This window comes from Paenibacillus sp. HB172176, assembly GCF_011947265.1.
Classification (GTDB): domain Bacteria; phylum Bacillota; class Bacilli; order Paenibacillales; family Paenibacillaceae; genus Pristimantibacillus.
In genome coordinates this window covers 1-54,502 of the sequence record NZ_JAATHD010000035.1, presented here as the reverse complement: position 1 = coordinate 54,502, position 54,502 = coordinate 1, and the positions used below count along the sequence as shown (strand labels likewise).

The following is a 54,502-nucleotide window of genomic DNA, read 5'->3' as shown; positions in this document are numbered from 1 at the left end:
TTTTTTGAAACATCAGATTTTCGGGAGGTGGGGCTTTTTTTTGCTCGTAACCACCATACCATCCATTATGCAGCATTTATTTTCGTATTAAACCTTCCTCTAAATGCGGTCGCTCATCTTTGGAAGGCCTCGATAAAGGTTTTCTCATTGCACACCCCATTGCGTTGCAACATTACGGCGCCCTCCATAGAATATCCTGTCAAAAGGCTCCCTTGATATTCGCCCGAATCGGGTCGAAGCCCCCGGTCACATCAATGACATTGCCCGTCAGGAAATTCGATTTGTTCTGGCAGAGGAACAAGATAACGCGAGCGACATCCTCTCCCGTTCCGGGACGCCCGAGCGGCGATTCGGAATCAAGCTCCTGCTCCACTTCGTCAATCGACTTCTCCTTATTCGCCCCGCGTATATCGCCGGGACCAATCAGATTGACCGTGATGCCGTTCGGCGCTTCCTCGACGGCGAGCGACTTCGTGAACGAGACAAGTCCCGTCTTCGCCGCCGCATAGACCGCCCGATGCGGCCAAGCTCTTGCTTCATTCGCATGGCCGAAGCCGAAATGAACGATTCTGCCCCAGCCGCGCTCGCGCATATAAGGAAGCAAGCGATGATCGAGCAGCATAACGCTGAGCAGATTGCCATGCATCAGAGAGATGATGGTTGCTTCGTCGTATTCGCTGAACAGCCTGCGCTTGCGAATGAAAGGGCCGGCGTTATTCACTAGAATATCGACGCCGCCGGACCAGCTCTCGGCGGCGTCCGCAAGCGCGTGCGCGCCTTCGAACGTCGTCATATCCGCCTGCACCGCAAGCGCCTTTACTCCAAACTCTTCAATGCGCGCCTTCACCTCATGGGCTTCCTGCTCGCTGCTTACATAATTAATAATGACGTCGCAGCCCTGCTCGGCGAGCTGCAAAGCCGTTCTCTTGCCCAGCCCCTTGGCGCTGCCCGTTACTAAAGCCGTCCTGCCTTTCAGCTCCACGTGTATCCACCCTCTCCCGGGATTATACCGTCTTGATCCGCATCAGCTTGCATGCATATTGAAACGAGCTTCTAAGCGATTCGATCGTTAAGAAGAGACATTTGGTCAGATCCTCCGCTTGAAGCTTGATATCCTCAAGCCCAATGACTTCACCGTACATTCGCTGGCTCTGTATCAGATCATCCTGCATTTCGGAATTCATGTAATGAATTTCTATATTTCTGCGATTGCGCAGCCGTTTCATTGCGTCTCTATATTTCTCCTTGACGATATTCAACTTACGCGCGAAGTCGGGATGCAGATCGTTCTCAAGCATATGGCGAAGCACCGTGAAATAAGAAAAATGCGGTTTCACCTTCTCCGTTCGCAGCATGAGCAGCATGTTGAGGAATGTCCCCAGCTTATCGAGCAGCGAGAAGACGCGAATGAAGGCGTTTTTGTCAAAATACACATAGCGGTCATAATCCAGCTTCTCCTCGCGGGACATATGCTCGACCGAAGACGAGGTAACTCGCTCCATGAAGCGCATGGCGGCATATTGGCTCTGCTCCAGCTCCATCAAGGCGGAGCGCAGTCCCATTGTCCAAACCTCATATTTGCGAAGCCTGTTGCCGGCGTCATGACCGCTTGTTATTTCGCGGCTCATATGAGCCGCGAATCGATCCATAAGCTTGTACGTTTCCGCAAGCGCGGGAGACGGCTCCAGCTCAGGCTCGTCAAACATGAAATGAAGCATATAACCAACCTCCTTCCACTTCAAAAAAAATGGGCGGATTTAAAGCTTGTATTCGCTCCAGCGCTGATCCACCAGCCGGACGATATCCTCGCGCGGGAACAGCTCATCCGGATAGCCTGGCTTCATTCTCGCGTCGATGACGAGTGGAAGCTTGTAGCCGAAATGATGCCTGCGAATGTCGGCGTTCGCATAGATGTCGTCGGCGGGATTGAATCTTGTGAACACGGACCACAGGAACGCCGTCTGTCCCTCCGTCTCATCCGCGTCGTCTACGAGGAATACGAGCGGCCACTCCGTTCCGCGATCGCTTAGCTGTCCCAGCAGACGAGCCCCCAATTCAGGCTCCTTCTCATAGCTTGCCCCGCTGACGACAAGACAGCCCCGGCAATAGGGCTTTGCCTTGTGAATGCCTTCCATTATGCCTTCCGTATACTGCGACGGGAGTTCTCTGACTGGCTCTCCGACACCAAGCATCACAGCCTTGCTGCCATGATTCAGCTTGCCGCTTGTATAATCGAGCGTATCATGCGAGGTCTCGTCGAACACGAACAGATCCGTATGCGGTTGGAAACGCTCCAGCACCGTCTCCAGCAGCTGATCGAATCGGGACAGATCAAGGGGCCGATCGGTCAGAATGAGGAATTTCGTCAGCGTCAGCTGTCCTTGTCCGAGAATGCTGAAGGCGGTGGACAGCGCTTCTCTCGAATAGGATTCCCTGACAACCGCTGCGGCAAGCGCATGCACGCCAGCTTCCGCATAGGCCCACAATTCCTTCACACCCGGCATGGCCATCGGGAAGGCGGGAGCAAGCAGCCGCTGCAAATATTCGCCGAGATAATAATCCTCTTGGCGCGGCTTTCCAACAATTGTTGCTGGGTAAATCGCGTCCTTGCGGTGCCACATATGATTCACCTGAAACACCGGAAAATCATGAATCAGCGAGTAATAGCCGAAATGATCGCCGAACGGCCCCTCCGGTCTTCGAAGATGCGGCGGCACCTTCCCGCTGATGACGAATTCCGCTTCGGCCGGCATTCGATGGCCGCCCTGCGGATCTGTTACCATAGGCAGCTTGCCGCCCATAATAAGCGATGCCATCAGCAGCTCGGGCAGATGCTCCGGAAGCGGCGCAATCGCCGATGCAATGAGCGCGGGTGGGCCGCCGAGAAACACGGATACAGGCAGCGCTTCGCCCCTCTGCTCGGCTTCGTAGTAATGGAAGCCGCCGCCTTTATGTATTTGCCAATGCATGCCGGTCGTTTGATCATCGAAGATCTGCATGCGGTACATGCCCAGATTATGCTGCTTGCGCGCGGCCAGATTTTCTGTATATACGAGCGGCAGCGTAACGAATGGGCCTCCGTCCTCTTGCCAGCTCGTAATAGCTGGAAGGCCGGCGAGTGGACGCTCGCGCTTCAAGCTTCCAAGAATCGGAGCATTCGATGCGGGAACTTCCTTCATACCGACCTTCATCATGTCGAGAATTAAATTTTTCTCGCCCCACAGCGCTTGAAGCGTAGGAGGCATGAGTCGATCCGCCGCTCCGATAATTTGCTTCATAAGCGCTTCAGGCTTCGGACCGAAGGCCAGATCGACTCTCCGGCTCGTTCCGAACAGATTCGTCACAACCGGGAACGGGCTGCCCTTCACATTCGTGAACAGCAGCGCAGGTCCTTCCTGTTCGATAACGCGTCTGTGGATTTCCGCAAGCTCCAGATAGGGATCAACTTGCGCTTCAATGATTTTCAAATCGTTATCGCGCTTCAGAACTTCCAAAAATTGGCGTAAATTAGCAAAACTCAACCTTTCACACGACCTTCCCTGAACAGCCATGACCGAATGAGTATATCCATTAATAGTCCAAACAGGCCGACAATAATTAAGTTATGCAGCAGACTTGCAAAGATAAAGACATCGTTATGTCCAATCGCGGATGTTAGGATCGCCCCGCTGATGATCTGAGTAATGACCAGAATCAATACCCAGCCGGCAGGTCTTACAAGGCCTGAATTCACATGGCTCACCTTGCGAATATGCATGTATAAGGCGAAGAGCGCAATGCCGAGCAGCATAGCGGCCGCTCGGTGCATGAATACGACGCCGGTCGCGCCATCAAGCTGAGGCACAACCTCGCCATTGCAAAGCGGCCAACCCAGGCAGCCGCCCGAAGAATCCGTGTGGCGCACGAACGCTCCCAGATAGATAACGACATAGCAGTACACGGAAGCCGCAAGCACGCTCGGGAATACAGACCTCGTCACGACGAACTTTGCGGGACTGCCATTAATATGCCGATATACCCATATGACGAGCAGCATTGTCGCGGCGAAAGCAATCAGGGATATGCCGAAATGAATCGCCATGACCGCGGAAGATTGCGACCAGATTACGGCTGCTGCTCCCATTAAAGCTTGCACGATCGTGAAGAGAAGCGCAAACGCCGCATACCAAAGCGGCTCTCTGAACAGCTTCTTATCTCTTCTGAACTTCAAATAGGTGGCGATAGCCACACCGAGAACGAGCAAGCCTTCCAAGCCCGTAATGCCGCGATGCGTATATTCAATCGTAGACGACAGCGTATGCGCGGGAACGAATTTGCCGTGACAAAGCGGCCAATCCGTTCCGCAGCCGTCTCCTGATCCGGTATTTGTGACAAGCGCTCCGGCAAGCAACACAAGAAGCATCCCAATGCTTGAGGCAAGAACGAATGCGCGGTAGCGGGCAGTAATCATCGTATCACCTAATTTCCTTATATTATGACAAGTCAATTATAGCGATAAGCGCCCTTGAAAGCCATGTTCAAACTGTGAACTTCCGACTATCCTTGTCTAATTGTGTCGTCCACTTGAATAGCCCGGTCGACAAATTGTTCAATCTCGTCGCGCGTCTTCCTCAGCTTGCTGACGAAGCGAATGATTTCATTCCCGCCGCGGAAGGCGATGAAGCTTGGAATGCCGAGAATGTTAAGCTCGGAGCATACATCCTCCAGATCGTCGCGATCCACTTCAGCGAAGATTACCTTGCCCTCGTACTGCTTCTCCAGATCCGGCATGAACGGATCGATGAAGTGGCAGTCCGCACACCAGGTTGTTTTGAATACGACAATGGTTAGAGCATCCGCTCCCGCCGCTTCTCTGAATGCCGCTTCTGTTGTAAGTTTGTTCATGAATATTGCCTCCTAGTTAGCATTCTAATTAAATTCTCTTCGCCGATACTTGAGCTTCATTATCTTCGACATAGGCTTGCGGAGAACGCTTGGCAGCGACTTCGTATCCTCAGGGGTAACAACTTTTAGCAAAATTAATAATGCCATATAGAATAGACCAAGAGCCAAACCAGCAACGGCTGCCGATGTTAGGAATGAAAGCTTGACAATCCAAGCATTCGTGCTATGCAACATACCCTGTTCCGCTCCCCAACCCGCAATTCCCGAAATAATCACCGCCAGCAAATAAGGAATCCATCTCTTTCCGAGTATTGTCAATTTGGCAATCTTGTTAATACTTCGGACATTGAAAGCTGTCACTCCGGTGAAGCAAACAACTGATGCAATAATGAGCCCATACACGCCAAGAATTGGCGTTAGCGCTAGACTGAACACAATCTTGAGAACAAGGCCAATTAAAGTATTCCTCATTGAAATTCGTTGTTTTCCTAAGCCGTACAAAATAGAGTTTGTGGTCATCATAGTAATTTGTACAATTGTACTGGCTGCCAGTGCCGCTACAACTTCATAGCCATGTGTACTTTTGAACAACAATCCAGTTATGGAGTAAGAAGCAACCGTCAACAATAAAGCAAAAGGCACGCCAGTGAAACAGACGACTCGTAGCACGATTGACGCTTGGCGTTTGACCTCATTCATGTTATTAAGTGAAAAAGCCGAAGAAATAACAGGAATGATGGACGAACCTAAAGCAATTGCTAATATTGGTGGAATGCCAGCGAGAGACTGGGCAATTCCCAAATCTTTCTTAAGCAGGATTGCTTCTGATACCGTATAGAAGCTGCCTGATAATCGATCAAATAAAGAGAGATCGAATGTAAAAATGACGTTAATAACACTAGAAGTAACGATCGCAGGAACCGACATACGGAATATCTCACGATAAATCGTGCGAAAGCGCAAATTCGGTCCCTCATCATAACCATAATCCTCCTGAACAGCTTCCAACTGTCGTTTCTCCAACTCCAATTGCCGATCTTGATTTCTAAGCTTGCGAACATAGAACAACATAACTGAAAGTGCGCCTAAGCTTCCGAAAACGCTGCCGAATGTAATCGCCGCCGCTCCCCATCGATCGCTCCAACCCAGGCTAAGCACAATCAATCCCAAGCCAATTCCTAGAAATACTCGCAGAAATTGTTCCACAATTTGTGACAAACCTCCTGCGCTCATCATCTGTCTGCCTTGAAAGTACCCCCTCATCATTGCAATAATCGGGAAGAATAACAGTGCGGGCGAAATGGCACGTACAGATAAATCAGCATTAGGTTGATTAGATATCACATCAGAGAAGTAGCCAGCGAAAAAGAACAATCCCGCAGCCATAATAAAACCGCTTACCGCGCCGAAGAACAATGCAGCCTTGTAGATTCGTTTCGCTTCTTCATATTTCCCTAATGCATATCTCTGCGAGACCATCTTGCTGATGGCGCTTGGAAATCCTGCAGTAGCGAGTAACAACAGAAGCAAATAAATCGAGTTTGCCAGATTGAATGAATTAAATCCCTCCTCGCCCAGCATGTAGTCCAGCGGAATACGCTGGAACAGGCCTAGAAATCTGGCGAAGAGAGCGGCGGCGGCGAGTATGATGGTGCCTTTTAACAATGAGTCTTTTTTCAGCATGAACTTCCATTAACTCCTTACGACTTGGCTGCGATCGGCTCAAGCGGTTGATGATTGCCACGGACAGGCGTTGCCGCTCGGGATGGCTCGGCCCAGCGAATGCCATTCGAGATGACCTGAAGAATCTGCGGATTGTAGTAGGTAGGGAATGTCTCATGGCCCGGACGGAAATAGAAGATCTTCCCTTGTCCGCGGCTGAAGGTGCAGCCGCTTCGGAACACCTCTCCGCCTTCGAACCAGCTGACAAAGATGAGCTCGTCCGGAGCGGGGATATCGAAATGCTCGCCATACATTTCCTCGCGCTCCAGGTTAATGTACTCTGGCAGCCCGGATGCAATCGGATGTGCGGGATTTACGACCCAGATCCGCTCTTTCTCGTTCGCTTCGCGCCATTTCAGATCGCAGCCCGTGCCCATCAGCTTCTTGAAAATTTTCGAGAAATGACCCGAGTGCAGCACAATTAATCCCATTCCATTCAGCACGCGCTGCTGCACGCGATCGACAATCGCGTCCTCCACCTTCTCATGGCCCATATGTCCCCACCAGATCAGCACATCGGTATTGTTCAAACGCTCCTCCGACAAGCCATGCTCGGGCTCCTCCAGCGTAGCTGTCGCGATCTCGAAATCCTCGGTCGCAAGACCTGCCGCCAGTGCGGCATGAATGCCGTCCGGGTATACCGCCTTCACTTCCTCATGCTGCTTCTCATGCAGAAACTCATTCCAAATCGTTACTTTGATCACTGCGATGCACCTCTTCTTAGTTAAATTAGATTGGTTGCCCCTAATAAGCCTAGCTTAGTTCGACCGCAGTCCTCTACAGCATCCAAATCCAGATGACGAACAAAATAATCATGAGCAGTTGCAGCAGGAATTTCACGATTACGCTGGTGAATAATCCAACGACGGCGCCCCAGCCCGCTTTGAAAGACTGCTGAACGCTTGTCCCGACCATAAGCTCGCCAAGAATCGCGCCAATGAAGGGGCCAAGAACAATCCCGAATGCGGGAATGACGAAAGGACCGAATATGATCCCAATCGTACTTCCTATTATGGAGGCTTTCGTGCCGCCGAACCGCTTGACGCCCCAGGCGCTGACTGCATGATCGGCGATGAAGAGCGCCGCCACGATCAAGGTTTGGATGGTCCAGAAGAAGAAGCCAAAATCTTGAAAGGTGAAAAACCAGCCATAAACAAAAAATGCTGCATAAATCGCCAAAGCTCCGGGCAATATCGGATAAATCGCTCCCGCCATGCCGACGGCAAACAGCAGGATTATGATAACCCATCCCAAAATATCCATGCAGCACCACCGCCTTTCGATTTGTTAGTCAGGAGAGCTTCAGACAGCGCTTGATGACCTCGGCGACTCCATTCTCTTCATTCGTCAGCGTCACGAAATCCGCCGCCTGCTTCACTTCCTCTTGCGCGTTGCCCATGGCGACGCCGAGACCGGCAGCCCGAATGGCGGCAATATCGTTCAGACTGTCGCCAACGGCGACAACCTCGGACATCGCAATGCCGAGCAAACCGCATACCTCTTCCAGTCCGCTTGCCTTCGAGATGCCTAGCGGATTCAGCTCCAGATTCGTTGGAGAGGAATTGGTAATCTCGAACGCGCCCCAGCTTCTCGCCTCCGCAAGCAGCTCGGCCCTGATCTCGTCATTCTCCGTATAATAACCGAACTTCAGCCAATGATGCTGATCATAGGCCTCCGCAGGATCAATCCATTGCTCTTTGTTGAAAACGCCATAGGTGGAATACGCCCAATACCAGGGCTCCTCATGCTGAAGCGCCAGCTCCCTCAGCCTCTTCACATATGTCCAGCTTAGCTCGGTCCGTTTATGCAGCAGATTCGGCTTCGCCCATACCTCGCCTCCGTTCACCGTTATCATCGGTCCTTCGAGCTTTAGCTGTTCGGCATAAGGAGAGGCGCTGTCAAAGCCTCTGCCCGTAGACAATATGACAGTCAAGCCGGCTTCCATTGCCCGGGAAATCCATTCCTGGTTTTGCGGGCTAACCTCCTGCCGGTCGTTCAGCAAGGTACCGTCCATATCGAGCGCAATCAGTTTGTACGTTGTCATTCTGCTCCACTCCGCTCTGTCTCTCTTTGTCATTGATTTATTGATTTTCAGAATCCGCATTCGAATCGTCAGCATTCGCAGCAACGGTGTTCGCCGTATCCCCTGCTGCCGCATCTTCTTTCACGGCTTTCTTCGGCACGCCGGTTAAGCCGACTTCCTCGTCGTACGCGTCGAAAATCTTGCGGGCAATCGGCGCGGCGCCATAAGCGCCGTATCCGCCATCGGGAATAATGACCGCGACAGCAAGCTTTGGTTTATCGGCAGGCGCGTAAGCGATGAATACGGCATTCTCGATAATCTCTCCTCCAGCTTCCTGCTCAGAGGTGCCAGTCTTCCTGTTAAACGAATAAGGAAAGTCATCGAACCCTTTGACCGCTACCTTGGACATGCCTTGTTCGATTTCCTTCCAATAAGCTTCAGGGAAGTCAACCGTGTTAAGCACCTGGGGTTCGTATCCTTGAACGACATTGCCCTCCGCATCCTTGATTTCATTCACGAACTGCGGCTTGATGCGCTTGCCGTGATTCGCCAGCATGACTGTGTATTGGGCGAGTTGCAACGTCGTATACCGCCCCTGCTGCCCGAAGGAAGCCTGAACGAGCGCAGATTGGGAGCTGGCCCGCTCCGCCTCCGTGAAGTATTCAATAACACCGCGCGACTCGCCCGGAAGACCGCTTTCTGTTGATACGCCAAGCCCAAATTGCTTCATATAGCTGTCCCATATATCCACACTGGATTTGCCGCCGACATCTCCGCGCTTATAAAGCCTATCTCCCACCATCGCCGCCATGAATGTGTTGGACGAATGCTCAATCGCTTCAGCGGCGTCAATCATGCCGTAGGCATGCTTCTGGGAATTCGTAATCTTCCTTTGATAACCTTCCCGGCCGTAATAAAAGGCGCCGCCGCGGTCATCATACACATCCGTCGTTGTGAATAAACCCTCATTCAGTCCGATCAGAACTGACAGAGGCTTCATCGTCGAGCCCGGCGGGACAATAGAGGAGGCATGCTTATCTCGATCCTCCTTCTTATCATACTGTGGGTATACGGTGCGAATCGTCCCATTGGACATGACATTCTCGATATTGTGATAATCCTCAGTGCTAATGCTTCCGCCAGCCCAAATATTCGGATCATAATCCGGCATGGATGCCATTGCAACCACCTTGCCGGTGTCAACCTCCATCGCGACCGCAAAGCCCGTTTTGGCGAATGGCGCCTTCTCGTACACATTCGTCGAGTTCCGAATCACCTCGAGATGATCCATGATGGCCTGCTCCGTCTTAAGCTGTACATTCTTATTAATCGTGAGATACAAATCGGAGCCCTTCTCCGGATTCGTAATCTGCATCGGCCCGATAATCTGCTCCTTGTTGTTGACCGGATAGGATTTCAGTCCGTTCTTACCGCGCAGAACATCCTGGTACATATATTCAAGACCGTCCAGGCCGACCTCTTCCTCCTCCAGATACTTCATTGTCGGATCTGTCTCTTCTTCCTTCGCTTGATAGAAGTCGACGGTTTCCCTGACCCCTTTATATTTCTTCAAGTAGCCTACCAACTGCACGGCAATGGAGCTCTTATCGTAATTCCGCACGCTCTCTTCCATAACGTCAACACCAGTGAATTCATTGCGATGCTCCATCAAATAAGCGATTTCCTCATTCGTCAGTCCTGATTTGATTCGACGGGGCGTCGACATATAGTTCAGCTTAAATTCAAGGTCCATCTGCCTGATCACATCGTCGACGGTCATCGCGTTGTCCGGATCTCCGTATTTCGCGAATACTTCAGCGAGCTTAGCGGCCATTTCCTTGGCGTTCTCAATCGATTTATCAATATTGGAAGAAGCCTGAATGCTGTAATATAAGGACTGTGTGGACGTGGAATAAGCGATTGGATATCCGGTAGAATCATAGATGTTGCCTCGAATCGGGGGAATCGCGTCATCGCGGGTGCTCTTCCTTGCGCCTTCCGCGCTGAGCGTGGGGCCTTCAACGAATTGCAGAACGGCGAGCCTGACAATCAAGAGGCTAAAGAGAGCAAAGGTGATAAAGAAAAATAAGTTCAGCCGAAAAGAAAAATTGCGTCGATTTTCGATTTCCCGCTTCTGCGGATCATCCTGCATGCTTGTTCACTCCCAATTCCACGCAGGAGGCTGCTCGCGTCCTGCGTTTAACCATTTTGTTTCGCCTGATTGACAAATGTACGAATTAATTCGCTCACCTTCACCGTGATGAACGGAGAGCCCTTCACCGATAACTCCGCCTCATCGGAGCCTGCTGTTCCTCTCAGTTCTATGCTGGGGGATGAAACGGTATACGTTCCATCCTCATTCACGGTGTATTGCGCTTCCTTGGCTTCGTTCAGCATCGCGTCGTAAGCCTGCTGCTGCGCCGAATCCTTCATCTTCTCGCCAAGCTCCTTCAAATCATCCAGCCCGCTGTCCATCACCTTCGTGCCGAGCTGCTTCACGTCGTCGAGACTGTACCCGCTGTACAGCACAATCGCAAGCACGATGACCGCGACGATCGCCCATTTCACAACCGTCTTCACGATGCGGATAATGAGAAACAGGACCAGAAGCGCAATCAGCAGCACAAACCAATTATCCTTCAGAAACGTTGACCAAGTACTCGAATCATAAGACGAGAAATCCAGGAAATCCATATCATACCCCTCCATTATAGCTCTTCAAAAATGTGATTACAAAATATTATAGCTTACTCCCAATTAGCCGTAAACGCTTCACGCCGCCAACGCCTGTCATATCCTGTCCCACTCCCACGTACAAGTAATAATGCAGCTATTACGCAAGGAGGAACCGCCCGTGAAAACAGCAATTTGGCTTTATCTGTTTTTGTTCGTTGCCTTCTTCGATCTTCATGCCCAATATCCGATTCTTACTCCGTTCGCGATTTCGATAGGCGCGGCGCCCTCCTTCATCGGACTCATGATGGGGATGTATTCCATTACGCATCTGCCCGGCAATTTGATCGCGGGCTTCGGCGTCGACCGATACGGCAGCCGCTTCTTTATCGTGTTTTCCTTGTTCGCGGCAGGCGTTATTCTGCTCTTCCAGGCCTATGTGACCGATCCATGGCAGCTTCTGCTTATTCGCTCCATCAGCGGCTTCGTGCTCGCGTTTCTGTCGCCTGCCTGTCTTTCCTTGCTGGCCAGATTAACGAGCGATCCCATCAAGCAAGGCAAGCTGATGGCGGGCAACGGTCTTGTCCATACGATGGCCTCCGTCGTGTCGCCCGCCGCAGGCGCTTATCTCGTCGCCAGAATCGGGTTCTCCACCGCTTTCACGATACTCGGCTGGATTCTCATCATCACAGCCGTCTGCGCGTTGATGTTCATTCGCGACATTAATCGAAAGCTTGACAGCCAGCTAACGGATGACACAGCATCGCCATCCGGCATGAAGTCGAATCCGCGGACATCAGCCGTCGAAGAGCCCCGCATTCCTTGGCTCGTCTTTCTTCTTCCGGTCGCCATCTCCTGCGCCCAGGGCATCCTGTCCTTCGAGCTTCCGTTGCTCGCCAGAACCAGAGAAGCAATGATGACAACAGGCCTGCTATTCTCCGTTATCAGCATCGGCGCGCTCATCACGCTCAGCATGCTGTTCCTGAACAAGCTCTCCTCCTTTCAGCGAACGCTGTGGGGCTCGCTGGGACTCGCTTTGCTTTATTTCGGCATCGCCTCCGAGATGCCCGTTCCGCTCATGATCATGCTTCTGTTCGTCGGCATGGCCAAGGGCGTTATATTGCCTGCGTTATCGACCTTTCTAATCGAGCTCAGCGGCGGCGCCAGATACGGACGCACCTTCTCGATTCTGTCTGTCGCGTTCTCCGTAGGCGCTTTTCTAGGTCCGATGCTTGCCGGTCAGCTTAGAGATCACGTATCGCCTTATTATATCTCCTTCGTCGCAATCATGCTTGCGATTGCTCTGATGCCGTTCTACAGACTGCGCCCAATGACACCGAACACCCATTTTTCATAAAGCTGGGTATTCGCACAAGGCAATTGGGGATATGCCTCATACTATACAGGGAATCGACTAGGGAGAGGGGTGACTCCATAGATGACAGCTGTAGGCTCCGAGGCAAGACATTGCGGTTGCAACCACGGATTTACAAGCACCGGTACGATTCTGGTCCTGTTCATATTGCTCGTAATTATCGTAGGTGCCGGTTTCTGGTAAGTCTCGCATGAATAGCTTGACCCTCGCACCATGAAGCATGGAAGAAGACCGTTTTCCAAGGGAGAAGCATTGCTATGCCCATCGGAAGACGGTCTTTTTTCTTTTCCGTTTTCAATCGCTTCATGAAGATGATACACTACTAATACTTATGGACGTCAAAGGTGGATGAGAATGAAGCATGTCATCATCGTCGAAGGAAAAAACGACAGAAGCCGACTTCGGACTGTACTGGACAGCGAAGTCGGCATTATATGCACATACGGCACGCCCGGCGCCTCGCAGCTTGAGAAGCTGCGCAAGCAGGCCGGAGCCTTGCCGGTATACATATTCACGGACAACGATTCGTCGGGCAAACGAATTCGAGGCATGCTCAGCGATTATTTTCCCGACGCCGAGCATCTGTACACAAGAAGAGGATATGCGGGCGTCGAGCATACGCCGATCGACTATTTGATTGCCCAATTGGAAAAAGCGGGACTCGAGTCGCATATCCTGTATGCCGCGCTCGATCCCGCTCTTCAGTGGAAAAAGGATGAATTCTAAAGAAGTCCGTTAATCTCGTCAACAATATCGTCCGGTGTCATGTCTTCATCGCTGCCGTTGATCCAATCGCGAATCTTGCCGTTCTGGTCTACCAGCGAAATATAATTAAAATGAGTAAAGGTGCCGTCCTTGTTATCGATTACGCCTACGCCGAATTTCTTGGCAAGCTCGATCGTCGCATCCTGTTCGCCCCTCAGAAACGTCCACCCGTCGTCAATCTTGGCGGAAGTGCGTTCCGCAAAATCCTTGATTACATCGGGCGTGTCGCGTTCCGGATCGAAAGTAATGGAAATGAGCTCGGCCTTGTCTCCCAGAGTCCCCTGACTCTTAAGCTTCTCTTGCACTTGCGAGAGCATATACGTCGTCGGCGGACAGATATCCGGGCAGTTCGCGTAATAGAAGTAGACCAGTCTAACCTTCCCATTCGTCGAATTCAGCGACACGGGATTGCCTTCTATGTCATTCATCTGAAAATCAGGTGCGGCCTGCAGAATCGGCAGCTCCTCTTTCGGCTTGAATGCGTACGTGACGAGCAGATATGCCCCCATCGCCAAGCATAAAGCCAATACGGCAATTTTAAAGCTGTGCTTCTTCAAAAAAACCATGCTCCATCTCTCCCTTCATCTTACGCATGCGCGGTATTCGCGATCATCGCCACAAACACAATCATTAAATAGTTGACTGAAATAAGAAAGTTAACCTTCGCCCATTTCTCCGTATTCTTGGCCGCAATCCCGGTAATCGTATGATACAGCCATACAAGGCTTAATACCGACGCGATAATCAAAAAGTAGATGCCGGCATAATGATAGACATACATCAAGATAACGGTCGGCACCAAGAGAAGCACGTAAGGAATCATCTGCAGCTTCGTTCGTTTGATGCCTTTCACGACGGGCAGAAGCGGATAGCCGGCTTCCCTGTATTCCTCAACGCGTCGAATCGCAAGCGACCAGAAATGGGCCGGCTGCCACAGGAACAAGAGCGCGAACAAAATCCATGCTCCCGCATCCACCTCATTGGTCACGGCGCAATAGCCGATTACAGGGGGCATCGCTCCGGAGATTCCCCCGATTGACGTACTCCAGGTCGAGGTGCGCTTCAGCCATATGGTATAGATAACAATGTACACGAACCAGCCCAATAGTCCCAACCATCCAGATATCGCATTAACGAACATGAACAGCACGGCGATTCCGACGATGCCAAGAATCAGTCCATATGTAAGCACGGTGATCGGCTCCATTCTGCCGGTCGGCAACGTGCGGTTTTTCGTTCGCTCCATCTTCAGATCAAGCTCCCGATCCCAATAATTGTTCACAACTGTCGCGGATGCCATCGTGAGCGTCGATCCGATCAGCATCCAGATCATAAGTACGAAGTCCGGATCCCACTTGGAAGCAACCCAAAAGCCGCCCAAGGCCGCAAACATATTCAGTCGCAACAGCCTCGGCTTTGTTAAAGAAATCAAGTCATTCAACACCAAGTTAGCCTCCTATATGATGAGAAAAGACGAGCAACTCGTCTATCAAGCAATAATGAACCGTTTCTAATGATACCGAAAAATAGGTACGGTGACAACGTTCCCGAATTTTGTTCAATAATTCGACACGCAATAGGCGTCCATCCCCGCCTCAAACTGTTGGAACCATTCCGCCCATTTTCCCATACATTAACCTTAAGAAAAGCACGAAAGCGAGGATTAAGGAATGTATAATGGTTATGGCTTTAACCCCATGTCCGGCTATCGCGGATATGCTCAGCCGTATGCGCAAGCTGCTGCGGCAAATGCAGGAATGGTTCCCGGCGCAATGTCCACAGGCATGGCTCCCAGCGGTTCCTATATTACGCCGTCCGGCGGCAATATCGCTACCGCTCCTGCAGCAGAGGAATCCTATATTGAGAATATTCTGCGCATGAATCGCGGCAAGACGGGCACCTTTTATATGACGTACGAGAACAATTCCGAATGGAATGCCAAAATCTTCAAAGGCATCATCGAAGCGGCGGGACGCGATCATATTATCATCAGCGATCCGTCCACGGGAATGAGATATTTGCTGCTGATGCTCAATCTGGATTATGTAACCTTCGACGAGCCCATTAATTATGCCTATCCGTTCCAAGGCGGCATGGTAACCCCGGAAACACCGGCCGTGACCACGACGAACGGCTAATCTGCAAATCCTCATCGGCTTTGCCTGCGTTTCTCCCCCGGATACGCGGAGCTGGCGACTATGAAGATAAGCTGGCTGCTTTGAACGTCCATACATGAAGCTTGGCTTGTCCCCCGTCAATCCAGGCATTCAACTCTCCCCACGCAGAGCGCTCATCGCGGCGCTCTTTCTTAATGGCTTCGGCCCCCTCTGCCGTTGCCGCCTCCCATACCTCGACGAACAAATGAGGCTGATCCGTTCCCTCGTATAATCGCATGTCTGAAGCGCGTTCCATTAGCATGGTCGCTGCTTTCAGGTAAGCTTCCCTGCATTCAGGCTTAATTCGGTATTCCGCAAAGCAAATGTACATATTGGTCAAAGTCTCCTCTCATTTCATAAGATAAAATAACTGACCTTCGCCGATACTACAAGCAATAACGACATCAAGGAGGTTACTCTACATGGATTCTGGCACACATCTTGTTATGGGAATCGGACTTGCGGGTCTGGCGATGGTCGATCCGGTTATCTCCGCCTCTCCAACCCTTCAAACCGCCATGTTGATCGGCACGGTCGTCGGCTCGCAAGCCCCCGATTTGGACAATCTGCTTCGGTTAAAGGGCAATGCCTGCTACATTCGCAATCATAGGGGCGTTTCACACTCCATTCCCGCCATTCTGATCTGGACGGCAGCGATAACGGGCTTATTGCAGCTCTTTTATAAAGGAAGCTTGCCCTGGCTGCATATCGGCGGTTGGGTGCTGCTCTCCGTCGTTCTCCATGTTTTCACCGATTTGTTCAATGCCTATGGAACGCAGGCTATGCGACCCTTCAACGAAAAGTGGATCTCGTGGAATATTATTCATATCTTTGATCCCGTATTGTTCACCGTGCATCTCATCGCGATTCTTCTCTGGGCGGCGGGACTGGCCGATCCGGCCGTGCTGTTCCCGCTTATGTATATTGGTTTGACCCTTTATTATGTATGGCGCACGTTATCGGCGAAGCACACGTTAAGGAAGGTTAGAGCGCTGGATCGCGGCTATCACAGCGGCGATACGTATATCGCGATTCCAACGATTTCCCTCTCCATCTGGAATATCGTGAAGCAAGCGTCGGACGGCGCTTTTCACGTTGGAAATTTAAGAAACAACAGCTTGCGTTGGCTTGACAAGGTACATTGCTCCAGCCATCCGGCAGTCGAGAAGTCGAAGAACGACCCTGCGATTAAAGCCTTTCTCTATTTTACCAGCTTTGCATGCGGAGATGTGAAGGAACATCATTGGGGCTACGAGGTCAGATGGTCGGATGTCCGTTACCGCCATCGAAAGCAATATCCGTTCGTAGGCGTGCTCATGATGAACAAGCAATACGAGACCGTCGGCTCCTATGTCGGCTGGTTGAGCGACGAGAGATTGATGAAGCGGCTCAGAATGGATACTTATTGATATTGACGGAGCAACCCCCTTCCTTCACAATGGAAGGGGATGTTTTTCTTGAGCAGCGACCCGGAAAGCATGAAACAAGCCCAAGGTTTCCCTTGGACTTGTAATTTGTGCAATCGCTTTGTTATGAGATAACGATTAGCGTGTGCCGCCAGACAGTTGCTGTTCAGCCATTTGAACCAGCTTTTTCGTGATGTATCCGCCAAGCGAACCTGCTTCACGAGTTGAGATGTTGCCATAGTAGCCGTCCGACGGAATTTGTACGCCAAGCTCTTGCGCTGCCTCAAGTTTCATTTGATTCAGTGCTTGCGTAGCTTGTGGGACAATGAGTTGGTTGCTTGCCATAAGGTATTTCTCCTTTCGTCCTCTGCACGTTATTTAGTATGTTGCAAGCTTGCAAAGTTATTATGTGCATCGCCGAACAAACTATGCAAAAAACTTTCGAGGTTTTTCAAAAAGTCCACTTTTGATCACGAAGTATACCAAGAAGCTTATTCGACGTCGAATCTTGCATTCAGCCGAAACAAGTATATGCTTACGAAGCGATGTTTCCTACGGAAACATTTCAGAGCAGATGCTTACGATGCGATGTTTCTTTCAGAAACATTTCATCACGTAGTATACACTACAAGCGGATGCTTTCGAAGTACGTTTCTTACGAAACGTTTTAGCTACTCAGTTTCTAGCTTCATACAAGCTTCATACAAGCTTCTGGAGCGTTTTGAAAAAACGCAGCATCGTAAGCATAGGCTCTTGTGCTGAAAACCAGACTTTTTAAAGGAGAGAGACGCGCATGTCCAAGTCATTATCGCTTTTTTTCGCCGTATTGTCCGTATTGTTCATGAGCGCGACCGCCGTTTCGATCAGTTACAACGGTTGGTATGTACTGCTGTTCAGCATTCTGTTCCTGCTCAGCACCGCGACAGGCTTTATCGTCAAGGCCCGCTTGCGGAGAAAGTCTCAATGATAATCCCTTATGCTGTAATGCGCTCTTGCATTCGGCATATAACGGCTGTTCCAGGTTGACATGTTGTAATTCGATTCATAAAGCACGCTCGCCGACCAGGAATCCCTGTTCGGCCTTACGGAGAAATCATACAAAATTTCGCCATGCGTCCATTCCTTGCGATATTGCAGCGCATCGATCGCCAATTGGCGGAAGGCCGCAACCTGGGAAGCCGACATTCCCTTGTCGACGTTGCCGATATTTCCATTCTTGCATTCAATGGGATGATGACGAACCCCGAATTTGCCGACTGCATTGTTGCGAATTTGTATTAGAACCGTTCCTGCAGTCGCATTCGTCAATTCCCCTTCCAGCTGCCTGAATACAAAATCCACCTGTCTTGCGAGAGATACCGCGTTTTTTTCCATTTCCTCTCTTCCTCCTTCATATTGTTCGACAATTAAAGACATTGATTTACAAAATCCAACTAAATCAAACATCGAGTTGCATATAATGCTATCATTGCCAATTATGTAATTCACCGAAAAGTTTATTTGTAATTGCCGAAAACGGGAATGCGCTTTTGTACCTAGTAAAATAAGATAAAAGTCCCCCTCCAATGCGCTGAATTATCCGTCGACAATTATAGACCAATTTCGAGGCCGGTGTTATAATATGGTATATTCTAAGTAGAAGGAGCGCTTACATAATGATCCAATGGTACTATTCGCTTTCCATTCGCAATAAGCTGTTGATTTCAACGTACTCCAATTTGCTCTTGCTTTCCATTGTTACGATTTTAACCACAGCGTTCGCGGGTGGGCCTGTATTAGCGATTCTCATCGTATCCATTGTACTACTCCTTATTGCCTACCCGACCGTGGGATTCATCGAAAACGCAATTATGCAATCCATCAATGACATTTCGAGCGCCGCATATCGCATTGCCAAAGGAGACTTCACACAGCGAATCGACGTATCCGCCTCTTCGGGAGCCGGCGAGCTTGGACATTCCTTCAACAGCATGACAGACAAGCTTAGAGAAATTTTGACGGAAACCTCCAATATCATTCGCCACGTAGCCGACACGAGCCGCAACATCTTCGATAAGAACAACACGGTACAGACCGCGATGGAGCAAGTGGCCGCCTCGGCCAACGAGCTTGCCACCGGCGCCAACGAGATCTCCGAGGACGTGTCCGACATGAGCTCCTCCATTACCGAGATTGAAGAGAAGGTAGCTGCTTATGCCCAATCGACCAAGGAAATGAACCAAAGATCGGAACAAACCATTGAGCTTGTGGACAAGGGACGCAGCGCGCTCGACGTGCAAGCGGCGGGAATGAAGCGCAATGTCGACGCAACGGCAAAAGTGTCCGAAACCATAAAGGATCTTGCGCAGAAGGCTCAGGGCATTTCGGCCATTACCGCAACGATTTCCGATATTGCCGAACAGACGAACCTATTGTCGCTTAACGCTTCAATCGAAGCGGCTCGCGCAGGCGAGCATGGCAGAGGCTTTGCCGTTGTCGCGCAGGAGGTACGCAAGCTGGCGGAGGAATCCACGGCATCCACCAAGCAAGTGTTCAATCTTGTGAAAAGCATCGACGAAGGCATCAAGCAGACAATCAACAATATGAAGATCAACGAAGAAGTCGTTAACAATCAAACTCAGCATATTCGGGAGTCGGAGCTCGTCTTCCAGGAAATTGTCGTCAGCATTCAATTCATTGCGGAGCAAATCTACAACTTTTCCCAAGAGAGCGACGCGATGCTGGAGAGCGCGCGCAAGATATCAGGAGCGATTCAGAACATTTCCGCGATTACGCAGGAGTCCGCGGCCGGCACTGAGCAGGTTTCAGCCTCGATGAACGAGCAGATCGCTTCCGTTCAAGCCGTTGTCAAGGAAACGGAACGCATGCTGACTATGGCCACGCAGTTGCAGCGCACGATTAGCGTTTTCAAGATGTAAGTTTGTAATATCCTGAATATGAAAAGACCAAGCACCGGGCAGGCCCTGGAAGCTTGGTCTTTTTCTCATTCTTGTTTTTTCATCAAACTTGTATTTCAGCTTAGTCCGTAAATTCCTGTACCCACTCGCCGTTCACATAGCCTACGCCGATTTTTCCGAAATGCGAGTTAAGGATATTGGCGCGATGTCCGGCGCTGTTCATCCAATCCGTCATAACCTGCTGTGGAGTCGGCTGTCCCATGGCAATGTTCTCGCCAGCATAGCTGTAGGTTACGCCAAAGCTGCGCATCATATCGAAGGGCGAACCGTAAGTTGGAGAATTATGGTCGAAGTAGTTGTTAACGTACATGTCTCTCGCCTTCTCCGTTGCTACTTTCGTAAGCAAGTTATCCGTCTCAAGAGCTCCAAGTCCCGCCTTCGCGCGTTCCTGGTTCACAAGATCAACAACCTGTGTTTGGAAGGTGCTCTGCTCTGTTGAAGTTGTCGGAGCCGGTGTTGGGGCTGGTGTTGCTGTTGCTGTTGGCTCAGCAGTTGGCGCCGTAGTTGGCTCCGGCGTTGCGACAGGCGTTGGTTCGACAGTTGGCTCGGTGGTCGGAGTCGCTGTCTCGTCAGAAGAAGGAGCCGGACTCAGAACGGATCCGTCAACCGGAGGCCAAGTAAACGTATACCCGCCGAACGAAAAGTTCAAGTTGCCAAGATCAATGCCATATTGGGAAGCAATGTTATTCAGTACATCATAGTTGAACGAGCCGGCCTCGAACTTGACAGTCGAGAAGGTGTGCAAGGAAGCTGCGTTAGCCTTTGGCGCTGCGATACCCGCTCCGATTAACGTTGCCGCCATAACGCTTGCCGCTGCCATTTTAACATGTTTTATATTCATGAATAATTCCTCCTGCATCGTTGTTTTTTGTCGGATGAGCTCCGATGCCACTTATATTAGCATGGGGATATGAGCGTTTCATGACGCAAAAATTACCAGATTCACAAAAACCGAGCTCAAATCCGCGACAATACTGCATTATTAAAAACTATTAATCCCGCATATCACGCAAATATTCCTTATCCCGGACGCAAAACACGCAAAAAAAAACATCCCGATTCAGGTGAAAGCCTGAAAACAGGATGTCTTCTTTTGAGAAAAAATTAATTTACACGCACGAATTTCCCTGTGTCCTGAGATTCGAACGCGCATAGAATAACCTTCAAGGAAGCGCGTCCTTCCTCGCCTGGAATTGGAGGAGTGGTGTCGTTCACGATGCTGTCTATGAACGCGTCCACCACGCCGCTTGATTCTTGCTTCGTATTCGTGGAAATCGCGCCAACCTTATGCTTCTCCACCGTTCCGTTCCGAAGCTCTACAATAACCTGATCATCCGGGTGAGTGCCGATCTTCATCACGCCGTTCTCGCACCATAGAATCGTGGAGTTGTCTTCACCTCTATAGTAGGTCCAGCTAGCTACCAGCGTGCCGATTGCTCCGCTTTCCATGCGTACAACGCAAGAAGCGTTGTCATCGACGGCCGTTCCTTCCTTATGAAGCGTGCCGACGAGGGCTGCGATCTCCGCCACTTCATCGTCAAGCATCCAGCGGATAAGATCGGCTTTGTGTACGCCCAGGTCTCCCATTGCGCCCATAATCGCTTCATCCTTACGGAAGAACCAACTGTTCGCGCCGTCGATACTCCAACCGTCCGGGCCGGGATGTCCGAAGGAAGTGCGGAATGTCAATACTTTGCCCAGCACGCCGGACTCCAGAATTTGCTTCGCCTTCACGTGAGGAGGCATCAGACGCTGGTTATGTCCTACCATCAGCTTGACACCGTTACGGCTGGCAGCTTCAATCATCGCTTCCGCTTCGGCGTCCGTTGCCGCCATCGGCTTCTCGACAAGCACGTGGGCGCCGGTATTCGCAGCCGTAATCGTCATTGGAGCATGGAGAGCGTTTGCTGTACACACGCTCACCGCATCCGGCTTCACTTCCGCCAGCATCGTTTCGTAATCCTTGAATGCTTTGCCGCCATGCTGCTCGGCATAAGCTTCAGCCCGCTCGATGATTGGATCTACGAATGCAACCAATTCAACATTCTCATTTGCCGCATACTCAGGAATATGACGATATTTCGCGATCGATCCGCAACCAATTACTGCTACACGAATTTTTTTCATTTTTTCCCCATCCTACTCTTATCAATTTAGAATTTGCTCAAGTAATTCGCCTTCATCCATTCCATGGATTCCGCTACCGATTCTAGCGGCGGATTCGCACAGGTGTCCTGCTCCACGATCAACCATTCCACATCCGCATCGGATGCTGCGCCGATAATATCGTTTAACGGAAGATCGCCGCGGCCAAGCTCGACGGTATCAATCTTCTGGCCTTTCTCGCCGCCTTTGAAGTCCTTCAGATGAAGAAGCGGCAATCTGCCTGCGTACTTGCGAATATAAGCGAGCGGATCTACGCCGGAATATTGCACCCAGCCGATATCCATCTCGACTTGCAAAAATTCGGGAGCGATTCGCTCGTACATGGCATCGAATACGATTTGGCCGTCAATCTCGACTTCGAATTCAAAGTCATGATTATGATAAGCGAACAGAATGCCCGCTTCCGCGCATTTTTTGCCGAATTGCTCGAATTTCTTCAGGTTGTCCTGCCATGCGGCGGCATCACGCGCTTCGACCGGCATCCATGGACAGATTGCATATTTCGCTCCAATAGTTTTCAAGTAAGCGATCTCATTATCCAGATTGGATTCCAACAGATGCAGTCCAACATGGCTGCCGATCGCTTTCAGATTCAATTCTTGAAGCAAGTCGCGCATTTCCTCGGCCTTCATGTCGCCGTAGCCCGCGAATTCTACGCCTTCGTAGCCGAGAGCCGCAACCTTGCGCAAGGTGTCCTCGAAGTTAACGGCGGTTACATCGCGAAGCGTGTACATTTGTAAACCTACGCCCATACGTTTCATGGATGGAAACACTCCTTATAGTGTTCGATTTTGATCTTGATGCTTTAATTTTCTTCCGTCTTGTCCATTATAGCGATAGAAAGTAGTGAAAAACAGTTATTTTATTAACCTATTCTTATGCGATTTTGTCATGTGGGGATCAGCAGCATCATACTATTATCGGAGTTTGACCTATAATTATGCGCTACCCCCTTTCTTTCTTTCATTAAGTAAGTTAATATCTAAAGTGAGAATGCATTTACGGGCAAATGTAACGAATTCATCATCTATTTTTAATAATTATTTAAGAATTGTGCGTTAGAGTGAGAGTATACAAAAAAATCCTTCGATGGATGGAGGCCAAGAATATGAAAACGATGCTGTTATTTCAAAACAAAAGCATACCCGTATATTTGACCGATACGAATAGACAGGCGCTGGACAAGCTGTCCACCGTGCTGAACCGCAAGCTGACAACAGGCAAGAACGCCTTGAAGAAATGCATATCCTCCTTGATCAGCGTTGAAATTGTGGGCAGCGAGGCAACACTGCATTCTTATTATGAGAGAGACAGTCTTACGATTTCGCTATATTGATGCCACGAGGCTAATAAGTCTATCCAATTGGAAGAAGAAGGAGCATAATCCGCTGTCGGATCATGCTCCTTCTTCTTTGGTTCAATCGATTATTCTCACGCGTTTGATAAGGCTAAGGCACATGCGGCAGCCTCTTGTATCGGTTGCCCCACAAGAACAGAGCGGTTCCGATTATGCCGCAGATGGATGCGAATATAAGAAGCGAGCTTAAGGAAAGACTGGCTGTCAGCATGGTGCCGAGTATCGGCCCCGCCGTCCCCCTGACGCCGAATAACATCAGATGAATGCCGAATACCATCGCTTCTCGTCCGGGAACCAGTCGGAAGATGAATGCCAGGATTCCGAAATCCCAAATCGCTTCGCCGATTCCTTGCACAAAGTTGCCGATTATGACGGCCGGAAAGCTGCCCCACGCGCCATAGAGCATAGGGACGATCGCATAAGCCGCGATCCCGACGAGCAGCGTATATTTGATCGGATATCGGTCAATCATCCAGCCTCCAATAAGGAAGGTAAACAGTAATGCCGTATAATAGGCTACTCGCGCATACCCAATCTCCACATTAGAGAGCTGCAATGTATCCACTTGAATAATCTGATACAAGGGGCTTGCCAGCATATTGCCGAATCCGGCAAACGAGGTTGCAACCAAGAACACGGCCAATGTGCGGTTGCTGGCAACCAGCTTCCATTGCTCGTTGAACGAGAAGCTGATTCTCTTGCCGGTTGCCGGTCCCTGTTTCTCACCGGGCAAGGCGGTGTCTCTCTTCTTGGCCAGCTTGATGGTATTGAACAAATTGATTGACAGGAAGCCGCCGATGGATGCGGCGATAAGCGGACCGGACGGCCCGAAGGCTTCCGCCCAGCTCCCGACCGCGAACGCAATCGGGATCATAAGCATGCCCATTGCGACACGCACATAGCCCATAAGCCTGCCGCGCAGATCGGCCGGATACATGCGGGAGACGAGCGAAGCATAGGCCGGAGCTTGAATGCCCATCAACATTTGGAATACGATCGCCGCCGCAACATACGACCATGGCGTTCCCGCCAAGGCGGGAATAATGAAGATTAACCGACCGATGGCATTCGGGATGAAGATGAACGGCTTCGGATTGACGGCCCTCTCAATCCAGCTCGCCCAAATCGGCGAGAAGATCAAGCCAACTGCGGGGGCGGCAGACAGCAGCCCGACTTCAAGATTGCTCGCGCCTTCCTGAATGGCGAATGCCACATAAAATTGATTCATGACTACATTAAACAAACTGAATAAGCATGCCGCTCCAAGATCAATCCGGAGATTTCTCCATACTCTTGTCGTCATCGGCATTCCCAGCTTCACAAGCATATGGGAGCTTGTTTTCGAGGCGCGCGCCATTATTCGATCGATACCCTCTTCGCGTTGATGTTATAGAAGCAAGGAGGATATTACTACACCTGTATCGATTTGTACAGCATCTTATGATAAAATTCACGAAGACATTATATTTGTTTTTTGGAGGCTGATTGTTTTGAGCATCGCAATAGGAATTGATATCGGCGGCACGAAGATCGCCATTGGATTCGTGAACGAGAAAGGCGAGGTCATTGCGAAGAGCTCCCTTAAGACAGACCTGGACTTGTCGCCTGCGGATATGCTTGCCAAGGTAGCCCAAGAAATTCGCCGCATGACGGAAGAGCAAGGCATTCCGTTGTCCGACATGAGCGGCATCGGTATCGGCGCTCCCGGTCCTCTGAATACAAAAACCGGCAAGCTTGTTTGTCCGCCTAATCTGAAGAGCTGGTGGGATTTCCCCGTTGTGGAGACGCTTCAATCGCTGCTGCCTCTGCCGATCAAGATGGAGAATGACGCGACTGCAGCAACGCTGGCCGAGAAATGGGTCGGAGCCGCGCAGGATGCCGAGCATTTCGTCTTCCTTACGATCAGCACCGGAATAGGAGCCGGCATTTATTTGCACGGCAAGCTGATTACAGGAGCAACCGGCAATGCCGGCGACGCGGGCTTCATGATGGTGCATCCCGCCGGAGATATATTGAAGGACGAGCCCTACGGCTACTGGGAGCAGATCGCTTCCGGAACCGCCATTGCGCGCCAGGCGTCAGAGCTGCTGGGCCGCGACGTATCGACGAAGGAAGCGTTCGCGCTTGCGGCGCAAGGAGACGCAGCCGTCGCCGAGCTTGTTGATCGCGTATTCGCCTACATAGGCATCGGATGCGTCAGCTTGATCAATCTGCTCGATCCGAGCAAGATCGTTATCGGAGGCGGTGTATCGCAGGTTGGCGAGCCTTTGTTCGAAGCGGTCCGCGCCTATGTATCGAAGCATGCGCTTAATCCGAGCGGCAGGGAAACGGAGATTGTGCCTGCCGCCTTGCAGCAGGATGCCGGCTTGATCGGCGCGGCGGCATTGATTCATTGCACGTATTCATAAAAAGGGTTGGGAAGTTGGAACGAAGAGATGGAATGGAGAGAGCTGCGGCGGCGAATGGCGGCTCTGCCTTGCTCAAGGCAGAGCCGCTCTTTCACTGAAGCGGCTTTTTCTTCTGCTCAAGACCCAGGAAGAAGCATTCCAAAGCGAAGGACAAGCTGTCATCGATAGCGATCGGCATGCCGAAGCCGCCGCCCTGCTTAATAGAAGCGAATCCGTGCAGCAGGCTGCGGAAGCCCCGCACAGCATGTATGCGGCTCGCTTCATCAAGCTGATACGGCTCCAGCACCGCGATCATTCTATCCACCACTTCCCCGCTCAAAGCTTGAAGACGAGTTGAATCGCCCGAAGGCGAACGCTGAATCAACGTATAGAGACCGGGATGCTGATCCGCGAAGGTCAAATAAGCATTAGCGGCTTTGAGTACGCCCTCCTTGCCGCTCTTCTCTCCAATTCCCTGCTCCAGTTGCATATTTAGCCGCTCCAGGCCAAGAAGAGTCAGTTGTTCCTTAAGCTCGGGCAATCCGTTCATGTGATTGTAGAGCGATGGCGATTTCACATTCAGCTTCCGGGCCAGCAAAGCCAGCGTAACCTCTTCAAAGCCAAGCTCGTCGGTCAGCTCTGCCGCCGCAGCTACTATTGTACCCCTATCAAGTCCCGCTCTAGGAGACATTCTGGCGCCCCCTCCTCTGCTTCAATTTCTGATCCGCTGCAGCTATCGCCTTCCGCATCGCCGCAACAGGATCGTGAATCAGATTTCCATGTCCGACGGCGAGTATGGACGGCTTTAGATCAGCCAAACGCCTCGCGCTGTCCAGACTTATCTCAGCGCTCCAGGTTGCCAGCGCAGGGAAGGGGAAGGTCAGCCTCATGTGACCCGATACAGCGAGCCCGCCTCGCGCTGCAAAAGCATCGCCTGCAATAAGAATACCGCTCCGATCATCCAGAAATGACATTGATCCGGGCGTATGGCCAGGTGACGCGATTGCTACCAATGAACCTACTCTGCCTCCGTCTTGAAGCAGCACGTCCGGCTTTGTCTTCAAGCCCTTCGGTACGCCACCACGGACAGGAAGGTTCGGCTCTCCCTTAAGCAAAGATGAATCGCCTGCCAACAGCCTTGAATCGCGTGCGGATATATACACTTCGAGTTCTGGATTACGCTCCTTCAGCCTGTCCAATGCTCCAATATGATCGGAATGCGCGTGCGTAAGCACAATTTTGGTTATCGGCTTTCCAATCCTGGCCGCTGCCCCGATAATGGCATCTGTATTGCCAGCCAACGCCGCGTCAATCAAGGTTAAAGAATTCTCCTCCTCCACCAAGTAACAATTGACAGGGAACAGATGGGGCAAATACGTTAATTGAGTCAGTGTTTTCTCCCGAATAATTCGCATTGGATCACCCTCGTTTCTAAAAAACTAATGTTGTTAGTTTTAATATAAACTAATTATATTAGTTTTTCAAGCGATTTGCGCAATTTAAAAACAGCATTCGCGATTGAATGCTGTTTTTCCCTATTTCGCGTCCGTTCTGCCATAGGAGGCCGCGAAGGACTTCATCTTCTTATAAGCTGCGGAGTCAAGCTTCTTAAGAGGATGGAACTGCGGATGATTCGAATTAACCTCGAGCACCCATATCCGATCCGACTTACTGTAAGCGAAGTCTACGCCCATTTCTCTCATGCCTGATTTCCTCTTGCTGAGCGTACGTGCAATCTCTAATGCCAGATTCGTAAAGTCGGCCTTGCGGCGTGCGCTCTCATCCGAAGATAAACCAAGCTTCTCGTTCAGCTTATGAAGCGTGTAGATGTCGCCGCCCTGATAATAATTGGTTACGATCTTGTTCGCGGCGCCGACCTTGACCAGAAAGCCGGTGCAGGTCCATTTGCCCCCTGGTCTCCGTTGCACCATGACTCGAATATCATAAGGCCTGCCGTTTACGAGATCAAGCGTAATAGCTTGCTGAATAATCAGCTTGCCCTTCTGCTTGCCCAGCATGCTCTCATAGAGCGAAGAGGCCGTACGAAAGCTGCTGACCCTCTGCCGCTTTCCTGTAATCTCTTTCAACTCGTAACCTTCAGAGGTTTTCTTAACGTTCATAATGCCGATGCCAAGCGAGCCGATATCCGGCTTGACATACAGACTCCCATGCTGCCCCAGCATTTGCTCCAGATTCATGCGATTAAAGCCTTTCGTATGCGGAACATGCGGCTTTAAGCGACGATTTGCTTTCAAATAGCTGCAAACGCGCAGCTTTCCTCGAATTGTGCTGCTAGCATATTTTTTGGCAGACAATAGCTTCACCTCAACATAGTGTATGAGATTGGCCTCACTGCCAATTGTACGCTTTCATTAGGGATAACTGCGTATTTTCAACCATGCTTCTGAGCGTACAGGAATTCTCTGACCGACTCGCTGCGAATAAGCAGAAGCGCTGCAACGACAGAATAAATGACGTTGATTATAAATAGCAGCAGAAGGCTTCCCGGCGCATGTCCGATATTTTCATCTCCCAATAACGCGAATCCGGATAAAACGCTCATTATTGCCCCGGCAATGAACAAATAGCGAACCCATGACACGCCTGCGAACAACGCAATCGATACCGCGATTTGAATGAGCAAGGAGAACAAACGAAAATCCACAAAGCAAGATGCGATCGTTCCTGCTATGTTCAGAGCCGCGATGAGAAATACGATAGCTCTTCCTCTTTGGAATTGCTTGGCTTGTCGCTTGACGAATTGTTCATATTGTTGTTGACGATCTGCCTTGGAGTCTTTCTCAAATTTGCCGAAATTGGGATTAACATCTCGCTCTGGAAGCGGAAGCTTGTTCGACAACTGGGACAAGCGCTCCGCCAATACGCTGACATGCGTGATCGCCTCAATCTCCATCTCCTCGAGCGCCTCGACGATTTGCGACTTTGCTGTCGCATCGCTCGCGAGTTTAAGCTTATACGCCCCAATTATTGAGGCAATACAATCGGGATCGGCTTGCATTTCCTTAATTTCGTCAATGGAGAAGAAGAGCTTTCGAAGACTCGCGATCATGTGCAAATCCTCGATATCGCTCTCGGAATACTCGCGATACTCGCGCCCGTTGCGCACCGTCATCTCTGGGTGAATCAGTCCCTCCTCCACATAATACCGCACGGTGCGCTCGGTTAAGCCCGTTCGCCCGCAAACCTCTTTCATTTTCATGATCAGCGCCTCCCTCCCTGCCAATATAACAACTTACGTTACGGAAGTGTCAAGGCTATTTGTTCAAAAAATTTGAATGCGCTCGTCCGATTGCAGAAGTCAGGGGGCTTGCGGGCTTGGGGAGTTGCTCCACATATGGAGCAACATCCTAAGCGGACAAGAAAGCCCTTATTCGCTACAAAAATAAAATTTATTCATTTTAACGGACACAGGAGCCTCTATTCCCACAAAAATACAAGTAAACCACTGCATTTCCCGAAAATAAGGTCAGCTCTGTCCGCGAAATTTTAGAAAAAGCTAATTTTGCTTATTTAACGCATCTACGGTCCGCTGCGATATTGCTCCGATAGTGTGCTAAGATAGATAGCGATACGTTTGTGCCGCATTAGTGCTGCGATGGTGCTGCGTTAGTGATGCATTAGTGTCTACGATAATGATGCGTCAGTAGTGACCATTACAACTCAACCATCGCTTTGATCACCTTGGATTCCGGCTTCATCCATTGCTCGAATTGATCGATCATCCCTTCGAACGGAGCGCGATGCGTAATATATGCAGAGATGTTGAGCGCGCCAGCCCTAATCGCTTGCTTTACCAGTAGGAAATCCTCCTTGGTCGCATTGCGGCTGCCCATAAGAGTCAGCTCTCGCTTATGAAAATCGGGATCATTGAATGAAATATCCGCTTTCGCCAGTCCGACATAGACAAGCTTGCCGCCATGGGCAACATAACCGAATGCCTTCGTCATGGATGACGGATTGCCTGTACAATCGAACACGACTGTCGGATAATCGCCATCGGTTAATTGTTCAACTCTCGAGCCGGCCTCCTGCAACGCATTGACCGTTTCATCCACCTTCGCCCATTCGCGGCAGAACGCAAGCCGTTCATCCTGAACATCCATTGCGAGGACTCTCGCACCTTTGTGCTTGGCTAGCGCCATGACTCCAAGCCCGATGGGACCTCCTCCGATGACCATGACCGTCTCGCCTTCCTCAATACCCGCTCTCCGTACCGCATGAGCTCCGATGCTAAGAGGCTCCAATGCGGCTGTTTCATCCAGCGTCAGCCCGTCTGCGGCAATCAGGTTCGAGATCGGAATCGCAACAAGCTCTCTCATCCCGCCATCCACATGTACGCCCATCACTTTCATATTGACGCAGCAATTGGTCTTTCCTCTCCGGCATGCAATGCATTCTCCGCATTCGAGATACGGAATGATGCCGACTTGGTCGCCTGGCTTCAGACTCTTCTGATCAGCGCAGCTCCCTGCGGTATCATCAATCGCTTCAATCACGCCGGCCAACTCATGGCCGAGCACTCTCGGATAGCTGAAGAACGGCTGATTCCCCCTGTACGCATGATAGTCAGTTCCACAAATTCCGATTCGCCTTATACGAACGATGGCCATTCCCGGCGATAACCTAGGCGGTTCCTGTTCCATTACTCTGAATTGATTCACATCTTCGCATATAATGCCCCTCATTTCGCTTCACGCTCCATTCGCAATCCTTGGTTGAATTCGCCTCTTCCGCTAGGCCAAGTCCAATCCTTGACGGGCTCCAATATGCGCTGCACCTCGCGAAGCAGCTCTTCGTCAACGGGCTGCTCCAGCCAATGCACATTGTTGCGAATATTAGAGGGATTCGCCGTGCTGACCAAGGTCGTTGGGACTCGCTCGTTCGAGGTCGAGAATTGTACGGCAAGCTGCGCGATGTCCGCGCCTTGCTCCGCGCAGAATAATGCCGCTTGATGGCATATTTCCTTCGTCTTCTCGCCGGCAGGATGCCAATTCGCCGGTTTCCTCGTACTTAACAAGCCCATTGACAAAGGGGAGGCATTCACGAGCCCGACATTCTGACGCTCCAGCAATGGAAGCAAGTCTAGCAATGTGGTATCGTTCAGCGAATAATGGCAATACGATATAATGGCATCAACTTCAATTTGCGGCAGATAAGCCTCGAACAAAGGCAGCGGCAAGCCGCAGATGCCTTTAAAGCGCAGCTTTCCTTCCCGCTTCAGTTGATCCAGCGCAGGCAATGCCTCCTCCAGTATCACGTCCATGGGAACAAATTCAATATCATGCAGGAATACAATATCCGCATAATCGGTATGAAGTCTCTTCAAGCTTTGCTCCAGGCTGCGAATGATGCTTTGCTTTGAAAAATCGAATACGTTTTCCTCTATTCTTCCTGCCTTGGTGGACAGCAGAAAGCGGTCCCGCGGAATATCCTTAATGGCTTTGCCCAGCATCGTCTCGGCTTTGGTCAATCCATAATAAGGCGACACATCAATATAATTGATGCCGAGCTCCAAAGCATCCTGCACGGTTCGCATGCATTCCGCTTCATTCACCTCGCGAAATACCGAACCCAAGGATGAAGCGCCCAAGCTTAATATGGACACATCCAGTTCTGTTTTGCCAAGCTTACGGTATTGCATCAGATCCCACACTCCCTCTTATTTTAGTATGTTAATGCCATAGAGACATTTTTCCCGAAACCCGAAACCAATTACAGCTTATAAAATGCCTGCGCGTTGGAGCCGAATAGCCGCTTACGCTCCGAATCCGTCCAAGCCGCTGGAAGCGCATGCTCCAGAATCTCCACCACTTGATCATAGCTCGCGGCAAGCAAGCATACCGGCCAGTCGCTGCCGAACATAACCCGATTCGGGCCGAACAGCTCGCATACCTCACGGACATAGGCAGTGAAATCATCCGGCTGCCATTGCTGCAGATCCGCTTCCGTAACCATGCCCGAAAGCTTGCAGCTCAAATTCTCATAACCTGCAAGCACCCGCATATGCTCCAGCCACGGCTCCATCTCTCCAGCGGCGATTCGCGGCTTGGCGATATGATCAATAACGCCTCGAAGCTTCGGAACCTTCTCCATCAGCTTCGTTAAGCTGTTTAACTGCCCTTCCTTCACAAGCAAGTCGACAGGAGTATCCTCGCGTTCATACCATGAGAGCGCTTCAATATAAGAGGACGCCAAAACCACGTTCGCATCCGGCATATCCTGAATCATCAATCGAAAGCCTTTGTACTTGGGATGCTTGCTGAATTGCTCGTAGCGCTCGCGATGACTGGGATCCGTCAAATCCTGCCAACCGACTACGCCTAGAATCGATGGATTCTCATCCGAAAGTCTTAGCAGAAACTCCGTTTCCTCCCAGGTTGGCGCCGCTTGTACCGCAATCGTTCCATCCAATCGATGCTTCTGCAGGCTCGCTTGCAAATCAGTTGGGAGAAAATCCCTGAATAGGATGGGCAGCTCCTCCGTAATCCATCTGTAATCTCCACGATCCATTTGCCAATAATGCTGATGCGCGTCAATTCTCATGAGCAATACCTCCCGAATTGTTCTGATCTTCTTCATTTTAGCAGCAATGATGAATATTTTATTGCTTGATTCCAGCTTGTTTACGCTCATTTTTGCTATACTTGATAGATAATCCAAATTGAAAGGATGAGATTATGCAAACTCCTCTTCATAAACGCTTCTCCAAGGATGCTCCATTTCCTTTCGATATGACATACAAAGCAAGGAAGCAACCGCAGCAGGAGCTTCCGGATCATACCCATGACTGGTGCGAGCTTGTCTATGTCTATGAGGGAAGCGGCACCTTCTTTATCGATACCATTTTCTACGATATGCTGCCAGGGGACTTGTTCATCATTCCGGGAAACTGTATTCATCGAGCCTATCCCGATGCGGAGCATCCCGTGAATTCCACTGCAATTTTTTTTCACCCCGCATTCATTCAACCGCTGATGGGAACCGGCGATCACGTTTCATTGCTGAGCTGCATGGAGCATGTCAAACGGCATCGCAGCTTTAAACTAGCCGTCTCCCATGCGAATCAAGTCGCGCTTGTCGGGATTATTGAGCATATTCATCAAGAATATATCTCGACCGAGCTCGGCGCCCATTACGCCGTGCAGCTTCATCTTCACAGGCTGCTGCTTCAGGTGAACCGCATGATTGGTACGATCGGAGCAGCCCGGGGAGCCGAGAGCGCGGCGGCTTCCGAATGGCTGAAGAGCATCCTGCTTTACATTGACACTAATTTGCAAGAGGATTTGCGTCTGTCCTCGCTGTGTCGGCGCGCCGCCATCACGCCGGCCCATTTCTCGCGCGTCTTCAAGCAAAGCACCGGCATGACGCCTACCGATTATGTCAATGCGAAACGAATTATGCTCGCCAAAGAACGACTCGCCACCACAACCGACAGCATTCTCGATATCGCCGAAAGCTGCGGCTTCGAGAGCAGCTCCTACTTCCACAAGCTGTTCAAGAAGCAAACGGGAAAAACCCCGCTCGTCTATCGGCGAAGGGGCTGACGGACTGCGGGGTTGCTATTCACTTGTAGCCATTTTCAAAAAGATTGTGGTTCGGCTCGATTTCGCTACTCCAAGTCGATTTTTCCGACCTGGAGACGCGACTCGCCAAGCTAAGCTTGGCTCGTCACCGCTTCGCCGCCGCGTCCGGACAGATAGAGATTCTCCTGCCGGACCGTCCAATCGACATATCTGAGCGTCAATCTCAGCTTCACATCCGCAAACTGGGGATCGTTCCACAGATTTCTCTCTTCTCGAGGATCACGAAGCATATCATACAATTCGCCCTCTTGCTTCATTTCTCCGCCAGGCTGATCATGATACATGTTCAGCTTATAGCGGGAATCGCGAAGCATGGTCGCGTTTAACGACGGGCTCCAGTATTTTCCTTCATGACTGTAGCCCGAATTACGGTATTGCGTAACCGCATAGCCTCGTCCCACGGAATTTCCTCGCACGATCTCGAGTAAATTTTGCGTATCCGGCATTACTCCGGCGAGCTCCTTCCGCGTGAATCCGGCTGCGGACAAAATCGTGCCGGCGAGATCATGCAACTGCACCAATTGCGAGCTGCGTTCCCCCTCTGGAAGCTCCCCGGGCAACCTCATAAGCAGCGGAATCTTCGCGCAGGCTTCATAGAAGTAAGCGCCTTTGGTATAGAGCTGCTTGTCGCCCATCATATCGCCGTGATCGCTGGTGAAGATGACAAGCGTATTATCCATGAGCCCTCGCTCTTCCAGCTTGCGAAGAACTCGACCTGCCTGCTCGTCCAGAAAGCCGATGGAAGCGTAATAGCCTCGAAGATCTTCCTCCAGCTTCGCGCTTCCATAACGTTTCAAAAACTTCTGCCGCTCTCTCAGCAAGCCTTCCGGTTCTCCATCCAGTTGAGGTCCAGCAGACTCCGCGCTATCAAGCCGCTCTGCATGAATCGTCTCCATCGCCTCCGGCGGGTAATCATCATACGGATCATGAGGATCGAACACGCTCATCATGGCGAAGAATGGCTGCTCGCCGTCATGAGTCTGTAAGAAATCTATCGTACGTTCAGCAGCCCAATATGTGTTATGCGCTTTCTTTGGAAAATGCTTCAAGCGTTTGTTTTCTCTCTTCAATCTTTCCCAGAATTGGGGATGATGCTCCTCTACCCATCGCGCATAGGCATTCAGCGGACTGTCGAGATGCAAAGTCGGATCATTGCAGGCTTCGTAAATGTCAAAGCCGTCGTTCGGATGGCGCCTATCCGCCTCCGTAACGCGGCCGCTCACATGCAGCTTGCCGAACAGAGCCGTCTTATAGCCCTTTTCCTTCAATCGCTTCGGGAACAGCACTTGATCCTCCGGCAAATTATCATGCAGCTTGTATACGCCATGTCCCGGAAGCGCCTTGCCCGTCATCAGGCAGGCCCGGCTCGGCGTGCATATGGTTGCGTTCACATATCCGTTATCAAATACGATGCCTTCGCGCGCCAGACGGTCCAGCTCCGGCGTATTCACGAATTCGCCGCCATAGCATCCCAGAGAATCGAATCGTTGTTGATCCGTCATAATTAACAAAATATTTGGTTGTTCTCCCATGCTTGCCCCTTTCTGCCGCCCAGTGACTCCTTACTGCTTACTGCGAATGGTAATCTGCCGACTGCTTCATGTCCGCGTGCTCTCAGCTAATCCTTTCCCGGAATTTCCGGGAAAGCCGGCCGACCTGCTCCACGACAAGCTTATGCTGAGGCTGAAGCTTACCCTGTTCCATAGCGCGAGTCTGTAATCGCATTTCAATTCCCTCCAACTGGAATGAATATTTGGCGTTGAGAGGATAGCTCTGCGCTTCGACAGCGGAAGCGACGCCGAGAAAATCCTGAAGCTCACTTGCTTTCTCTGGCTGCTCGCGCCAATTTTCTGTCAGCCACACGTATAGCTCGGGATGAAAATTAGCCATAATACCGCTGAACCCGGCAACTCCAAGCTTTAGCGATTCGAGCAAGGTCGCCGAATTCGCGTTGAAGATTTGCAACCTTCCGCCTTTCAATGCTTGAAGGCGCGCTTGCATTTCCGCCAAATCACAGCAAGTATCCTTCAGAAACAGAAATCTGTCTGTCGATTCGCACCATGCGAGCAAATCCGGGCTCATAAGGCGTTTGTAAGGATACGGACATTCGTACAGGCCGAACGAAACCTCAGGATTCGCCGCCAGCAGCTTCTCCGTATTGCGCTTCCATACATCGTCCGACTCTTCCTGGCCCGCCAATCGGTTCGTTACAAGGACAAAAGCGTCAATGCCTGTTTCATAGATGCGTTTAACTTCCTCGATCTGATCCTCCATTACGCAGGATGTATGTCCAGACGCGATTACCGGTACCCGGCCTTTCACCTTCTCCACCACGAAGCGAGCAATTTCGATTCGTTCCTTTAAGCCGAGGAAGAACATCTCACTGGATTGGCAAACCGCGAACAAGCCGTGCACACCGCCTTCAATATACCACTCTACCAGCTGAGCCAACGCCTCGTAATCTACTTCCCCATCTGATCTGAACGGCGTAACCATCGTCGGCCACACTCCGCCCCCTATTCCTTGCATAGCTTTCTCCCCCTCTAGCCTTACGTCTTCCATGTCAAGTTAATTCAAGTCAATCTTAAGAACGATCTTACGAATCACGCCCGCCGCCGAAACCGCGCAGCATGGACGATGCAGCTCGCCCGGGAAGAACACAGCATACATGCCCGGTTTCAGAATCAGATTCGTCACTGCCCCCGTCTTGCCATGGAACAGGAGATCACGGTCATCATGCTGTTCTTCGATCGTGCTTCCATCACTTTCGGCGAAACCAATCATCTCATCCCCGGCAATCAGGAACTGAATATCCGTATAGCGCTGATGGGATTCCCATCTTCGTTCTTGCTCTCGTTCGGTTTGTACCTCCTGCACCATTGCGAATAGTCTCTCTCCGTCAATGCTGATCTTGCCGACCGGCAAAGCCGCCAAATCCGTATTTTTCAGAAAATCCATAGCTTGCCGTATGCTGGTGCCATAGGCTTCTCCCTCGAGCGGCCATCTGTCCAAATGTCCAAGTATCATTTTTTTGCCCTCCTAGGCTTACAAATAAATCTTCCGTTTCTCTTCTACCTTATCACGGAAATCATTCAACACGCCATACACGATCAGATTGCTGTCGTGAAAAGTATGAGCGCCGTCGTAGGAGGTTCTCACGACATAGATCAGATCATCGCCGTCAAATTGCCAATCGGCATATTGAAAGCCCGTCTTCTTGCGTGAAAGCTCTACATCCTCGATCAAATCATCCTCCATCAGTGTCTTCACATGAAACCAATTGCGCAGATCCTCCGAAGCGAACACGGAAAGCTTCTCGCGCAGCACATGCTGCTCCGGATCTTCTCCTTTATTCACTAGCGTCACATATAAGCCGGTAACTTCATCGCGGCGAACTGTAAACTTGTGCGATCCACCAGGCAGCTCAACAAAACCCGAAGAATCGAAGCTTGTTTTTTTGCCGCCGTCGCTAATCGTGAGCATCGCCGCCTTGTCCCAAACCGGGAATGTCGTCAATCGAATCAGATTGACCAGGCCATTGGGTCCCCTTACCACATTGCCCTCCAGCCAGCCTACGCCTGCTTCGCCGCCCCAGTCCGGGGAATCGGCATCCTGGTCATAGACAACCTGATTGCTCATCGTCCAGTTTTCCGCAAGCAGCAAATCCGCGTCTGCCGGACAGGAGACGACGAAGCTCTTGAAGCCGATAGGACGCACCGGCGGATCCATATCCTCATAGGCGCGGTACAAGCGTCCGTCATATTCGACAACCGGCATTGGCGCGCAATGGTAATTCGGCGGCGTCATGCCCTTGCCCCCTGTGTAAAGCAACCCCGAATTCTCATCCACTGGGGCTGTCCATGTGAAGCCTTCGTCATCGCTGCGGCGAATAATGATGTCGCCGAATTTACGAGAAGTGCCCATGAGATAAAGCTTGCCGCGATGCAGAAACAGATTGCTCCAGAACGTGCTGCTCAAATGCGTAACATGCTGCCAGGTTTCTCCATTGTCTTGCGAACGGAACAACCCGGTTAAATGGAAATGCTCATCGGGAAAATCGCCGAAATAATCATTCGACGCGAGAAGAGCCCCGCTCGGCAATCGGACAATGCTCGGACTCCCCAGATAGGTTCGGGTGCGTGGATCCTGATAGTTAATTTGGCTTTTCCATTGCATGATATTATTCCTCCACATTTAGAATTCGTTTCGTCTTATATGTCTTCATCAGTTCATCGAACAGTTGATCCAACTCCTGCTTCATCTCTTCACAGAGCTCCGAATGACTTTCGGATCTATCATGCTCCTCGCTCGGATCTTCCGTCAGATGATATAGCAGTGGTTTGGATGGCTCAGAAAGCTTCCGGTCGATCGGCTCTCTGACAAGCGGGTATTCCAGATCGGGCCTCTGCGTTATTTGTCTCACATATTTCTGATCGGGCGCGTAGAATTCCACCGCCTCCGGAATACTCGGGTAGACAAGCTTCCACGGTCCCTTGCGCAGCGCCGCGTTGCAAAACGGAACAGGCTCGAAGCGATTCCATTGCCAAAATTTCGAAAAATCGTTCTCCTTCCTTTCCAAACCTCTCAGCAGAGACAGCATGTCTCTGCCGTCCGCTTGCAGAAATGGAGGCAGGCTTATTCCCGCAGCGCTTGCCAGCGTCAGGAGCCAATCCGTGAAATGCACCGGTTCTTCATACACGGTTCCGGCTTCAATCTTGCCTGGCCACTTCAGCAAACCGGGAACTCGAATGCCGCCTTCCAGCACCGAGCCTTTTGTGCCGCTTAGAACGCTGTTATAACGAATCGCCGAACGAGAGCCCTCCCCCTTCATATCAGGTCCATTATCGCTGACAAACAGAATAATGGTCTCCTCTTCGATCTTGCAATCCGCAAGCGTATTCAGCATTGTCCCAATTCCATAGTCCATTCTCTTAATCATGGCGTAAATTGTACAGACCGCCTCGCTGAACTTTCCCATATCCCGAAAAGGCTGAATCTCCTCTTCGGGAGCCTGCAACGGCGTATGCGGCGCATTATAGGTCAGCATCAGGAAGAACGGCCGCTCTTGATTTTCCTGAATGAAGCTTGCTGCCTCCTCGCTGAACACATCGGTCAAATAGCGGCCATCCGCGGGGAATGGTTCATGATCCTTCTCCAGCATCCAACTCCAGTAATCGGAGCCGCCGCAGCGGAAGCCTGTGAATGATTCGAAGCCGCGGTTCATGGGATGATACGCTTCACCCCGTCCGTTATGCCATTTGCCGATCAACCCTGTTCGATACCCATTCTGCTTGAACAGATCTGCAACGGTAATTTCATCAAGCGCGATCCGATCATAGCCTCGACATGTGCTGACATCGACAGCGCCGGTGCGATGCGGGTATTTCCCGGTCAATAATGCGGCCCGCGCAGGAGCGCACATAGGCGAAGCGCTGTAATGCTGATTCAGAATCACTCCCTCTCGGGCGATTCTATCCAGATTCGGCGTTCGCACATCTTTGTTGCCGGATATGCCGATGTCGCCGAATCCCATATCATCAGCCACGATGACAATTATATTGGGTTTATTCAAAGTCTGCTCCCCTTCCTCCTTCTCTTGCAAGCAAGCTACGATTTGACAGAACCCAGCATTACCCCTTTGACAAAATAACGCTGCAAGAACGGATACGCCGCGATAATCGGCACCAGGGTTACGATAATCGTCGCGGCGATAACCGCCTCCGGATTGGCGAGCGTCGCCTGACCGGTTTGAATCGCCTCATCCTGCCCTTTAATGATTTGCTTCAGCAGCAACGGCAACGTGAATAACGACTTATGATTGAGATAGATCAAAGCATGCAGGAAGTTATTCCAGATTCGAACGCCTTCCCATAGCAGAATCGTCGCGATGATCGGCTTGGATATCGGCAGGATAATGCGAAGGAACGTCCGAATCGGACTTGCGCCGTCCATCATGGCGCTCTCCTCGATCTCCTCGGGTATGGTGCGGAAGAAGTTGATTGCCACTATGACATTGAATGCCGAAAGCATGTCGGGAATAATGAGAGCCCACAGCGAATTAATCAGTCCCGTTTCCTTCACGACGAAATACGTCGGAATCAATCCGCCACTGAAGATCATTGTGAACAGAATGAAGGCAATTGCGCCGTTTTTCATTGGCAGATGGCGCCTGGCAAGCGGATAAGCAGTCAGAGCCGTGAAGAAGACGCTGGTTAAAGCGCCGACGACCGTGACAAAGATGCTGTTCCCGTAAGCTTGCCAAATATAGCTGGACTGAAACACATTGATATAGGATTGAAAATTAAAGCCTCTCGGCAGGAAGAACAAGCCGCCGCGATAAGCGCCCTCTACCGAACTGAATGAGAGGCAAAGCTCATGCCAGAGCGGATAAAACGTGCATAGCGCAATAAACGATAAAAAGATAATATTGCCGGTATCGAACAGACGATTGCCAAAGCCTTTTCGATTTGCGTTCATTACCAGATCCCCTCCCGTCCGAGTCGCTTGGCCGTCCAGTTGCAAATGAGAAGAAGCACGAGCCCCACCGCGGACTGGAACAGTCCCGCTGCAGTCGCAAGAGAGAAGCGCCCGGAGGTTAACCCCGTCCTGTACACGTACGTATCCAGAATATCTCCCACATTGTAGACAAGAGGGTTGTACAGATTGTAGACCTGATCGAAGCCAACCGACAGAATATGACCGGTGCGCAGAATGAACATGATGACGATCGTGTTCGCGATGGACGGCAGCGTAATGTTCCACGCCATCCGAAGCCTGTTGGCTCCATCGATAGTCGCCGCCTCATACTGCTCCGGGTTAATGCCGGATATGGCGGCAAAATAGATGACCGTGCCCCAGCCCATCTCCTTCCAGATTTCCGAAGCGACAAGCAAGCTTCGGAAGTATTCCGGCTGCATGAGCGGCGAAGACGACATATGGAACAACGAGACGAGTCCCGTGCTTGGCGACAATATTGTGACCATAACTCCGCTGATAATAACCCAGGAAGTGAAATGCGGGAAATAAATAATCGTCTGAATGGTGCGTTTGATCTTCGAGCTGAACACTTCATTAATCAGCATGGCGGCAATAATAGGCGCCGGGAAATAGAACACAAGCTTGTAAACGCTAATAATCAACGTATTGCGAAACGCGATCCAAAAATCGTCATTGTCGAACAAGATATGAAACCACTTGAGTCCCGCCCAAGGACTGCCGAACATGCCCCCGGTAATTTTGAAATCCTGAAACGCCATCGAAACGCCAAGCATGGGGATATACTTGAAGATGAGAAAATAGAGCAATCCAGGCACAAGCAAATAATAATATTGCCGATGCTTCAGCACCTTGCGCGTCCACTTGCGCATGCTGCTGTCATTCCGAAGGCTCTGCGCTGCGCGGCCGTCTGCGGGGACTCCCGCTTGATTCCTGTTGTTCATAGTCAGACCTCCTTCAAGAAAATGCCGGGAAATAATGTCGTTGCAAAGCGGACTTTGAACATGATTGAATTTTTTCCCGGCATTTACGCTAATGGCTCAATCGCTTAGGCGTTAAGCTCTTTCCATTGCTCGTTGGCTTGCTCTTCGATCGTCTTGCCGCCTTGATCATAGTATTTCTGCACGAACTCGTCCCATTTGTCGACCGACCACTCGCCCGTTACGATCTTGACGAGATATTCCGGCCACAGCTTGGAATCGAGATCCGGATAATCCTGCTCGGCGGGAATCGAATTCCACAGTTCGTTCGGAATCACATGCTTCGACGTAATCGCCGCCGCGTCGCGGAACGGCTGATCCGTATTTCGGCGATCGTTGATGAAGAAGAAACGGATAGGATTGCTTAGCCCTTTCTTGTACAGATCTGCCGTGCTTGTGATTTGCGTGATTTTGTTATTCTCTTTGTCGTACGTGTAGTCTGTTCCTTCTATTCCGTATGGAGTCAGGAAACCCTCATCCGTTGCCGTCCAGTTCAGGAATTTCATGAAGCGCTGGGGATCCTTGATATCCTTCGAGAAGACGAGCAGCATGCCGCTCGGATTCTCGGCCGCGTAGCCGCGCAAGCCGTCAGGTCCTGCCGGTGCCGGGATAACCGCCAGCTTCGCGTCAGGATTGGCCTGGGACAATGCCGCGTTAACCGGGTTGTAGCTGTTCATCACGAAGTCGCGCTGCACCATGACGCCAACCTTGGAATTCGACAATTTGGCGTTGGCGGCCGTGCCCGTCAGAACCGGGAATTCTGGATCGATTAACCCCTCCTTGTACCATTTCTGCAGCGTCTCAAGCGCTTGCTTCGTGCCTGGAAGCGTAAAGCCCTTCTGAATCTTGCCGTCAACCTCCTGCCAGTGCTGAGGCGCGATGCCGAATGCGCCGAAGATTTGGTCGAAGCCGTAATCGGATTGCGGAACATTATGCGCCTCGAAAGGAATGGTATCATCCTTGCCGTTGCCGTCGGGATCCGATGTCTTGAACGTCTTCAAAACCTCTTCCAGTTGATCAAGCGTATCAGGCGTCTGAAGGCCTAATTGATCCAGCCAATCCTGGCGGACGAACAAGCCGGTTACGTTCGGGGAGTTATAAGCCTCCGGCAGCACGCCGCTTGGAATGCCGTAGATCTTGCCGTCGAAGGTCGCTTGCTGGAAGCTCTCTTCCGGCACGATGGATGTAATATTCGGAGCATCCTTCAGAAGATCGTCCAGTGGCATGACCAGCCCTTGATCAACAAAGGTGGACAGGGTTTGCGGATCGACGCGGAATACATCGGGCAGCTCTCCGGAGCTGGCCAGCAAATTCAATTTCGTATTATAATCATCGCCGTCTCCGCCCATTGTGACCTGAAAGTCAACGCCTGTCGCGCCTGCCTTCGCCGCCGCCTCCGTAATCAGCTTTCTTCCTTCGCCCCCGTCCTCGGGATATTCCGGAATGCTGCCATTCATTAAGATGTTATAGCGAATGGTCTGCTCGGTGTTCGAAGCATTGCTATTAGAAGAACCATTCCCCGTTTCTTCGTTTCCCTTCGAATTGTTGCTGCCGCTGCAAGCCGTCATTAGCAAGCTTGCGGATAAGATTACTGCGGCCGGCACTGCCCATTTGTTTCTTTTTGTCATGTGTGTTGCCTCCCTTTATTTTTTGAAAGCACTTTCTGAAAACACTTACAGTATCACATCCCACAGCCTCCATCGTCCATCGGCAGTTTGGAACAAACATGCGCCATATCAAGCATTTCAACCGCCAGATGCATAATTCAACATGGATGTTGTTCTTTCTACATCATGATCGCGAGAGCAAAAAAGCATCCTTCGGCCGCATGCGGTCAAAGGATGCTCATCACTAGCGCGAAAGATCGATTATGGCTTCTCATCTGTTGTCGATTCCTCGAATTGCTGCGCTTCCATTCGGATCTTGCGGTATTCACCCGGTGTTACGCCCTCCGCTTTCTTGAAGAATCGAATAAAGCTGTGCACATCGTTATAGCCGATTTGCCTGGAAATTTGTTCAAGAGGCATATGATCCGCCAGAAGAAGCGGCTTACTGGCCTCCATCCGAATTTCCGTCAATACATTTAATACGGATTTGCCAACCTCTTCGCGGAACAGTCGGCCCAAGTGTCCGCTGCTGACACCCGATTCTTCCGCGATCATCGTAACAGTAAGCTCTTGATCATAATGCTCCTTCATATACTGCATGGCCCGCTTGATATAGATATTCTCTTCTTTATCTTTTATTCTGCGTATGCCTGATTGAATTTTATTCACAAAACCAAAGAACCGAGTTTTTAATTCCTTATGATTAGGGGCATTCGCAATCTCCAGAATCGATTCCTCAGAGATTTCCTCGAGATCGAACCCCTCTTCCATTAATTCATACAGCGTCGAACTCAGGAAGATAATAATAATTTGCTGCGTCTTCTGTCTCGACAAGGTTTCACTGTATACATAATGATCGAATAATTCGCGCACTGCCGCAAGCGCCCTTTCTTCATCCGCATTCATTGAAGCATGAATGAACTTCTTCTGAAGATGCGACGGATACGACACCTTCTCGCTGTCCGTATTGGACGGGAAGATCACATCGTTGTCGCCGATTACCGATCGGTAGAGCAATTCTCGCTTGGCTGCAAAGTAAGACTTATACACATCCTCGAGGCTGCTGCAAAATGTACCAAGACTCACCTGCAATGAAATGTTCAAGTGAGTGCCTGCCAATCGATTCAGTTCGGCGCAAAGCTCCCTTACTCTATCCCTGAATGTATCATTAAGACCATACTCTTCAAGATTAAGCAAGAAACCGAATCTCTCCGCATCCATCATCGTTCCGTAGACTGCTCCTAGCGATTTGAATGAATCCAGTACAAGATTGAAAACAAATAAGCGGTTGTAAGATTCCGAATGAGCCGCTTCTCCAAGCTCTTCACTGCTTTGAACGACAATAACCAGAAAATGCTGGTGGGGGAAAATCATCTCCAAGTTCGAGAGCTGCACTCGCAGCTGCTCGTCGTCGACGATATAATTATGAAGAATATCAAATACCAGCCGGTCCCTCAGTATCGGTTCATGCCGTTTGATATTGTCTTCAATGAGAGACAGCGCCTTCTCCACATATATAACCTCGTCCACAACGCTTGTCTCGATCGCATCGCCCGCGGTATTCTCGGATAATCGGTTCGTGATACGTTTCCAGGGCCGATACATTCGGAAAGCAAACCATCCGGCTACTGCAGCTCCGATCATAATGAACATGAAGCAGATATAGAGAACCTTGCTAATCTCCTTATGCATCTGATTCGAGTAGACGGAATACGGCGTGAATTCAAATATCGTCCAGCCGTTATATTCCGTCTGATATTGCGTTGCGAACTGTTTCTTCCCGTCGATCAAAACCGTCTTAGCAACCGCGGGATTTCCGAGATTCGGGATCAATTCCCCAATTTTCTCTGAAGATGCGGTTAAGTTCCCGACGACAATCTGATTATTATTGTCCAGCACGAGAAAGTCTCCCTGCATGTCGCTTGGAATAATTACATTGGCGAAAGCCCTCTTGCCCACATTAATAATCAGTTCGCCCATCTGCAGCTGGTATAAGACCGGGAGCTTCTGAGCGAACGTAATCGTGTCGACCCTCTCCCCTCCAGGAGCGGTCATCTCCCGATTGGCGAACCAGAAGGATTTGTCCTTATTCTGCTCCATTAACGCCAGAATTCCCTGATCGTAGTACTCTTCCTGAGATTGAAAACCAACCTCCGTAGAGAGGAATCTGTTGTCAATGCGGAAGAATAACGCCATGGAGTCGAACAATTGGTTCGTGGCTCTCTGCTGCCCCAATATATCGACGAACTGCTCATATTGATACATGCTTGTATTTTGGGGATCCGACATCGCCTTGTTCAATCCGGGCGTGAGCGATAGCCGCACGGCAACATCGCTCATCTGGTCGACCATCGAGCCGATCCGATCCGCGATGCGGTGCATATCCTGATTGGAATTTTTGGAAATGCGCAGCACGGTTTCTTCGGAATAAAAATAAAGGAAGATTCCCGATATAACCAAGGCCGGAATCAGCACCGCAACGAAATAGGTGATTAACAAATTCCGAAAATACTTCTTTTTGAAAAATAAAAAATTAAAATTTAAGCGCATACATTTTGCCCCACTTTTATGAAAGTAATACGTTGACCTTCTCTCTCTAGATTAAGTATAGCATACCCTGTCTGCTGCCGAGATATTGACGGCATCAACGGACGGCGGAGATGCAACGCTGGACGAATGCGATCATCTCTCCATGGCGAACCGGGTCGTCCGTATGACGCAGCGTAAATGGAATCTCCAGCTTATCGTACTCCCGCTTAAGCATATAGCCGTGAACGGGATGATGGATCACCTCCCCAACTGTAAGATTTGCCGGAATATTCGCTCCCGTCAGCGGAAGGTTATAAGTCATAAAAGCGGGCGGAGCCGACGCAGACATATAATGAATCGCCGAGGCTTTCTCCGCCAACTCAAGCATCTCTGGACTCTGTAGTTCCTCCAGATCGGTTGCTCCATAAAACAAGGCAAGATTGGGCTGTATATAGGGTCCTTCATAAATGCTTTCGTAGAATCGCTGATCCTTGGACACCTGCGTAATATAGCCTGCAAATCCACATACATCGGAGCGTTGCCTCTCGATTTCATCCACGCTGTCCGGCTGCGCCAGATTGCCTCTAAGCGCGTTCCATAGCGCGATATGTCCGCCCGCTGATTGGCCTGACGAAACGATGCGCTCAGGATCGAACCCCCACTGATTGGCCATATGTCTGACGAATTGGATGGCTCTTGTTCCATCCTGCATCGGGGCCGGAAACGGATCGCTCAGAATATAGCGATAATTGCAGGAGACTACCGATATGCCCCGATCCAGACATTCCTGCATAAGTTGATGATTTAACACCTCCGACTTGTCATAGCGAATATAGCCTCCGCCGTGGAAATAAATTAACACAGGCGAAGGCGTTCCTCTATTTTCGGCAATATAGGCATCCAGCCTGTTGCGTTCATGCGGTCCATAAGCGATATTCTTGTATGTCCTGACGACCATCGTATTCCTCCTCCTCTTCTCTTCAATAGCGACGCGCAGGTCCTTCTATTGTCAAACAAGATGAAAGGAACGTCTATCCCGAATATGGAACATGGATGTGCAATTTCGTACGTCAAGCCACTTTAAACTTGCCAATCTCTTGCTTGAGCGAATCAGACAGATTCTCAAGATTGCCGATATTGGAAACCATATACTCTACGATGGAGGATTGCTCCTGCGTAGAGGCGCTGACCTCCTGCAGCGAGGCCGAGGATTGTTCTATAATGCCGGATATTTCTTCCGTTGCCGCCAACACTCCGGTTGCATGCTGTTCGACAATGGTTATGATCTGATGCAGCCTCTTGACAGCCTGATCGGTTTTAGCAGTTTCCTCTAATACCGTCTCCACCGACACGGAGCTTCTTCCAATAAGCTCTGACTGCTTCATGACGAGCTCCAGATTGTCCTTCATGGAAATAACGGTTGCCCGCGTCTCGTTCTGTACGTTCTGAATCAGGGCCGCAACCTCCGCCGACGCATGACCGGTCTGCTCCGACAGCTTCCGAACTTCGCTTGCAACAACCGCAAAGCCTAAACCCTGCTCACCGGCTCTTGCCGCTTCAATCGCTGCGTTTAACGCCAGTAAATTCGTTTGGCTCGCGATATCGGCAATAACGCCAATAATGCCCCCGATTTCATCCGACTTTTCGCCAAGCGTGAAGATTGCATTCGTTGATGTCTGCACCGAACGGGTCAAATCCTTCAATTGGGTCAAAGCATTCGCCATTGCCTCATTGGCATGCGTCGCGCTATTTGTTGCCGATTCCGAAAATACTGCCGTTTCATTAATTTGAATGTTCGCGTCCATTGCAAGCTGCTTCGTTTCTTGCATCATCTCAACAATTTCCGTTGTTCGTTCGCTTTGGTAAGTAACGCCGCTTGAAAGCTCGCCCATGGTGACAGCCACTTGCTTGGAGGTCTCTCCCGTTTCATGGGCTTGCGCATTAAGCGAGACGGAGGAAGCGTTGATGCTGCCAACGATTGCATTCGACGATTCCGTAAGCTGTTGCAATTCATTCAGGAATTTGTTGAAATAATCCGCGAGTAATTTCGTTTCATCGTTCGTTTTCATTTCAATTCTCTTTGTCAGGTCGATTTTGCCCTGGGACAGAACGCTTTCTATGCCGCTAATAAAATGATCGATAGGCTTCTTAACAAACCATTTTATCGCGAGGTTCACGACATAAAGCATGATGAGCAGGTTTACGATTAAAGTGAAATAAGTGCTTAAGAACTCCTCGAAGGTACCGCTTAACGAGCTCATGAATTCCAAATCAAATAGAAAGGCTTTCAGAATGGCAATCGGCGTTCCCAAAATGAGGCTTGCAACAGATGCTCCAATGATAGTAAAACCCATTTTTCTTCCAATCGTCCACTTCATACTCCTTTCCAATAACTGATTTGTTCGTAACGACTTTAGCTTCTGTTTCATGCTGCAATAACTCCCCTGCGAATTTTTAGGCAATAATACCCATGAATATATTACTACATGAACAAAATTATTTCATTAATTTATTTATTAATATACAATATATACTAAACTAGTTTATTTAGTATATATTATTAATTATTTATATTAAAATATTTGTAATTTCAGTTTCTCAAAACATGGAATTTTTGAATCTTACGAGCAAAAAGAAAAAAACACCTGACGGCGTTTTCTTGGCACAACGATCCGTTTTGCTCAACCGGTCATCCCTGCTCCTTAGCGAGCTTCTGTCCACAAACCGTTGTTATCCGGGATATATACAACACCTTATAGACCAAATCCCAACGCCTAATGAGCCGCTTCGTCCTCTATGCGGATTAAATGTTTTACACTTGCATTCGTTCATTCCCATCGCTGCCTGCACGCTTGCCATTCTTCTGATGGAAATCAGACTTGGCGGAGTCGAAAGCTGAAAAGCCTGCGTGAATCTAATGAAGATTGATATCGTTATTTCCTCAAAGCGAGTATGTTTCCTGCCCGTAGTCACTAAATAAGACGATCAATCTTCGTTAGAACGTTATCAAGTTTCATTAGCGCTTCGCCTGTCTCCATCCAAGCCTATTATCGAAGTCTTCCCTTGATGTTCGATCTGCAGCTTTGCAGCAAAGCAACTTTGTATGCATCATATAGATAAATCGCTTAAAAAAGTCATATTTTCGTTACCCGAAATTTTATTAATGTTATAATGGCAAAAAGCCCTTGCTCAGCAAGGACTTTCTTAAGTATGCGGTCGAGAGGACTCGAACCTCCACGGGGTTGCCCCCACTGCCCCCTCAAGACAGCGTGTCTGCCATTCCACCACGACCGCGTATGCAATTATTCATCTATCCTTCATTCCAGAATCCTTCGAGGAAAAGAAACTGGTGAGCCATGAAGGACTCGAACCTTCGACACCCTGATTAAAAGTCAGGTGCTCTACCAACTGAGCTAATGGCTCTCATAATCGGAAACGAACTCCACATAAGAGCTGCTTCTTGTAAGGAATATGGTGACCCGTAGGGGATTCGAACCCCTGTTACCTCCGTGAAAGGGAGGTGTCTTAACCCCTTGACCAACGGGCCTTGAATGCCAATTTCAGAACGCTTCGCTTCCAAGCGACAAGAGCTATTATACCAACTTGTGCTTCACAGCGCAAGCTTTTTTTCATAAAAAAAGACCGCTGCTCGGCCTTTCATTGTGCCTGAGTTCTGAGATGAATAAATATGGCGGAGAAGGAGGGATTCGAACCCTCGCACCACTTTCGCAGTCTAACCCCTTAGCAGAGGGTCCCCTTATAGCCACTTGGGTACTTCTCCAGAAGATGGCTCCCCGAACAGGACTCGAACCTGTGACAACTCGATTAACAGTCGAGTGCTCTACCAACTGAGCTATCAGGGAAAATAAACAGTAACATTGAATAATTTATCATGCTGGGCTCTCTGTGTCAAGCCTCTTTCCCAAGAGAAAATAACTGAAGCTTTCCGCGGCATCTTCCGCAGGAGTATTTGGCCGGATCCAGCTTTCTCTTTCGCAAATACTCCATGCCGCATTGCTTGCAAACCAGCTTATAGCGATAAGGCAACGTCTTACGCTGCGCTCTCTCCGGCAGTGACTGGCAATACCGCGAGCCGCCAACTTGCGCGAGAAGATGTTTGAAATCCGCATCCCGATGACGATAACCCATGTTGCGTATATGCAAATGATAATGGCACAGCTCATGCTTAATAATTTTCTCCGTCTCTTCTATCCCGAAGGAGGCCAACTGATGCGGACTGATCTCGATATGATGGCTCCTCGTGAAATATCTGCCGCCTGTCGCTTTCAATCGGGCGTTAAAAATGGCTTTATGCTTGAACGGGAGTCCGAACGAGGCAAGCGACACTCGCTCCACCCAGCTTTGCAACTCTTCATTATCCAAGGGCTGTCCCTCCTCACACTTGAATTTTATCGCAATAATGCGCTACACTGTCAAGTAGGAATGTTTAATCGGAGCCAGCGACTCGAGGGGAGAGCACTATTACACATGAATACCATGCGTTATGTCTTAATGAAGCAAGAGAATTCCATTTGTTTTATCGAAATGCCAGCTACACACGCTTATCAACTAAGCGCTCTGAATCTGCGTCTACATAAAGAGATTGACAAACTGACTGCCGATTTCGTGCCAAATCTCGCTTTTGCGGTTGCGGAATGCGACAATGTTGAGCTGCATGACAAATCGCTTGAGATTATCTCAGGACTTGCGTATATCAATAAGCTCGAGAAGGACTTCCGAGAGGTGCAGGAGCAGGCATACCCGATTATCGCATTATTGACGGAAATTCGCGCCTTGCAGGCGCAGCTTGAGCAGTGGTACGAGGAATATGAGGAAGATCGGCTCGGATAAAAATAAGAAGGACTTGCACGGACATTCGCCCTCCGCCATATGTTTATAGAACAACAGGTTAGGCGCAGGAGGAGGACGATGCGAATGCCGCAATGGCTATGCAACCAGATGATGCGCGCATTTCAGCTGAAGGACCGCAAGCAGATCAAGCTGCTTAATGATTGCTGGTATTTCTACCGCACGAAGCAGGGTCCCAAGGAGCATGACAATCCGTCGGTCATTCAATAATACCAAGTGAAGATCACTTGAAAAACCCGGCATTTTCCCCGTTTGGGAGAATGCCGGGTTTTTGTAATGCTTGCAGCTCGACCAAGATCTGACTTGCCCGATTGATCCTGTCATGCTATACGCGCAAGTCGCTTACATTTGGTTGAAGAAAGTAATCTCATCGACTGGAAGACGAGGCGTCATGTGACCGGGAGTCGCCGCTTTGCCGATTGGCAGCATGAGCGTAGGCAGATATTGCGGCGGAATGCCGAACATCTCGATGACCTGATCGCGGTTATAGCCGCCCATAGGAACGGTGTCGTAGCCCTTCGCACGAGCGGTGAGCATCAGTTGCATCGCGACGAGGCCCGTGTCGAACACAACGATTTCCTTGAGCCGCTCCGCAGGCAGGGATGGATACATTTTGAGCGAATTCGCCGTCATATTGTTCTTCACTTCCTCGGACATGAAGCCCGCTTTGAATGAAGCGTCATAGATTTCCTCGCTCTTCTTATACATCTCCAGATCGCCAAGCACGATGACAATCGCCGACGCTTCTGCAACCTGCTGCTGATTGAAGGCGACGGGAACAAGCTTCTGCTTCGTCTCTTGATCGGTGATGACGAGGAAGCGCCAAGGCTGCATATTGGATGAAGACGGGGCTCTTGTCGCGATTTCGATCATTTCCCGAATTTCTTCTTCGGAGATGGAGACGCTGCTGTCATATTTCCGTACAGAATGACGACCATAGAGAACATCCAGGAACGGAACAGTCGCGCTGGCGTCCTTGGCCGTCTGGTCTTGCACATGAGAATCGATTTGCGTTGTCATTGTATGATTTCCTCCTAATTGTCGCATGAGTTGCAGGTAATGAGCGTTCGCATAGACATAAAGCCATGGACACTGCCACAACATATCCCACAACTCAAAAGTAACTGTAACTCGAATAATTACAGTATAGTTCGATGATCATCGAATGTCAACACTTACTGAGCCTAAATCGGATGCAGTGGTAAAAAGCAACTCTGCATAGGCAATTCCAGCGTTCGGACCTTCTCCAGTGGTAAAAAGTAACTCTGCAAAAAAAACTCTGTCGCTACCTTAGTCGATTTTATCGACTTAGAGCGCCCTCGAGACCATACTCAGCTTCCCTTAGTCGATTTTATCGACTTCTAGCGCCCTCGAGACCACGTTCAGCTTCCCTTAGTCGATTTTATCAACTTCGAGCGCCCTCGAGACCACGTTCAGCTTCCCTTAGTCGATTTTATCGACTTCTAGCGAGCTCGAGACCATGCTCAGCTTCCCTTAGTCGATTTTATCGACTTCGAGCGCGCTCGAGACCACGTTCAGCTTCCCTTAGTCGATTTTATCGACTTCGAGCGCCCTCGAGACCACGTTCAGCTTCCCTTAGTCGATTTTATCGACTTCGAGCGAGCTCGAGACCACGTTCAGCTTCCCTTAGTCGATTTTATCGACTTCGAGCGCCCTCGAGACCATGCTCAGCTTCCCTTAGTCGATTTTATCGACTTCTAGCGCGCTCGAGACCACGTTCAGCTTCCCTTAGTCGATTTTATCGACTTCTAGCGCCCTCGAGACCACGTTCAGCTTCCCTTAGTCGATTTTATCGACTTAGAGCGCCCTCGAGACCATACTCAGCTTCCCTTAGTCGATTTTATCGACTTCGAGCGCCCTCGAGTCCATACTCAGCTTCCCTTAGTCGATTTTATCGACTTCTAGCGCCCTCGAGACCATACTCAGCTTCCCTTAGTCGATTTTATCGACTTCTAGCATACGCCCGAGATAGAGAGCCCCTTGTTCCAAATAGAAAGCCTTCAACTACGCAACAAACGCGTAATCGAAGGCTTGCTAACTTGCTTTGAGCATCTGAAACACCATGCCATGCTACCTGCTCCTGTGATTCGGGATACCATGCAATCCGTTCCCACGGAGAAGAAGTCAATTCGGCTTGCGCATCGTCAAGCTGACGCGGCCCTTCTTCTCGTCGACGCTAAGCACCCATACCGTGACGTTGTCGCCGACGGATACCACATCCATCGGATGCTTTACGAATTTGTCGCTAAGCTGGGAAATGTGAACAAGCCCGTCATTCTTAATGCCAATATCGACGAATGCGCCAAAATCGATCACGTTGCGAACCGTGCCTTGCAGCTCCATGCCCGGCGTCAAATCCTCCAGATGAAGCACATCCGTGTGGAAGATCGGCGGCGGAAGCTCCTCGCGCGGATCGCGGCCCGGCTTCAGCAAGCTGTCGATAATATCACGAAGGGTCGGCAACCCGACCTCCAGACGATCAGCGAGCGCTGCTGCATCCGCCTCGACCAACAGCTGCTTTACCTTAGCGTCTCCAAGCTCCTTCAGCTCTAATCCCAGCTCCGCGAACAGCTTGTCCACGACGGAATAGGACTCCGGATGAATAGGCGTGCGATCCAGCGGATTAGCCCCCTCCGGAATGCGCAGAAAACCAATGCACTGCTCATAAGACTTCGCGCCCAGACGAGGCACCTTCTGCAGCTGCGCGCGCTTCACGAAGCGTCCGTTCTCCTCACGAAACTTCACAATATTTTTCGCAATCGTCGCATTCACGCCCGCCACATAGGACAGCAGCGATGAGGAGGCCGTGTTCACATCGACGCCCACGTGGTTAACCGCCGATTCCACGACGCCTCCGAGTGACTCGTCCAGACGTTTCTGGCTAACATCATGCTGGTACTGCCCGACGCCAATGGCCTTCGGCTCGATCTTCACCAGCTCCGCCAGCGGATCCTGCAATCTTCGTGCAATCGACACCGCGCTTCGCTCCGCGACATCAAGAGAAGGGAATTCTTCGGCTGCCAGCTTGGACGCTGAATAAACGCTCGCTCCCGCTTCATTCACGATTATATATTTCAAGTCCGCTCCGCCTGCGGATGAAGATGCGCTTGCAGCCGCCGAAGCAGACTCTCCTGCCGAAGCCCGCTTCCGGATCAGCTCGGCAATGAATTGCTCCGTCTCGCGGGATGCCGTTCCGTTGCCGATGACGATCAACTCCACCTTGTACTTGTCGATCAAGCCGTTGATCAGCCGCTCCGCTTCCGCCACCTTGTTATTCGGCGGAGTCGGGTAAGAGACAGCGACCTCCAGCAGCTTGCCGGTATCATCGATGACCGCCAGCTTGCAGCCGGTACGGAACGCCGGATCGACGCCGAGCACAATATTGCCGCGGACCGGAGGCTGCAGCAGCAGATTGCGAAGATTTTCCGAGAAAATCGTAATCGCATGCTCTTCGGCCTTCTCCGTCAACTCGCCGCGCACCTCGCGTTCGATAGACGGCGAGATCAGCCGCTTGTACGCATCCTCAATGACACTCTCCAGCGCCTCACGCACTGCTGCCGCTGTTCCTCCCCGGAGAAGCTTGCGGCGCATATGCTCGTGAATGCGGTCGACAGGCACGTCGAACGATACCCGAAGCATCTCTTCGCGCTCTCCGCGATTAATCGCAAGCACCCGATGCGGCGGCAGCTTCCGAACGGGCTCCTGATAGCTGTAATACATTTCGTAGACCGACTCTTGATCCTTGTTGCGCGCTTCCGTCTTCAGCAGAGACTGATCGAAGGTGAACTTGCGCACCCAAGCTCTGATCGAGGCGTCGTCCGCAATATTTTCGGCAAGAATGTCCATCGCGCCCTGCAGAGCTTCCTCTGCATTAGCAACGCCCTTCTCGTCGCTCACATATCGTGCCGCTTCCCGAAGCGGATCGCCCTGTCTCGGCTGCGACCACAGCCACTCCGCAAGCGGTTCCAGCCCCTTCTCCTTCGCCACGCTCGCTCGCGTCTTGCGCTTCTGGCGGTAAGGGCGATATAGATCCTCGACCTCCTGCAGCTTGACGGCTTGCTCAATGCCTGCTCGCAGCTCCTCTGACAGCTTGCCTTGCTCGTCAATCAGACGAATGACCTCGCGCTTGCGCTCCTCCAGATTGCGCATATATTGCAGCCTCTCGTCAATCGAACGCAGCTCATTCTCGTCCAACTCGCCGGTCATTTCCTTCCGGTAACGCGCGATGAACGGAATCGTATTCCCTTCATCAAGCAACGCCACGGCAGATTTCACCTTCGACAGCGGGATCGACAAGCTCGACGCGATACCTGCGATAATTCGCTTGCTCTCCGCTTCCTTCTGCTCGTCGGACAGCTTCGCCTTGCCTTCCGCCGCTTCAACAGCCATTTCCTTCGTCCATTCAGCCACCTATGTAACACCGTCCTTCATTCGTAGAGTAGAGAACTGAATTTCGTTGGAGGGCGCAAGCCCTCTAGTTACTTTCCAGTTCCCCCTTCATCAAACCGGACGTGAGGTTTTCCCTC

Annotated in this window: 52 protein-coding genes and 5 tRNA genes; 11 read left to right on the top strand and 46 right to left on the bottom strand. The window is 50.5% G+C overall.

All coding sequences use genetic code 11. The features are described from left to right. Nucleotides 1–199 precede the first annotated feature (199 nt). From HFP08_RS27005 to HFP08_RS26955, 11 genes are all read right to left on the bottom strand, one after another. Nucleotides 200–976, bottom strand: coding sequence for an SDR family oxidoreductase (locus HFP08_RS27005; RefSeq protein WP_168123748.1), 777 nt, complete (start codon nt 974–976; stop codon nt 200–202). Between the two features lie 28 nt (nt 977–1,004). Further along, the gene (locus HFP08_RS27000) at nt 1,005–1,718 is read right to left on the bottom strand and encodes a Cthe_2314 family HEPN domain-containing protein (protein ID WP_168123745.1); all 714 of its coding nucleotides are present in this window, start codon (nt 1,716–1,718) and stop codon (nt 1,005–1,007) included. A gap of 39 nt (nt 1,719–1,757) precedes the next feature. Continuing rightward, nucleotides 1,758–3,551, bottom strand: a complete 1,794-nt coding sequence (locus tag HFP08_RS26995; RefSeq protein WP_481856625.1) for a UbiD family decarboxylase — start codon at nt 3,549–3,551, stop codon at nt 1,758–1,760. Beyond that, entirely contained in the window at nt 3,518–4,450 is a 933-nt protein-coding gene (locus HFP08_RS26990) for a COX15/CtaA family protein (RefSeq protein ID WP_168123743.1), read from the bottom strand. Before HFP08_RS26990 ends, HFP08_RS26995 begins: the two co-directional genes overlap by 34 nt. 86 nt (nt 4,451–4,536) lie before the next feature. After that, nucleotides 4,537–4,884 carry a thioredoxin family protein gene (locus HFP08_RS26985; RefSeq protein ID WP_168123742.1) on the bottom strand — a complete coding sequence of 116 codons (348 nt, stop codon included), beginning with the start codon at nt 4,882–4,884 and terminating at the stop codon, nt 4,537–4,539. Between the two features lie 24 nt (nt 4,885–4,908). Next, complete coding sequence (locus HFP08_RS26980) at nt 4,909–6,567, bottom strand: putative polysaccharide biosynthesis protein (protein WP_168123741.1); 1,659 nt, start codon at nt 6,565–6,567, stop codon at nt 4,909–4,911. Between the two features lie 17 nt (nt 6,568–6,584). Next, nucleotides 6,585–7,310: a ThuA domain-containing protein gene (locus HFP08_RS26975; RefSeq protein ID WP_168123740.1), complete on the bottom strand. Its 726-nt coding sequence runs from the start codon at nt 7,308–7,310 to the stop codon at nt 6,585–6,587. A gap of 73 nt (nt 7,311–7,383) precedes the next feature. Continuing rightward, a complete protein-coding gene (locus tag HFP08_RS26970) occupies nt 7,384–7,869 on the bottom strand; it encodes a DUF456 domain-containing protein (protein WP_168123739.1) in 486 nt (161 codons plus the stop codon). A 28-nt stretch (nt 7,870–7,897) separates the two neighbouring features. Continuing rightward, nucleotides 7,898–8,650, bottom strand: coding sequence for a Cof-type HAD-IIB family hydrolase (locus HFP08_RS26965; protein ID WP_168123738.1), 753 nt, complete (start codon nt 8,648–8,650; stop codon nt 7,898–7,900). Between the two features lie 37 nt (nt 8,651–8,687). Then, nucleotides 8,688–10,781, bottom strand: coding sequence for a peptidoglycan D,D-transpeptidase FtsI family protein (locus tag HFP08_RS26960; protein WP_168123737.1), 2,094 nt, complete (start codon nt 10,779–10,781; stop codon nt 8,688–8,690). Nucleotides 10,782–10,828: 47 nt separating this feature from the next. Continuing rightward, entirely contained in the window at nt 10,829–11,323 is a 495-nt protein-coding gene (locus tag HFP08_RS26955) for a hypothetical protein (RefSeq protein WP_168123736.1), read from the bottom strand. Nucleotides 11,324–11,483: 160 nt separating this feature from the next. Between HFP08_RS26955 and HFP08_RS26950 the strand changes: the two genes are divergently transcribed. Both HFP08_RS26950 and HFP08_RS26945 read left to right on the top strand, forming a co-directional pair. Further along, nucleotides 11,484–12,659: an MFS transporter gene (locus HFP08_RS26950; protein ID WP_168123735.1), complete on the top strand. Its 1,176-nt coding sequence runs from the start codon at nt 11,484–11,486 to the stop codon at nt 12,657–12,659. A 372-nt stretch (nt 12,660–13,031) separates the two neighbouring features. Continuing rightward, a complete protein-coding gene (locus tag HFP08_RS26945; protein ID WP_168123734.1) occupies nt 13,032–13,403 on the top strand; it encodes a toprim domain-containing protein in 372 nt (123 codons plus the stop codon). Here HFP08_RS26945 and HFP08_RS26940 read toward each other — a convergent pair. After that, on the bottom strand, nt 13,400–14,008 hold the full coding sequence (locus tag HFP08_RS26940) for an SCO family protein (protein WP_168123733.1): 609 nt from the start codon (nt 14,006–14,008) through the stop codon (nt 13,400–13,402). The two genes, HFP08_RS26945 and HFP08_RS26940, sit on opposite strands and share 4 nt — an antisense overlap. A gap of 20 nt (nt 14,009–14,028) precedes the next feature. After that, nucleotides 14,029–14,886: a heme o synthase gene (gene cyoE / locus HFP08_RS26935; protein WP_168123732.1), complete on the bottom strand. Its 858-nt coding sequence runs from the start codon at nt 14,884–14,886 to the stop codon at nt 14,029–14,031. A gap of 226 nt (nt 14,887–15,112) precedes the next feature. Here cyoE and gerQ point away from each other — a divergent pair, with 226 nt between their 5' ends. Further along, a complete protein-coding gene (gerQ, locus tag HFP08_RS26930) occupies nt 15,113–15,580 on the top strand; it encodes a spore coat protein GerQ (RefSeq protein ID WP_168123731.1) in 468 nt (155 codons plus the stop codon). Nucleotides 15,581–15,638: 58 nt separating this feature from the next. Here gerQ and HFP08_RS26925 read toward each other — a convergent pair whose 3' ends face one another. Then, nucleotides 15,639–15,929 (bottom strand): hypothetical protein, encoded by a 291-nt coding sequence (locus tag HFP08_RS26925; RefSeq protein ID WP_168123730.1) that lies wholly within the window; start codon nt 15,927–15,929, stop codon nt 15,639–15,641. Between the two features lie 91 nt (nt 15,930–16,020). Here HFP08_RS26925 and HFP08_RS26920 point away from each other — a divergent pair, with 91 nt between their 5' ends. After that, a complete protein-coding gene (locus tag HFP08_RS26920; RefSeq protein WP_168123729.1) occupies nt 16,021–17,007 on the top strand; it encodes a metal-dependent hydrolase in 987 nt (328 codons plus the stop codon). Between the two features lie 135 nt (nt 17,008–17,142). Here HFP08_RS26920 and HFP08_RS26915 read toward each other — a convergent pair whose 3' ends face one another. Continuing rightward, a complete protein-coding gene (locus tag HFP08_RS26915) occupies nt 17,143–17,349 on the bottom strand; it encodes an alpha/beta-type small acid-soluble spore protein (RefSeq protein ID WP_168123728.1) in 207 nt (68 codons plus the stop codon). Between the two features lie 448 nt (nt 17,350–17,797). Here HFP08_RS26915 and HFP08_RS26910 point away from each other — a divergent pair, with 448 nt between their 5' ends. Continuing rightward, nucleotides 17,798–17,971 carry a DUF5325 family protein gene (locus HFP08_RS26910; RefSeq protein ID WP_168123727.1) on the top strand — a complete coding sequence of 58 codons (174 nt, stop codon included), beginning with the start codon at nt 17,798–17,800 and terminating at the stop codon, nt 17,969–17,971. On the opposite strand, the gene HFP08_RS26905 is transcribed toward HFP08_RS26910, so the two are convergent. Further along, nucleotides 17,965–18,378 carry an O-methyltransferase gene (locus HFP08_RS26905; protein WP_168123726.1) on the bottom strand — a complete coding sequence of 138 codons (414 nt, stop codon included), beginning with the start codon at nt 18,376–18,378 and terminating at the stop codon, nt 17,965–17,967. The two genes, HFP08_RS26910 and HFP08_RS26905, sit on opposite strands and share 7 nt — an antisense overlap. A 281-nt stretch (nt 18,379–18,659) precedes the next feature. Between HFP08_RS26905 and HFP08_RS26900 the strand changes: the two genes are divergently transcribed. Beyond that, complete coding sequence (locus HFP08_RS26900; protein ID WP_168123725.1) at nt 18,660–19,922, top strand: HAMP domain-containing methyl-accepting chemotaxis protein; 1,263 nt, start codon at nt 18,660–18,662, stop codon at nt 19,920–19,922. A 100-nt stretch (nt 19,923–20,022) separates the two neighbouring features. On the opposite strand, the gene HFP08_RS26895 is transcribed toward HFP08_RS26900, so the two are convergent. The 3 genes from HFP08_RS26895 to HFP08_RS26885 all read right to left on the bottom strand — a co-directional run bounded on the left by HFP08_RS26895 (nt 20,023) and on the right by HFP08_RS26885 (nt 22,888). Beyond that, nucleotides 20,023–20,802, bottom strand: a complete 780-nt coding sequence (locus tag HFP08_RS26895) for a CAP domain-containing protein (protein WP_168123724.1) — start codon at nt 20,800–20,802, stop codon at nt 20,023–20,025. Between the two features lie 263 nt (nt 20,803–21,065). Then, complete coding sequence (locus tag HFP08_RS26890; protein ID WP_168123723.1) at nt 21,066–22,088, bottom strand: Gfo/Idh/MocA family protein; 1,023 nt, start codon at nt 22,086–22,088, stop codon at nt 21,066–21,068. Between the two features lie 26 nt (nt 22,089–22,114). Next, on the bottom strand, nt 22,115–22,888 hold the full coding sequence (locus HFP08_RS26885) for a sugar phosphate isomerase/epimerase family protein (protein WP_168123722.1): 774 nt from the start codon (nt 22,886–22,888) through the stop codon (nt 22,115–22,117). Nucleotides 22,889–23,235: 347 nt separating this feature from the next. Here HFP08_RS26885 and HFP08_RS26880 point away from each other — a divergent pair, with 347 nt between their 5' ends. Further along, a complete protein-coding gene (locus HFP08_RS26880) occupies nt 23,236–23,463 on the top strand; it encodes a 3-dehydroquinate dehydratase (RefSeq protein ID WP_168123721.1) in 228 nt (75 codons plus the stop codon). Between the two features lie 112 nt (nt 23,464–23,575). On the opposite strand, the gene HFP08_RS26875 is transcribed toward HFP08_RS26880, so the two are convergent. After that, on the bottom strand, nt 23,576–24,841 hold the full coding sequence (locus HFP08_RS26875) for an MFS transporter (protein ID WP_168123720.1): 1,266 nt from the start codon (nt 24,839–24,841) through the stop codon (nt 23,576–23,578). 133 nt (nt 24,842–24,974) lie between these two features. Here HFP08_RS26875 and HFP08_RS26870 point away from each other — a divergent pair, with 133 nt between their 5' ends. Beyond that, nucleotides 24,975–25,892, top strand: a complete 918-nt coding sequence (locus HFP08_RS26870; protein WP_168123719.1) for an ROK family protein — start codon at nt 24,975–24,977, stop codon at nt 25,890–25,892. 91 nt (nt 25,893–25,983) lie between these two features. Here the strand turns inward: HFP08_RS26870 and HFP08_RS26865 are convergent, their stop codons facing one another. From HFP08_RS26865 to HFP08_RS26835, 7 genes are all read right to left on the bottom strand, one after another. Then, on the bottom strand, nt 25,984–26,562 hold the full coding sequence (locus HFP08_RS26865; RefSeq protein WP_168123718.1) for a TetR/AcrR family transcriptional regulator: 579 nt from the start codon (nt 26,560–26,562) through the stop codon (nt 25,984–25,986). Beyond that, the gene (locus HFP08_RS26860) at nt 26,552–27,286 is read right to left on the bottom strand and encodes an MBL fold metallo-hydrolase (RefSeq protein ID WP_168123717.1); all 735 of its coding nucleotides are present in this window, start codon (nt 27,284–27,286) and stop codon (nt 26,552–26,554) included. The genes HFP08_RS26865 and HFP08_RS26860 overlap by 11 nt, the downstream gene beginning before the upstream one ends. Nucleotides 27,287–27,406: 120 nt before the next feature. Next, on the bottom strand, nt 27,407–28,186 hold the full coding sequence (locus tag HFP08_RS26855) for a YheC/YheD family protein (protein ID WP_168123716.1): 780 nt from the start codon (nt 28,184–28,186) through the stop codon (nt 27,407–27,409). Between the two features lie 77 nt (nt 28,187–28,263). Beyond that, complete coding sequence (locus HFP08_RS26850; RefSeq protein ID WP_168123715.1) at nt 28,264–29,091, bottom strand: MerR family transcriptional regulator; 828 nt, start codon at nt 29,089–29,091, stop codon at nt 28,264–28,266. 454 nt (nt 29,092–29,545) lie between these two features. Beyond that, complete coding sequence (locus tag HFP08_RS26845) at nt 29,546–30,577, bottom strand: zinc-binding alcohol dehydrogenase family protein (RefSeq protein WP_168123714.1); 1,032 nt, start codon at nt 30,575–30,577, stop codon at nt 29,546–29,548. Further along, a complete protein-coding gene (locus HFP08_RS26840) occupies nt 30,574–31,533 on the bottom strand; it encodes an aldo/keto reductase (protein ID WP_168123713.1) in 960 nt (319 codons plus the stop codon). The genes HFP08_RS26845 and HFP08_RS26840 overlap by 4 nt, the downstream gene beginning before the upstream one ends. Nucleotides 31,534–31,604: 71 nt before the next feature. Next, the gene (locus tag HFP08_RS26835) at nt 31,605–32,435 is read right to left on the bottom strand and encodes an amidohydrolase family protein (RefSeq protein WP_206109326.1); all 831 of its coding nucleotides are present in this window, start codon (nt 32,433–32,435) and stop codon (nt 31,605–31,607) included. A 134-nt stretch (nt 32,436–32,569) separates the two neighbouring features. Here HFP08_RS26835 and HFP08_RS26830 point away from each other — a divergent pair, with 134 nt between their 5' ends. Beyond that, entirely contained in the window at nt 32,570–33,436 is an 867-nt protein-coding gene (locus HFP08_RS26830; RefSeq protein ID WP_168123711.1) for an AraC family transcriptional regulator, read from the top strand. Nucleotides 33,437–33,546: 110 nt separating this feature from the next. Here the strand turns inward: HFP08_RS26830 and HFP08_RS26825 are convergent, their stop codons facing one another. From HFP08_RS26825 to HFP08_RS26745, 17 genes are all read right to left on the bottom strand, one after another. Beyond that, entirely contained in the window at nt 33,547–35,007 is a 1,461-nt protein-coding gene (locus HFP08_RS26825) for a sulfatase-like hydrolase/transferase (RefSeq protein WP_168123710.1), read from the bottom strand. An 82-nt stretch (nt 35,008–35,089) separates the two neighbouring features. Then, the gene (locus HFP08_RS26820; protein ID WP_168123709.1) at nt 35,090–36,004 is read right to left on the bottom strand and encodes a dihydrodipicolinate synthase family protein; all 915 of its coding nucleotides are present in this window, start codon (nt 36,002–36,004) and stop codon (nt 35,090–35,092) included. A 39-nt stretch (nt 36,005–36,043) separates the two neighbouring features. Next, the gene (locus tag HFP08_RS26815) at nt 36,044–36,502 is read right to left on the bottom strand and encodes a NanQ anomerase/TabA/YiaL family protein (protein ID WP_168123708.1); all 459 of its coding nucleotides are present in this window, start codon (nt 36,500–36,502) and stop codon (nt 36,044–36,046) included. Nucleotides 36,503–36,520: 18 nt separating this feature from the next. Beyond that, nucleotides 36,521–37,651, bottom strand: coding sequence for a sialidase family protein (locus tag HFP08_RS26810; RefSeq protein WP_168123707.1), 1,131 nt, complete (start codon nt 37,649–37,651; stop codon nt 36,521–36,523). A gap of 4 nt (nt 37,652–37,655) precedes the next feature. Continuing rightward, complete coding sequence (locus HFP08_RS26805) at nt 37,656–39,047, bottom strand: sulfatase-like hydrolase/transferase (protein WP_168123706.1); 1,392 nt, start codon at nt 39,045–39,047, stop codon at nt 37,656–37,658. Between the two features lie 35 nt (nt 39,048–39,082). Continuing rightward, a complete protein-coding gene (locus tag HFP08_RS26800; protein WP_168123705.1) occupies nt 39,083–39,952 on the bottom strand; it encodes a carbohydrate ABC transporter permease in 870 nt (289 codons plus the stop codon). Continuing rightward, nucleotides 39,952–40,914: an ABC transporter permease gene (locus HFP08_RS26795; RefSeq protein ID WP_240941904.1), complete on the bottom strand. Its 963-nt coding sequence runs from the start codon at nt 40,912–40,914 to the stop codon at nt 39,952–39,954. The genes HFP08_RS26800 and HFP08_RS26795 overlap by 1 nt, the downstream gene beginning before the upstream one ends. Nucleotides 40,915–41,018: 104 nt before the next feature. Beyond that, a complete protein-coding gene (locus tag HFP08_RS26790; RefSeq protein WP_168123704.1) occupies nt 41,019–42,578 on the bottom strand; it encodes an extracellular solute-binding protein in 1,560 nt (519 codons plus the stop codon). 240 nt (nt 42,579–42,818) lie between these two features. Beyond that, nucleotides 42,819–45,056 (bottom strand): helix-turn-helix transcriptional regulator, encoded by a 2,238-nt coding sequence (locus HFP08_RS26785; RefSeq protein ID WP_168123703.1) that lies wholly within the window; start codon nt 45,054–45,056, stop codon nt 42,819–42,821. A gap of 145 nt (nt 45,057–45,201) precedes the next feature. Then, nucleotides 45,202–46,044, bottom strand: coding sequence for an alpha/beta hydrolase (locus tag HFP08_RS26780; protein ID WP_168123702.1), 843 nt, complete (start codon nt 46,042–46,044; stop codon nt 45,202–45,204). A 112-nt stretch (nt 46,045–46,156) separates the two neighbouring features. Further along, entirely contained in the window at nt 46,157–47,515 is a 1,359-nt protein-coding gene (locus HFP08_RS26775; protein WP_168123701.1) for a methyl-accepting chemotaxis protein, read from the bottom strand. 782 nt (nt 47,516–48,297) lie between these two features. Beyond that, nucleotides 48,298–48,380: transfer RNA gene (locus tag HFP08_RS26770), tRNA-Leu, on the bottom strand. A gap of 53 nt (nt 48,381–48,433) precedes the next feature. Beyond that, a tRNA-Lys gene (locus tag HFP08_RS26765) sits at nt 48,434–48,509 on the bottom strand. 49 nt (nt 48,510–48,558) lie between these two features. Further along, nucleotides 48,559–48,633 (bottom strand) — tRNA-Glu (locus tag HFP08_RS26760). 142 nt (nt 48,634–48,775) lie between these two features. After that, a tRNA-Ser gene (locus HFP08_RS26755) sits at nt 48,776–48,867 on the bottom strand. Between the two features lie 6 nt (nt 48,868–48,873). Continuing rightward, nucleotides 48,874–48,949: transfer RNA gene (locus HFP08_RS26750), tRNA-Asn, on the bottom strand. 46 nt (nt 48,950–48,995) lie between these two features. After that, nucleotides 48,996–49,469, bottom strand: a complete 474-nt coding sequence (locus HFP08_RS26745) for a SprT family protein (protein ID WP_168123700.1) — start codon at nt 49,467–49,469, stop codon at nt 48,996–48,998. Nucleotides 49,470–49,574: 105 nt separating this feature from the next. Between HFP08_RS26745 and HFP08_RS26740 the strand changes: the two genes are divergently transcribed. Continuing rightward, on the top strand, nt 49,575–49,937 hold the full coding sequence (locus tag HFP08_RS26740; protein ID WP_168123699.1) for a hydrolase/acyltransferase: 363 nt from the start codon (nt 49,575–49,577) through the stop codon (nt 49,935–49,937). Nucleotides 49,938–50,021: 84 nt separating this feature from the next. Beyond that, nucleotides 50,022–50,165 carry a cortex morphogenetic protein CmpA gene (gene cmpA, locus HFP08_RS26735; protein WP_168123698.1) on the top strand — a complete coding sequence of 48 codons (144 nt, stop codon included), beginning with the start codon at nt 50,022–50,024 and terminating at the stop codon, nt 50,163–50,165. 132 nt (nt 50,166–50,297) lie between these two features. On the opposite strand, the gene HFP08_RS26730 is transcribed toward cmpA, so the two are convergent. Together HFP08_RS26730 and HFP08_RS26725 are read right to left on the bottom strand one after the other, a co-directional pair. Continuing rightward, nucleotides 50,298–50,975 carry a nitroreductase family protein gene (locus HFP08_RS26730; protein ID WP_168123697.1) on the bottom strand — a complete coding sequence of 226 codons (678 nt, stop codon included), beginning with the start codon at nt 50,973–50,975 and terminating at the stop codon, nt 50,298–50,300. Between the two features lie 1,125 nt (nt 50,976–52,100). Beyond that, nucleotides 52,101–54,365, bottom strand: coding sequence for a Tex family protein (locus HFP08_RS26725; protein WP_168123746.1), 2,265 nt, complete (start codon nt 54,363–54,365; stop codon nt 52,101–52,103). Nucleotides 54,366–54,502 lie beyond the last annotated feature (137 nt).

Excerpts from the sequence above, each read along its gene's own strand:
- HFP08_RS26970 (WP_168123739.1), bottom strand. The coding sequence starts at position 7,869 with ATGGATATTTTGGGATGGGTTATCATAATCCTGCTGTTTGCCGTCGGC.
- HFP08_RS26945 (WP_168123734.1), top strand. The coding sequence starts at position 13,032 with ATGAAGCATGTCATCATCGTCGAAGGAAAAAACGACAGAAGCCGACTT.
- HFP08_RS26920 (WP_168123729.1), top strand. The coding sequence starts at position 16,021 with ATGGATTCTGGCACACATCTTGTTATGGGAATCGGACTTGCGGGTCTG.
- HFP08_RS26980 (WP_168123741.1), bottom strand. The coding sequence starts at position 6,567 with ATGCTGAAAAAAGACTCATTGTTAAAAGGCACCATCATACTCGCCGCC.
- HFP08_RS26885 (WP_168123722.1), bottom strand. The coding sequence starts at position 22,888 with ATGAAACGTATGGGCGTAGGTTTACAAATGTACACGCTTCGCGATGTA.
- HFP08_RS26900 (WP_168123725.1), top strand. The coding sequence starts at position 18,660 with ATGATCCAATGGTACTATTCGCTTTCCATTCGCAATAAGCTGTTGATT.
- HFP08_RS26840 (WP_168123713.1), bottom strand. The coding sequence starts at position 31,533 with ATGCAATACCGTAAGCTTGGCAAAACAGAACTGGATGTGTCCATATTA.
- HFP08_RS26815 (WP_168123708.1), bottom strand. The coding sequence starts at position 36,502 with ATGATACTTGGACATTTGGACAGATGGCCGCTCGAGGGAGAAGCCTAT.
- HFP08_RS26790 (WP_168123704.1), bottom strand. The coding sequence starts at position 42,578 with ATGACAAAAAGAAACAAATGGGCAGTGCCGGCCGCAGTAATCTTATCC.
- HFP08_RS26795 (WP_240941904.1), bottom strand. The coding sequence starts at position 40,914 with ATGAACAACAGGAATCAAGCGGGAGTCCCCGCAGACGGCCGCGCAGCG.
- HFP08_RS26830 (WP_168123711.1), top strand. The coding sequence starts at position 32,570 with ATGCAAACTCCTCTTCATAAACGCTTCTCCAAGGATGCTCCATTTCCT.
- HFP08_RS26845 (WP_168123714.1), bottom strand. The coding sequence starts at position 30,577 with ATGAGGGGCATTATATGCGAAGATGTGAATCAATTCAGAGTAATGGAA.
- HFP08_RS26740 (WP_168123699.1), top strand. The coding sequence starts at position 49,575 with ATGAATACCATGCGTTATGTCTTAATGAAGCAAGAGAATTCCATTTGT.
- HFP08_RS26995 (WP_481856625.1), bottom strand. The coding sequence starts at position 3,551 with ATGGCTGTTCAGGGAAGGTCGTGTGAAAGGTTGAGTTTTGCTAATTTA.
- cmpA (WP_168123698.1), top strand. The coding sequence starts at position 50,022 with ATGCCGCAATGGCTATGCAACCAGATGATGCGCGCATTTCAGCTGAAG.
- HFP08_RS26990 (WP_168123743.1), bottom strand. The coding sequence starts at position 4,450 with ATGATTACTGCCCGCTACCGCGCATTCGTTCTTGCCTCAAGCATTGGG.
- HFP08_RS26880 (WP_168123721.1), top strand. The coding sequence starts at position 23,236 with ATGAAAACGATGCTGTTATTTCAAAACAAAAGCATACCCGTATATTTG.
- HFP08_RS26905 (WP_168123726.1), bottom strand. The coding sequence starts at position 18,378 with ATGGAAAAAAACGCGGTATCTCTCGCAAGACAGGTGGATTTTGTATTC.
- HFP08_RS26820 (WP_168123709.1), bottom strand. The coding sequence starts at position 36,004 with ATGCAAGGAATAGGGGGCGGAGTGTGGCCGACGATGGTTACGCCGTTC.
- HFP08_RS26955 (WP_168123736.1), bottom strand. The coding sequence starts at position 11,323 with ATGGATTTCCTGGATTTCTCGTCTTATGATTCGAGTACTTGGTCAACG.
- HFP08_RS26865 (WP_168123718.1), bottom strand. The coding sequence starts at position 26,562 with ATGTCTCCTAGAGCGGGACTTGATAGGGGTACAATAGTAGCTGCGGCG.
- HFP08_RS26810 (WP_168123707.1), bottom strand. The coding sequence starts at position 37,651 with ATGCAATGGAAAAGCCAAATTAACTATCAGGATCCACGCACCCGAACC.
- HFP08_RS26985 (WP_168123742.1), bottom strand. The coding sequence starts at position 4,884 with ATGAACAAACTTACAACAGAAGCGGCATTCAGAGAAGCGGCGGGAGCG.
- HFP08_RS26780 (WP_168123702.1), bottom strand. The coding sequence starts at position 46,044 with ATGGTCGTCAGGACATACAAGAATATCGCTTATGGACCGCATGAACGC.
- HFP08_RS26925 (WP_168123730.1), bottom strand. The coding sequence starts at position 15,929 with ATGTACATTTGCTTTGCGGAATACCGAATTAAGCCTGAATGCAGGGAA.
- HFP08_RS26860 (WP_168123717.1), bottom strand. The coding sequence starts at position 27,286 with ATGCGAATTATTCGGGAGAAAACACTGACTCAATTAACGTATTTGCCC.
- HFP08_RS26890 (WP_168123723.1), bottom strand. The coding sequence starts at position 22,088 with ATGAAAAAAATTCGTGTAGCAGTAATTGGTTGCGGATCGATCGCGAAA.
- HFP08_RS26895 (WP_168123724.1), bottom strand. The coding sequence starts at position 20,802 with ATGAATATAAAACATGTTAAAATGGCAGCGGCAAGCGTTATGGCGGCA.
- HFP08_RS26940 (WP_168123733.1), bottom strand. The coding sequence starts at position 14,008 with ATGGTTTTTTTGAAGAAGCACAGCTTTAAAATTGCCGTATTGGCTTTA.
- HFP08_RS26725 (WP_168123746.1), bottom strand. The coding sequence starts at position 54,365 with ATGGCTGTTGAAGCGGCGGAAGGCAAGGCGAAGCTGTCCGACGAGCAG.
- HFP08_RS26825 (WP_168123710.1), bottom strand. The coding sequence starts at position 35,007 with ATGGGAGAACAACCAAATATTTTGTTAATTATGACGGATCAACAACGA.
- HFP08_RS26850 (WP_168123715.1), bottom strand. The coding sequence starts at position 29,091 with ATGAAAATGAAAGAGGTTTGCGGGCGAACGGGCTTAACCGAGCGCACC.
- HFP08_RS26965 (WP_168123738.1), bottom strand. The coding sequence starts at position 8,650 with ATGACAACGTACAAACTGATTGCGCTCGATATGGACGGTACCTTGCTG.
- HFP08_RS27000 (WP_168123745.1), bottom strand. The coding sequence starts at position 1,718 with ATGCTTCATTTCATGTTTGACGAGCCTGAGCTGGAGCCGTCTCCCGCG.
- HFP08_RS26910 (WP_168123727.1), top strand. The coding sequence starts at position 17,798 with ATGTCCAAGTCATTATCGCTTTTTTTCGCCGTATTGTCCGTATTGTTC.
- HFP08_RS26800 (WP_168123705.1), bottom strand. The coding sequence starts at position 39,952 with ATGAACGCAAATCGAAAAGGCTTTGGCAATCGTCTGTTCGATACCGGC.
- HFP08_RS26835 (WP_206109326.1), bottom strand. The coding sequence starts at position 32,435 with ATGAGAATTGACGCGCATCAGCATTATTGGCAAATGGATCGTGGAGAT.
- HFP08_RS26960 (WP_168123737.1), bottom strand. The coding sequence starts at position 10,781 with ATGCAGGATGATCCGCAGAAGCGGGAAATCGAAAATCGACGCAATTTT.
- HFP08_RS26775 (WP_168123701.1), bottom strand. The coding sequence starts at position 47,515 with ATGAAACAGAAGCTAAAGTCGTTACGAACAAATCAGTTATTGGAAAGG.
- HFP08_RS26875 (WP_168123720.1), bottom strand. The coding sequence starts at position 24,841 with ATGGCGCGCGCCTCGAAAACAAGCTCCCATATGCTTGTGAAGCTGGGA.
- HFP08_RS26730 (WP_168123697.1), bottom strand. The coding sequence starts at position 50,975 with ATGACAACGCAAATCGATTCTCATGTGCAAGACCAGACGGCCAAGGAC.
- gerQ (WP_168123731.1), top strand. The coding sequence starts at position 15,113 with ATGTATAATGGTTATGGCTTTAACCCCATGTCCGGCTATCGCGGATAT.
- HFP08_RS26915 (WP_168123728.1), bottom strand. The coding sequence starts at position 17,349 with ATGGCAAGCAACCAACTCATTGTCCCACAAGCTACGCAAGCACTGAAT.